38 protein-coding genes (2 of these 38 cut by a window edge) are annotated in these 57,671 nt (G+C 38.6%); 22 read left to right on the forward strand and 16 right to left on the reverse strand.

Features of this window, described 5'->3' with window-relative positions; all coding sequences use genetic code 11:
- Nucleotides 1–396, reverse strand: partial view of a HEAT repeat domain-containing protein gene (locus GSQ19_RS05370; protein WP_011316947.1) — the 5' end (the start) only. It extends 2,439 nt beyond the left edge of the window; only the first 396 of its 2,835 coding nucleotides appear in the window; it begins with the start codon at nt 394–396; the stop codon falls past the left edge of the window.
- Nucleotides 397–598: 202 nt separating this feature from the next.
- Between GSQ19_RS05370 and GSQ19_RS05375 the strand changes: the two genes are divergently transcribed.
- The 6 genes from GSQ19_RS05375 to GSQ19_RS05400 all read left to right on the forward strand — a co-directional run bounded on the left by GSQ19_RS05375 (nt 599) and on the right by GSQ19_RS05400 (nt 11,323).
- The gene (locus GSQ19_RS05375; RefSeq protein ID WP_011316948.1) at nt 599–970 is read left to right on the forward strand and encodes an alr0857 family protein; all 372 of its coding nucleotides are present in this window, start codon (nt 599–601) and stop codon (nt 968–970) included.
- A 410-nt stretch (nt 971–1,380) separates the two neighbouring features.
- Nucleotides 1,381–2,811: a hypothetical protein gene (locus GSQ19_RS05380; RefSeq protein ID WP_011316949.1), complete on the forward strand. Its 1,431-nt coding sequence runs from the start codon at nt 1,381–1,383 to the stop codon at nt 2,809–2,811.
- 128 nt (nt 2,812–2,939) lie between these two features.
- A complete protein-coding gene (locus GSQ19_RS05385) occupies nt 2,940–4,118 on the forward strand; it encodes an ARPP-2 domain-containing protein (protein WP_011316950.1) in 1,179 nt (392 codons plus the stop codon).
- Nucleotides 4,119–4,333: 215 nt separating this feature from the next.
- Complete coding sequence (locus GSQ19_RS05390; RefSeq protein ID WP_011316951.1) at nt 4,334–6,769, forward strand: two-partner secretion domain-containing protein; 2,436 nt, start codon at nt 4,334–4,336, stop codon at nt 6,767–6,769.
- Nucleotides 6,762–9,419 (forward strand): CHAT domain-containing protein, encoded by a 2,658-nt coding sequence (locus tag GSQ19_RS05395; protein WP_011316952.1) that lies wholly within the window; start codon nt 6,762–6,764, stop codon nt 9,417–9,419. The genes GSQ19_RS05390 and GSQ19_RS05395 overlap by 8 nt, the downstream gene beginning before the upstream one ends.
- 128 nt (nt 9,420–9,547) lie before the next feature.
- Nucleotides 9,548–11,323: a PAS domain-containing sensor histidine kinase gene (locus GSQ19_RS05400; protein WP_011316953.1), complete on the forward strand. Its 1,776-nt coding sequence runs from the start codon at nt 9,548–9,550 to the stop codon at nt 11,321–11,323.
- A 36-nt stretch (nt 11,324–11,359) separates the two neighbouring features.
- Here the strand turns inward: GSQ19_RS05400 and GSQ19_RS05405 are convergent, their stop codons facing one another.
- The gene (locus GSQ19_RS05405; RefSeq protein WP_011316954.1) at nt 11,360–11,842 is read right to left on the reverse strand and encodes a peptidoglycan-binding domain-containing protein; all 483 of its coding nucleotides are present in this window, start codon (nt 11,840–11,842) and stop codon (nt 11,360–11,362) included.
- 777 nt (nt 11,843–12,619) lie between these two features.
- Between GSQ19_RS05405 and GSQ19_RS05410 the strand changes: the two genes are divergently transcribed.
- The 6 genes from GSQ19_RS05410 to GSQ19_RS05435 all read left to right on the forward strand — a co-directional run bounded on the left by GSQ19_RS05410 (nt 12,620) and on the right by GSQ19_RS05435 (nt 21,831).
- The gene (locus GSQ19_RS05410; RefSeq protein ID WP_041456549.1) at nt 12,620–13,924 is read left to right on the forward strand and encodes a glutamate-5-semialdehyde dehydrogenase; all 1,305 of its coding nucleotides are present in this window, start codon (nt 12,620–12,622) and stop codon (nt 13,922–13,924) included.
- 624 nt (nt 13,925–14,548) lie between these two features.
- Nucleotides 14,549–15,592: a response regulator gene (locus GSQ19_RS05415; protein WP_011316956.1), complete on the forward strand. Its 1,044-nt coding sequence runs from the start codon at nt 14,549–14,551 to the stop codon at nt 15,590–15,592.
- Nucleotides 15,593–15,608: 16 nt separating this feature from the next.
- On the forward strand, nt 15,609–15,986 hold the full coding sequence (locus GSQ19_RS05420; RefSeq protein WP_011316957.1) for a response regulator: 378 nt from the start codon (nt 15,609–15,611) through the stop codon (nt 15,984–15,986).
- Between the two features lie 4 nt (nt 15,987–15,990).
- A complete protein-coding gene (locus GSQ19_RS05425; RefSeq protein ID WP_011316958.1) occupies nt 15,991–16,500 on the forward strand; it encodes a chemotaxis protein CheW in 510 nt (169 codons plus the stop codon).
- 42 nt (nt 16,501–16,542) lie between these two features.
- On the forward strand, nt 16,543–18,801 hold the full coding sequence (locus tag GSQ19_RS05430) for a methyl-accepting chemotaxis protein (RefSeq protein ID WP_011316959.1): 2,259 nt from the start codon (nt 16,543–16,545) through the stop codon (nt 18,799–18,801).
- 105 nt (nt 18,802–18,906) lie between these two features.
- Nucleotides 18,907–21,831 (forward strand): hybrid sensor histidine kinase/response regulator, encoded by a 2,925-nt coding sequence (locus tag GSQ19_RS05435; RefSeq protein ID WP_011316960.1) that lies wholly within the window; start codon nt 18,907–18,909, stop codon nt 21,829–21,831.
- A 182-nt stretch (nt 21,832–22,013) separates the two neighbouring features.
- Here GSQ19_RS05435 and GSQ19_RS05440 read toward each other — a convergent pair whose 3' ends face one another.
- Nucleotides 22,014–22,718: a serine/threonine-protein kinase gene (locus GSQ19_RS05440; RefSeq protein ID WP_011316961.1), complete on the reverse strand. Its 705-nt coding sequence runs from the start codon at nt 22,716–22,718 to the stop codon at nt 22,014–22,016.
- Between the two features lie 292 nt (nt 22,719–23,010).
- Nucleotides 23,011–28,155, reverse strand: a complete 5,145-nt coding sequence (locus GSQ19_RS05445; protein ID WP_011316962.1) for a PAS domain S-box protein — start codon at nt 28,153–28,155, stop codon at nt 23,011–23,013.
- A gap of 708 nt (nt 28,156–28,863) precedes the next feature.
- On the opposite strand from GSQ19_RS05445, the gene GSQ19_RS05450 reads away from it, so the two are divergent.
- From GSQ19_RS05450 to GSQ19_RS05460, 3 genes are all read left to right on the forward strand, one after another.
- Nucleotides 28,864–29,454 carry a response regulator gene (locus tag GSQ19_RS05450; protein ID WP_011316963.1) on the forward strand — a complete coding sequence of 197 codons (591 nt, stop codon included), beginning with the start codon at nt 28,864–28,866 and terminating at the stop codon, nt 29,452–29,454.
- A gap of 25 nt (nt 29,455–29,479) precedes the next feature.
- Complete coding sequence (locus GSQ19_RS05455; RefSeq protein WP_011316964.1) at nt 29,480–30,613, forward strand: hybrid sensor histidine kinase/response regulator; 1,134 nt, start codon at nt 29,480–29,482, stop codon at nt 30,611–30,613.
- A gap of 471 nt (nt 30,614–31,084) precedes the next feature.
- On the forward strand, nt 31,085–33,406 hold the full coding sequence (locus GSQ19_RS05460; RefSeq protein ID WP_011316965.1) for an NACHT domain-containing protein: 2,322 nt from the start codon (nt 31,085–31,087) through the stop codon (nt 33,404–33,406).
- A 198-nt stretch (nt 33,407–33,604) separates the two neighbouring features.
- Here the strand turns inward: GSQ19_RS05460 and GSQ19_RS05465 are convergent, their stop codons facing one another.
- Genes GSQ19_RS05465 through GSQ19_RS05475 form a run of 3 tightly spaced genes read right to left on the reverse strand, consistent with a single transcriptional unit; the run spans nt 33,605 to nt 38,117 of the window.
- Nucleotides 33,605–35,446, reverse strand: a complete 1,842-nt coding sequence (locus GSQ19_RS05465) for an AAA family ATPase (RefSeq protein ID WP_011316966.1) — start codon at nt 35,444–35,446, stop codon at nt 33,605–33,607.
- A 42-nt stretch (nt 35,447–35,488) separates the two neighbouring features.
- Nucleotides 35,489–37,396: an ArsA family ATPase gene (locus tag GSQ19_RS05470; protein ID WP_011316967.1), complete on the reverse strand. Its 1,908-nt coding sequence runs from the start codon at nt 37,394–37,396 to the stop codon at nt 35,489–35,491.
- Between the two features lie 37 nt (nt 37,397–37,433).
- Nucleotides 37,434–38,117 carry a GvpL/GvpF family gas vesicle protein gene (locus GSQ19_RS05475; protein WP_011316968.1) on the reverse strand — a complete coding sequence of 228 codons (684 nt, stop codon included), beginning with the start codon at nt 38,115–38,117 and terminating at the stop codon, nt 37,434–37,436.
- Nucleotides 38,118–38,269: 152 nt separating this feature from the next.
- On the opposite strand from GSQ19_RS05475, the gene GSQ19_RS05480 reads away from it, so the two are divergent.
- On the forward strand, nt 38,270–38,584 hold the full coding sequence (locus tag GSQ19_RS05480) for a hypothetical protein (protein ID WP_011316969.1): 315 nt from the start codon (nt 38,270–38,272) through the stop codon (nt 38,582–38,584).
- A gap of 124 nt (nt 38,585–38,708) precedes the next feature.
- Here the strand turns inward: GSQ19_RS05480 and GSQ19_RS05485 are convergent, their stop codons facing one another.
- The 8 genes from GSQ19_RS05485 to gvpA (GSQ19_RS05520) form a co-directional block, all read right to left on the reverse strand.
- Complete coding sequence (locus GSQ19_RS05485; protein WP_011316970.1) at nt 38,709–39,086, reverse strand: gas vesicle protein GvpG; 378 nt, start codon at nt 39,084–39,086, stop codon at nt 38,709–38,711.
- Nucleotides 39,087–39,099: 13 nt separating this feature from the next.
- Nucleotides 39,100–39,834, reverse strand: coding sequence for a gas vesicle protein GvpF (gvpF, locus tag GSQ19_RS05490; protein WP_011316971.1), 735 nt, complete (start codon nt 39,832–39,834; stop codon nt 39,100–39,102).
- A gap of 105 nt (nt 39,835–39,939) precedes the next feature.
- Nucleotides 39,940–40,407: a gas vesicle protein K gene (locus GSQ19_RS05495; RefSeq protein ID WP_185478793.1), complete on the reverse strand. Its 468-nt coding sequence runs from the start codon at nt 40,405–40,407 to the stop codon at nt 39,940–39,942.
- A gap of 149 nt (nt 40,408–40,556) precedes the next feature.
- Nucleotides 40,557–41,003 carry a gas vesicle protein gene (locus GSQ19_RS05500; protein ID WP_011316973.1) on the reverse strand — a complete coding sequence of 149 codons (447 nt, stop codon included), beginning with the start codon at nt 41,001–41,003 and terminating at the stop codon, nt 40,557–40,559.
- Nucleotides 41,000–42,256, reverse strand: a complete 1,257-nt coding sequence (gene gvpN / locus GSQ19_RS05505; protein WP_011316974.1) for a gas vesicle protein GvpN — start codon at nt 42,254–42,256, stop codon at nt 41,000–41,002. Before gvpN ends, GSQ19_RS05500 begins: the two co-directional genes overlap by 4 nt.
- A 426-nt stretch (nt 42,257–42,682) precedes the next feature.
- Nucleotides 42,683–43,072 carry a gas vesicle protein GvpC gene (gvpC, locus tag GSQ19_RS05510; protein ID WP_011316975.1) on the reverse strand — a complete coding sequence of 130 codons (390 nt, stop codon included), beginning with the start codon at nt 43,070–43,072 and terminating at the stop codon, nt 42,683–42,685.
- Between the two features lie 207 nt (nt 43,073–43,279).
- Nucleotides 43,280–43,495: a gas vesicle structural protein GvpA gene (gvpA, locus tag GSQ19_RS05515; protein WP_010996411.1), complete on the reverse strand. Its 216-nt coding sequence runs from the start codon at nt 43,493–43,495 to the stop codon at nt 43,280–43,282.
- A gap of 104 nt (nt 43,496–43,599) precedes the next feature.
- Nucleotides 43,600–43,815 carry a gas vesicle structural protein GvpA gene (gene gvpA / locus GSQ19_RS05520; protein WP_011316976.1) on the reverse strand — a complete coding sequence of 72 codons (216 nt, stop codon included), beginning with the start codon at nt 43,813–43,815 and terminating at the stop codon, nt 43,600–43,602.
- A 451-nt stretch (nt 43,816–44,266) separates the two neighbouring features.
- On the opposite strand from gvpA (GSQ19_RS05520), the gene GSQ19_RS05525 reads away from it, so the two are divergent.
- The 5 genes from GSQ19_RS05525 to GSQ19_RS05545 all read left to right on the forward strand — a co-directional run bounded on the left by GSQ19_RS05525 (nt 44,267) and on the right by GSQ19_RS05545 (nt 56,407).
- Nucleotides 44,267–44,545, forward strand: a complete 279-nt coding sequence (locus tag GSQ19_RS05525; protein ID WP_224311614.1) for a hypothetical protein — start codon at nt 44,267–44,269, stop codon at nt 44,543–44,545.
- A gap of 756 nt (nt 44,546–45,301) precedes the next feature.
- Nucleotides 45,302–46,549, forward strand: coding sequence for a hypothetical protein (locus GSQ19_RS05530; protein ID WP_011316978.1), 1,248 nt, complete (start codon nt 45,302–45,304; stop codon nt 46,547–46,549).
- Nucleotides 46,550–46,692: 143 nt separating this feature from the next.
- Nucleotides 46,693–49,002, forward strand: a complete 2,310-nt coding sequence (locus GSQ19_RS05535; protein WP_011316979.1) for an NAD(P)-binding protein — start codon at nt 46,693–46,695, stop codon at nt 49,000–49,002.
- Between the two features lie 208 nt (nt 49,003–49,210).
- On the forward strand, nt 49,211–54,553 hold the full coding sequence (locus tag GSQ19_RS05540) for an ATP-binding sensor histidine kinase (protein ID WP_011316980.1): 5,343 nt from the start codon (nt 49,211–49,213) through the stop codon (nt 54,551–54,553).
- A 468-nt stretch (nt 54,554–55,021) separates the two neighbouring features.
- Complete coding sequence (locus GSQ19_RS05545) at nt 55,022–56,407, forward strand: serine/threonine-protein kinase (protein WP_011316981.1); 1,386 nt, start codon at nt 55,022–55,024, stop codon at nt 56,405–56,407.
- 37 nt (nt 56,408–56,444) lie between these two features.
- Here the strand turns inward: GSQ19_RS05545 and GSQ19_RS05550 are convergent, their stop codons facing one another.
- A complete protein-coding gene (locus GSQ19_RS05550) occupies nt 56,445–57,347 on the reverse strand; it encodes a c-type heme family protein (RefSeq protein ID WP_011316982.1) in 903 nt (300 codons plus the stop codon).
- Nucleotides 57,348–57,582: 235 nt separating this feature from the next.
- On the opposite strand from GSQ19_RS05550, the gene GSQ19_RS05555 reads away from it, so the two are divergent.
- Nucleotides 57,583–57,671: the start of a phosphate/phosphite/phosphonate ABC transporter substrate-binding protein gene (locus tag GSQ19_RS05555; RefSeq protein ID WP_308800720.1), read on the forward strand. 643 nt of this gene lie beyond the right edge of the window; only the first 89 of its 732 coding nucleotides appear in the window; its start codon is at nt 57,583–57,585; its stop codon lies beyond the right edge, outside the window.

The raw sequence follows: 57,671 nt of genomic DNA on the forward strand, positions 1-57,671 counted from the left end.
GCGACTTTCCCAGTGGGAATCAAATTTTTGTAAGTTGGCTGCTGTATCTTGGCGTTTGTACCAAAGATTGAGGGTAAAGTGCCAAGTTTCGGAACCACTGCGAGATGGGCGATTGTCTTCTAATATTTCTAAGAAATCTGCAAACCGTTTTAAAGCTTCTTTGATTTGTTCAGATGTTAACTCATCTGATGTTAACCCCGTTAAAGCCTGCAAAAATCTGACTTTAGTTCTGACAACTAGGCGTGTTTCACTTTGCCAGCGAGTTTGTATTTGGGGACGCAGGGCATCTAAAGCCGCTTCATCGCAGCCTAGCTCATCATTAGCATAAGCTAATAGTACCTGTAATAAATGCCGCGATCGCCTTTTCGCCTCTGGGCCATAACTCGCTCTTGCCATTATCGTAGCTGCATACTCAACAAAGTTCGGGGATTCCCCCAAGTTTAGCAACTTCCCCTAACCATCTAAACTTGATTTCACAAGCATTTCGAGTGACACGTTCACAGTTAGCTTCAGGGAAGTTCCCCAGAATATTCTGATTTTATCCGAAGCACACAACCAAACACTTGAATATATATCCATGTAGATATTATTAATTCATATGTTAAAACTCACTTATACCGAAAATAGCGTTAGTTTAGATTATCTCGACATACCTTTAGAAAATTGGGTAAATCAAAGAGTAAATTTAGCTCTCAGCACTGGCACAAATATCTACACGGAACCAAGCACGGCGGCTTTTCTATTACCTATCGAATCATCCCCCCTAGCTGTTTTAGAAAAGTTAGCCCAAGCCAACTTGATAGATTTCTATCCTTGTGATCCCTCATACTTTGAAGTTACTCTCCAAGGTATATACATAACATCAACTGAAAACAGTGAAACAGGGGTTTTCGTTACAGATTTGATTTCATCTGTAGAATTATTACTCCAACAATTATCTCAAAGGCAGCAACTCTGCCACGCTCAGTAATTCAGTTTTGCTGTTCGCGGGACTCTGGTATGACTTCCGAACCCAGTCTGTGAAACTGTCCTAGCTAGTTGTGCCGCCTTTCCCCGAACAGCACCCATAACAATTCAAAATACCCTACGGGAAGCGCAAACGCTACAAAATTCAAAATTTTTAGCTTAAGTCTTAATGTTCGCGGGACTTTGGTATGACTTCCGTTCCAACCTTTTAAGTTGTCTAACCTAGTCGTACCGTTCTTTCCCCGAACTTGATATAAAGGACTTCCAGATAAAAAAATATCCAAATTTTAGGGTGCGTCAGTATAAATAATTTCTTGGTACAGCTAGGTTTTCTCACACTGACGCACCCTACTAACTACTACAAGCTTCCACTAATTTTCTTTAATTTTTAATTTTTAATTGGAGCGAAGCGACGTGACTAACTTCAATACCAACCGCGTCGAACAGGTAGCGCGAGAAGACTTAGTAATGTTTATTAATGCTTGTCTTGCCTGCACGGGACAAAAAGAATTTTATGATGATGCTTATGGTCAACGAGTATCAATTGACTTTCTCCATGATTATATTCTGGGCAATTACCGCTTACTTTATGCCCGGACTTTAGCCGCAGGTATCAATCATTTTAACCAAGCCCAAATCATCTTAAAATTACTGGCGACAGGAAAAGACACAATCCCCGAACATCGCCAAGAAGAAGGCGCACTGATTGCCCATGCACTCAACGCCTTACCTCCACAACGAGCTTGGGGCGTTTTACAACAGTTACGACAACGTAAAATTAATAATAGACGAAGTAGAGCGATCGCCCGCGATTATTTAAGTATGCGGCGTGATATGAGTTTTGATGCTGTTAAGTATCGCGCAAAAGTGAGAGCGATCGCTACCCACGCCCACCTGAAACTACAAAGTGAATTGGGTAATTTCCTTTTCCACAACTGGAAGCAAAAGTCTTATTCCACCCAGTTATTTGAACAGTTTCGCCAAGCACATTACAGCGCCGAAGCCATTTACAATTTGCCTTTCACCATCGCTGAAGGATTTGCAGTTAAACACAAAGTCCCCCGTGATGTTTTCTTATCTCGGATTCAACAGCAAATGACTTTAGGAGAAAAGCTGCGTTTGCAAGGTGTGGCGGAACGTAACGAAACTGATATCAATGTAGATTTTGGTCGTCTTCCCTTAACCAAGTTGGCGTTATATATTTTGTCCTTACCTTGGCAGACACGACAACAACAAAGAGATATTCTACATCAAGCCTTAGAGCGATCGGCACGTTTAGCGTTAAAAAAAGCACCCCTCAAACTAGGAAAAGTTGCAGCCGTCTTGGATTGCAGTTATTCCAGTTCCGGCTCTAGTGAAAAGCGCCGCCGTCCCTTGGGTATAGCTATGGCTGCACACTACCTATTACAAGTTGCCGCGCAAGAATATCAAGCTTTTTGGACAGTACCCGTAGAAGATTCATTACAAGTAAACGCCCGTGGACAAACTGACTTAGCTACACCACTGTTAGCAGCTTTGGCAACAGGAGCCGAGTTAATCATTATTATTTCCGATGGTTGCGAAAATGATCCACCCAATGGAGCAGCCGAAGTTTTACGCGTCTACCGGAATAAATTAGACCCCATGCGGCGAACTTCTATCATCCATTGCAACCCTGTCTTTAACTCCGACGATTTTTCCCTACGCACCCTCAGTCCACCCGTCCCTACTGTAGGGCTAAGAGACGCAGAAGATTTACCCACTATGCTCAATTTTGCTCGTTTTGCTGAAGGTTCTGCACCGTTGTCAGAACTAGAAACATATCTAGCAGAACGAGTAGAGCAATTAATTAGGGGTAATGGGTAATTGGTGATGAATTTTTTACTCAATAGTAGGGTGGGCATTGCCCACCAAAAGCAAGCTACGTTTATTTTGAATTTTGTTGGCGGAAGCCTTCTCTACGAGTGTCGCAGGCTATTACGAATTAACTTATTATGTCAAAAACTAAAAGTTTATTAACAGATATATCCCTCAAAGGATTGGAAATTGCCCCTTCCCAAATACGTGGTGCAGTGCGTATTGTGCCATTACTGCGGCGAGAAGTGCGGGGTGATTTGCGTTTGCTGCGTCGTTCTTACGATGAAGATATGGCGGTGGTTTCCCTGGAAGGTCAAATAACCGAACCGGGTATGAAATACTTCTCCTATGTCCCTCATGGCTTAGTCATGTCTTGGAGTGATGACGGTAGTCCTGTAGCTAGCTTTGGCGGACAGATGCTCAAGCCTGATGGTAAAAGTTTTAATTCCTGTTGTGCAAGTGTGCGGTTAATGCACCGCATGGCGAAGCGAGAATCAAGGAATCAATTGAGATTTTTACCTTTGCACTTAGCAATGGAAGGTTTTTTATCGCTGTTTTTCTCAGGGCCAGATATTGCTTGGAGTGAGTATTCTCAATATGCTTTGTCTCACGGACTGGGTTCACGCTACGAATCATCTTTTAGCGGACGTTACATTGCTGGGTTAGAAGATGCTTTGCGGGTATTTGAGATTCATGAAAGACAAGTGGGTGTATTGGTATTTGTCGCTGAAGCTTTAGCCTCTGCTTTTGTCGTTCCCACACCTGAAGACTACCGCGCTTTGCATACCAGTCTTTTAGAGGATTTTTATGGTGAACTAATTTACGAATACAGCTTAATGTACGATGTAACTTTTCTAATGGCTACATCTGTAGATGATGCCCAGATTAATAGTTTGACAGATTTAAGTGGAGCGATCGCCCAAATGCGATCAGATTGGGCTGCATTCCAAGGATTTATGGCGGAAGGATTGCTACAGCGCCAACTCCAATCCCAGAGAGTGTACACGGCTGGCCCATTCCAACTGCAACGGTTCATCACTAACCTGCAACCCAAAGAAGAAAACCATATCGGTGAGGCGATTATTCGAGATAACGGAGAGTTAGAATATCTCAAAACTTACCGTCTATCAGCCGCCCAAACTCGTCGAGTGTACTTACTCAGCCAACTAGCTGAATATAACTGGAATATCGATGCTACAGCCAAAGCCTTGGGACACACCCGCGATGAACTAGTTTCTCGCCTTGAAGCTTCAGGTTTTGGTTATCTACTCAATCAACAAGTACGTGACGCAGCACGGAAAAAAGCGAAAAGGTGAAGGTGGGGAGGAATAGGAATTCAAAATTCAAAATACCCTACGGGAAGTAGTAGGGTGGGCATTGCCCACCTTATCAAGGTTTTGGTGGGCATTGCCCTACAGATACTTATAGAAAATTGATTTAAAAAATATAAATAACCCTAAAATAAAGTCCGTTTTTTTTCACATAAATCAGATATTAGTTGTAATTATTCTGATTTGATTTGGTGAAAAATATGGTCAAATCTAAGTTTTTAATCTGGAATATCAGTATTTTATTGTGTTTATTAAATTTCACCGCCGCAAAAGCAGAAATCATTCCCGATACTACACTTCCTAATAACTCTACTGTTAGACCAGTGAGGAATATCCGAGTAATTGAGGGAGGTACTCAAAGAGGAGAAAATTTATTTCATAGCTTTAGGGAATTTTCTTTTTCTGCCTTAACTACTAATGTTACAGGAAATGTTGCTATTTTTAATCACAATTTGGCAGTACGAAATATTATTACTAGAATTACAGGTGGCTCACCTAGTTATATTGATGGTTTGATTACAGCTACCTCAGGTAGTAGAGCTAATTTGTTTTTGATTAATCCTCAGGGCATAATTTTTGGGGCAAATGCTAGTTTAAATATTGGCGGTTCTTTTGTGGCGACTACTGCAAATAGTATCAAGTTTGCTGATGGGATAGAATTTAACGCAACTACTAATAATAATACCTCTTTATTAACAGTAAATGTTCCTGTAGGGTTGCAATTTGGTGATAATCCGGGAAATATTGAACAGCCAATGGTTGCTAATTTACCTTTGGAATTGCAAGTAAGAGATGGCAGAACTTTAGGATTAATCGGTGGGAATTTATTATTAGAAAGTAGTCTTTTGGAAGCGCCAGGGGGCAGGGTTGAGCTAGGTAGTGTTAGTAGAAATGGCTTTGTCAGCCTCAGCCAAATTGATGATGCTTACGTTGCTGGATATTCAGGTGTACAAGATTTTGGAGATATCAATCTTGCGGCTGGAACTTTAGTTAATAGTGGTAGTGTACCCATGCAAGATAGTGGTGGTGCAATTCAAATTCAAGGAAGAAATGTCACTATTGATGATTCACTAGTTTTTACGGTTAACTCTGGTTCGCAAACAGGAAATAACCTCGTTGTTAATGCTTCTGAATCTTTAAAAGTAGGTGGCACTTCTAATATCTTGACTATTGCTCAGGCTGAAGGTAAGGCGGGAGATATTTGGATTACAGCTAAAGATTCAGTAGAATTAAGGGAAGAATCCTTCATTGGTTCACAAGTCTGTTCTTTAGGTGGAAATTGTGCCAATGTGACAGGTAATGGTGGCAATTTGACCATTGAAACCGGGCGACTTTTGCTAACAGATGGTGCGGGAATAGAAGCTTCTACGTTTGGTGCAGGAAACACGGGAAATATTTTAGTTAGAGCTACAGATTCTATAGATTTAAGGGGAGAAAGTCCCGATGGTGATATTCCCAGTGGAATTTTCGCGCAAGTTTCCCCCGATGCTCCCGGAAATGCCGGTAATACTGGCACAATTACCCTACAAACTAGACGGTTGAATATTCAAGGTGGCGCACAAATATCTAATGTTTCTAGGTATGGAAGTCAGGGGGGTGATGTCTTGATTAATGCCTCAGCAGGTATTCAAGTGAGTGGTGCTTCCCAATTTACTACAGCCTCATCTTTAGATATTTTTCGTAGTGGGATTTTTGCTGCAACTCAAGCAGGAACTACCACCAATGACAGCACATTAAATATCAATACTGGATTACTGACTGTAGAAAACGGAGCCAGGCTAACAGCAAATAACTTAAATATTGTAGGCGATCGCCTAATTGTCCAAAATGGGGCAGAAGTTACCGTGGCTGGAGAGTCGGGGAATTTATCTATCAAGGCGCGATCGCTTAAACTAGATAACCAAAGTCAATTAATTGCTCAAACTACCTCCGGTAATGGTGGCAATATCACTCTCAATCTCAGCGCTATATTGCGACTACGCCTGAATAGTCAAATTTCTACATTTGCTGATGGTAATGGTGGCAACATCGAAATTAATAGTCCTTTCATTGTGGCAACTCCCAATGAAAATAACGACATCGTTGCCAATGTGTTTGGGGGTGCAGGGGGTCGGGTGACAATCAGTACTCAGAAATTTCTTGGTTTAGTTGTGCGTAATCGAGGCGAACTTGAGCAAATTTTAGGGACTACTGACCCAAATCAGCTTGACTCAGGATTTCTACTAACCAATGACATTGTTACTTTCTCACAGACCAGCCCATCTTTAATAAGTACGGCCACAATTAACAGGCCGGATGTAGACTCGCGTCAGAGATTTGCTGCGTTCCCCACAAATCCCATCAATACATCCAGGCTAACCCAGGTTTGTAGTTCAGATAGTAGGAAAAAACCACGACTGAAAGACAGTTTTCAAGGAGAACGGGAAACCAAAAATTCCCCCAGTCCTCACCATTTGTTAACAATCAGTAATTTTACCCCCATTGATGTTGTGGATAACCCTGATTCCCCTAAAATTGTGGAAGCACAGGGATGGGTGATCGATACTGATGGCAATATTACCTTAGTTGCTCCAGTTCCTACTGTTAATCATCACTATCCCTGGTTTTCGTCCACCATCTGCCATATTCATGAATAAAACTACTAGGGTCTACTATCCTGATTTTGTTACAGGTAGAATACGGAAGATAAAAGGTAAGCTGTTCAAGTTCTTACGTTTGGCTTTGTGTTTTCTGTTGGCGTTGATCTGCACGGTGAATTCGCCAGTGCTGGCAAGAGTAGTCACCTCAACTGATACCGCACAAGTCACTTCTACCATCTCCCTAGTAGAACAGGGTAAAGCCCTATACGATACAGGCAGGTTTGCCGAAGCAGCGCAAATATTACAGCAGGTGGCGCAGGAATATCAGCAAAAGGGTGAAAATCTCAAATTAGCAGCGACTCTCAGTAACTTATCTTTAGCCTATCAGCAAATAGGTGAGTGGCAACAAGCACAGCAGGCGATTACAGACAGCTTAAATTTACTTGAGGGAAAAGAGCAGAACCCCCAAGTATTAGCCCAATCATTAGATATTCAAGGCCGTCTGCAACTGGCGATGGGTAAACCAGAGGCAGCTTTAAGCACTTGGCAGCGCACAGCCAAGATATATCAACAAACTAAAAATTTTCATGGCGAAGTGCGATCGCAAATCAATCAAGCCCAGGCATGGCGGACACAAGGCTTTTATCGTCGGGCGGTGAAAGTTTTACTAGAAGTTAGGCAAAAATTACAATCACAGCCAGACTCCCTAGAAAAAGCAGTGGGATTGCGATCGCTTGGTGATGCTCTGATGGTAGCAGGGAATTTAATGGACTCCCGCACTACCTTAGAACAGAGTCTAGAAGTTGCCAAGCGCTTGGCAATACCTGGGGAAATTGCAGCTAGTTACTTTAGTTTAGGAAACAATACCCGCGCTAAACTGCAAATATCAGAAGCGATCAACTACTATCAACAAACAGTAGCCACATCCCCCTCACCTTTAACGAAAATTCAAGCCCAAATCAACCACCTCAGCTTGCTGCTGGAGAACGAAAAATTTACGGAAGTTGCCACTCTGATTCCAGCAATACAAGCCCAAATCAACCAATTACCCCCTAGTCATGCGGCTATCTACGCCGAGATTAACTTTGCTCAAAGTCTCATGAAACTGACGAGTTCCGACAACCAAGGGCGGAATAAAAATGTTCCATCAGCACCAAGCACTCAGGATGTAGCCAAATTATTAGCAACCACTATCCAACAAGCCCGCAGTTTGGATGATAAACGGGCAGAAGCCTATGCAATGTTGAGTTTGGGGAATTTGTATGAACAAAACCAGCAATTGCCAGAAGCCAAAAGTCTGACCCAACAAGCCTTAATCTTAGCCCAGGCTAGTAACGCGTCAGACATTATCTATCGCTTGCAGTGGCAGTTGGGGCGGTTGCTATGGGCGCAAAAAGATATGTCTGGTGCGATCGCCGCTTATGATACAGCAGTAGAAAGCCTAAAATCCCTACGCAGTGACTTAGTAGCTGTCAATCAAGATGTGCAGTTTAACTTCCGTGACAGTGTAGAACCCATCTATCGGCAATCGGTGGAGTTATTGTTGTCATCCCAGCCAGAAAAAGTTAATGACAAAATTCTCGATAAAGCCCGTCAACGGATTGAAGCATTGCAATTGGCAGAATTAGATAACTTCTTTCGGGAAGCTTGCTTGCAAGGCGAAACAGTGTTACTCGATCAAGTGGTAGACCAAGATAACCCCACAGCGGCGATTCTCTACCCGATTATTTTGCCAAAACAGATTCAGGTAATCGTTAAGATTCCCCACAAACCTTTGCAACTTTACAGCACTAATGTTGAACAAAGAGAAGTTGACGAAGTTCTGAGCGAACTACGCAAAAACCTTGTTCGTCCCACAGCTAACAAAAACGTCAAAACTCAGTCGCAACAGGTTTATAACTGGCTCATCAAACCTATTGAATCAGAATTAGCAGCTAGTGGGGTAAAAACTCTCGTGTTTGTTCCCGATGGTTTATTACGCAATTTACCACTAGGCGCACTTTATGATGGACAGCAATACTTAATAGAAAAATATGCGATCGCCTTGAGTGTAGGTTTGCAACTCCTCGACCCCAAACCCCTACAACGAGGAGACCTGAGAGCATTAACGGCTGGACTCACTCAACCCCCACCAAACTACCCCAACTTTGCCCCATTACCTGCAATCAAGTCGGAAGTAGACTTAATTGCTAGCGCAGGAGTTTCCATTACGAGTTTATTCGACCAGCAATTTACCCGCGAAGCACTAGAAAAAGAAGTCAACACAGAACCATTTAACGTAGTTCATTTAGCCACACATGGCCAATTTAGTTCCCGTGCTGAAAACACCTTTATTTTGGCAGCAGATGGGCCAATTAACGTTACCCAGTTCGATACCTTGCTTCGCAGTCGAGAACAAATTCGTCCGAGTGCAGTAGAACTATTAGTTTTAAGCGCTTGTCAAACCGCAGCCGGAGATAGTCGCGCTGCTCTTGGTTTAGCAGGAGCCGCAGTCCGCGCCGGCGCACGCAGCACGGTAGCATCTCTGTGGCAAATTGATGATGAATCAACAGCTTTATTGGTTGGTGAATTCTATCGAGAACTCAAAAACAACAACATCACTAAAGCCGAAGCCCTCCGCCGCGCCCAACTAAAATTATTACAACATCCCAACTACAGCGCCCCAAGTTACTGGTCTGCCTACGTGTTAATTGGTAATTGGTTGTAATATTTAGCAAATAGAGATCAGGTTAACTATCAGGGCTGATTTAGGGAACATTAATACTAATAACATCAGAAGTTCTTGTGGTAGCAGAAAAGCTTCTGATGATTTAATTTGCTCGGAGATTAATCACTATGTTTCCTGAATTTCAGCATCAAGAATTGCAGTCTTGTTGCCAGCAGGGCGATCGCCTAATGGTAGATTTACAAAAGACACAACAGGAACTTAAAGAAACCCAGGGTAAATTATCGCTAAAAAAATCTCTCAAAGAAATAGCAGATATCAAATTTGCCTTAGACCAATCGTCTATTGTTGCTGTAACAAATCATCAAGGAATTATTGAATATGTAAATGATAAGTTTTGTCAAATATCTCAATATCAGCCAGAAGAGTTAATTGGCAAAACTCATAGAATTATCAATTCTGGGTATCACTCCCCAGAATTTTTCCAACAAATGTGGTTAACTATCAGCCAAGGAAGAGTTTGGAAAGGCGAAGTTAAAAACTTGGCGAAAGATGGCACATATTATTGGGTAGATACAACTATTGTCCCCTTGTTAGATGAGCAGGGCAAACCTCAGCAATATGTGGCTATTCGCAATGATATTACTGCTCGCAAACAAGCAGAAATAACTTTAAAACAATCCCTTAAAGAAATAGCAGATATCAAATTTGCCCTAGACCAGTCGTCTATTGTTGCTGTAACAAATCATCAAGGAATTATTGAATATGTAAATGATAAGTTTTGCCAAATATCTCAATATCAGCCAGAAGAACTAATTGGGAAAACTCATAGAATCATCAATTCTGGATATCACTCCCCAGAATTTTTCCAACAAATGTGGTTAACTATCAGCCAAGGAAGAGTGTGGAAAGGTGAAGTTAAAAATCTGGCGAAAGATGGCACACATTATTGGGTAGATACAACTATTGTCCCCTTGTTAGATGAGCAAGGCAAACCTCAACAATATGTGGCTATTCGCAATGATATTACTGCTCGCAAACAAGCAGAAGCCGAACTCAGCAAGCAAGCGAAGGAACTTGAACAAGCGTTAAAACAACTACAACTTACCCAACTGCAACTTATTCAAAGTGAAAAAATGTCTTCTCTAGGTCAATTAGTAGCAGGTGTGGCTCACGAAATAAATAATCCAGTGAACTTTATTTCCGCTAATCTCAAACACGCTTGCCAATATACTCAAAACCTATTGAAAATGATTCATCTTTATCAAAATTACTACCCAGAACCAGCCTTAGAGATTGCAGAAGAAGCTGAACATCTCGACCTAGAATTTTTACTCGCAGACTTGCCAAAACTTTACTCTTCGATGACACTGGGAGCAGCCCGCATCAGCAAGATTGTTACTTCTCTACGTACATTTTCGCGTCTTGATGAATCTGATTTAAAAGCTGGTGATATACATGAAGGTATTGATAGTACATTAATGATTTTAGAACACCGTCTGAAATCCCAGCAAAATCGACCTGATATTTTAGTTATAAGAGAATATGGTAATTTGCCTTTAGTTGAATGCTATGCTGCCCAACTCAACCAAGCATTAATGAATATTTTAATCAATGCTATTGATGCTTTAGAAGAAAAATATGAACAAGAAAACTATCAGCAGGTGACACCTACTATCCATATCTGTACAGAGATATCAAGTTATAAACAAATAACTATCCGCATAAAAGATAATGGTGTAGGTATGTCAGATGAAGTAAGACAAAAAATATTTGACCCTTTCTATACGAGTAAACCTGTAGGTAAAGGAACTGGTATGGGTTTGTCTATCAGTTACCAAATTATTACTAATAGACATGGTGGGTCTTTAGAATGTATTTCTTCTCTGGGAAAAGGCGCAGAATTTATAATTGCAATTCCCATTCACCTGATGAAAAATACATAGAAGTGTCATCTTCAGAGATAATTGGTATTACATTATTTAACTCTCAAAAATCGGTGTGTTGCTGAGAACAGTCCAAGTGCGATCGCCTACAATACCATCAACTTTTAAGTTATTTCGTAGTTGAAAAGATTTAATACCTGCTTCTGTAACGAAGCTAAAATCTCCGTCAATCAATCCTGTATAGTATCCAGCATTCTGGAGTCTTTGTTGCAAGGCTTTAACCAGTTCACCTTGACTACCATATTTCAAAATAGGTAAATCAATTGCTCGTCCTTCATATAAAGCTTGCCAAGTTTTATAGCCAACAATTCCATCTTCTGGGATAAAAACCCGATGCTGAAATAAAATTATGCCCCCAACTGTTTCTGAATCTAAAACCCCATCAATAGGCCCAGAATAACAATAATAATTCCTTAACAGCCTTTGTAATTCTTTGACTACCTCTCCTGTATCACCTTGTTTGAGTGTTGGTTGATTCTCAGGCGCTTTACTGTTAGTTATATCAGTCATAGTTGTCATGCTTAGTACTCCATATTGAGCGATTTGTATACTAAAAAGTTAAATTTATAAGCTCAATTAAAAGTTCACTCAATCTGAGTGATTTTTAACTACCCCAGTAGTTAACCCAGTAGTAGGATGGCAAAATATAGTAATCCGTTCTGGTTTCTGAATTGACCCACTTGGGATAAGAATAGAGCAAAATGATTTTTGATGGGTAAGGAGCTTATTTAAAAATCAAACATTAGTCCTACATTTGACCAGGAGAATCATAATTTAGCTGTAATTGTTTTAACAGGTAAAGGCTACAAAGAAAAGATGATAAATGAAAAAATTTTGCGTATAATTCGATGCAAGTATTGATCTGGCAGAGAATATGGATATGTAGAGTAGTAACGCAAATAATTACATAAAAGCTGATTAAGATGAACCTGCAATTTATCATTGCTGGATGATGCGGTTCTAGAAGCGATACCCCGCAAGATTTTTAGGCATTCTAGAAGTGTGACCCTCAGTAAATTTAACTCAACATACTTCACTACAAGGCTTACTAGTACAAGTCACTTACCGGGTCGTTAGAATGTCAATAAGAATGAAAACTTGATACAGTCGGCATTAAAGAAATTGAAATTAATTTGCAGTTTGCATGGTTATTAAATAATTGAGCCGATATCTTATCAGATTGTTGCCAATAAATAATTGGGGAAATTGGCTGAACCAAGGCAACAGTAGTTGACTGTTGACTATGGACTAATGACTATGGACTAATAACTAATAACTAATAATATGACTAATAATATGACTACTCTCCAAGTTGCTTCTTCCCTGAATGACATCGCTCAACAAACTCGCCAAGCCGCAAGTTTACTGGCGATGCTGTCTACCGAGGCAAAAAATCAAGCGATCGCTGCTGTCGCGCAAGCTTTAGAATCTGCAAAGGAGGAAATCTTACAGGCAAATATTGCGGATTGTGAAGCGGCTACGGCTGAAGGTATAGCCAAACCACTATACAAGCGGTTGCAGTTGGATGAACATAAATTAAGAGATGCGATCGCTGGGGTGCGAGATGTTGGTAAACTAGCAGATCCTATCGGACAAGTACAAATTCAGCGTGAACTGGATACCGGTTTAGTTCTCAAGCGCATAACTTGTCCATTGGGAGTGTTGGGGATTATTTTTGAAGCCCGTCCAGAAGCAGCCATTCAAATTATCTCCTTAGCTATCAAGTCGGGTAATGGCGTAATTCTCAAATGTGGGAAGGAAGCTGTACGTTCTTGCGAAGCCATAGTCAAAGCTGTGAAACAAGGGTTATCAACAACAGATGTCAATCCTGATGTAGTACAGTTACTCACCACTAGAGAAGAAACCTTAGAACTTTTACGCCTAGATAAATATGTAGATTTAATTATTCCCAGAGGTTCTAACTCTTTTGTGCGGTTTGTTCAAGAAAATACTCGCATTCCCGTACTTGGTCACGCCGATGGCATTTGCCATGTATATATAGATAAGTCCGCAGATATAGAGAAAGCAATTGCTGTGAGCGTCGATGCAAAGGTGCAGTATCCGGCTGCTTGTAACGCCATTGAAACCTTACTCGTCCACCACTCAATTGCGGCGGAATTTTTACCAAAAGTAGCCCAAGCCTTAGCTGAACGTCAGGTGGAATTGAAAGGAGATGAACGGACTTTGCAGATATTACCTGAGATTGCGGCGGCCACAGCCATAGATTGGGAAACAGAATACAGCGATTTTATCTTGTCCATTAAGATTGTAGACTCATTAACAGAGGCGATCGCTCATATCAATCAATACGGTTCTCGTCATACTGATGCCATTATTACCGAAGATGTGGCAGCCGTTGAAACCTTCTTTGGCTTAGTCAATTCAGCCGGAGTTTTTCACAACTGTTCTACTCGCTTCGCTGACGGTTTCCGCTACGGCTTTGGTGCGGAAGTAGGTATTAGTACTCAACAAATGCCCCCCCGTGGCCCTGTGGGTTTAGAAGGACTGGTGACATATAAATATCAAATGACAGGTACAGGACATATTGTCGCCACTTACACAGGGGAAAATGCCAAACCTTTTACTCACCAAGATTTTTAGACACAATTATCTGTAGGATAGGTGGCGATAGCGCCACCCATCATCTTGTAAATCTGGGGTTCCGTTTTTATTACCTATTTCTCGGCTACTGTAGAGTTTTCGCTAACTTCATAAATATTCTGTCAAAAGTTGGGAACTATATAGACAATTACACTAGTAGCAGTTGAGGTAATTGTCATGGCTGAATTGTTGAAAGGTTGCGTAGCCATACTGAATCAAGCGGCAAAATGAGACTAGATTCGGTTAACATATTTTTTTTAAGTGAAAATACTGATAAGACTTTAGTTAAATTCTGTTAAATTAACAGTGCTAATTTAGCTTTTATGAATTAAAAGTTACTCAGAGGAATATCACTTTTTTGGTATTTAACTTCTGTTGATGAAACCTTCCACAAGCCGTATTTCTCTCTGTAACAGAGTTAATAAATTTACTAAATTTTACACCTAATTGGGGATTAAATTATCGTAAAACATATACTGTACGAGTAGTTTATGACAAATACTTTTCAATAAAGCTTGTATTTTATATCACCTATTTAGTTAACCAATTCATGATAGGACTTTTGGCGAAGCTTCCGCATCAACTAAGTTGACACCTATGGAATTTATCTAAAGTAAAAGCAAAATGAGTACAACTCCTATAAATAACTACAGGTTAAATCATAAACTACATCCCCTATCTCTCTTAGCTCAACTCACCAGTCGTCACGCTACAGGATGCTTACGTGTATTTACAGACACTACATCTTGGACAATTAATTTAGAAGCGGGTAAACTTACTTACGCTTCCTACTCAGATAAATTATTTGAGCGTCTTGATAATCAACTGCGGCGCTTAAGCCAAAAAATACCTACCCTGAACAGCGCTACCCGTGTACAAATGCGGTTGATGTTTGAACCCAAGAGTGAAGGTCAATCCATCTTATATGTAGATTATCAGGCGATTTGTTGGCTGGTAGATCAGAACCATATTAACCCCAAACAAGCCGCCATTTTGATAGAAGAACTAGCAAAGGAAGTAATAGAGACATTTTTAGTCATTAAAGAAGGAAGTTATGAATTTTTCCCTGATATTACTTGGGAAGAAATGCCAAAATTTTGTTATTTAGATTTGCGTGTATTAGTTGAATATTGCCAAAAACAATTGCGACAACGCCAACCTAAACCACCATCTGTAAATACGGGTGGTGGTTCACAAGTTTTGCCATCAACCAGACCCGCCTCATCTCCATCATCACCACAAAATCATCCTGAAAATAGCGAAAACTCCCAGCCAATTAATCCTCCATCTCTAGTTAGAAAAACTTTATATACCATCGCTTGTATCGATGATAGTCAGACAGTCTTAAATTCCATCAGAAGTTTTCTCGATGAGAATGTCTTTACAGTGGTGACTATTAATGACCCTGTGAAAGCTTTAATGCAAGTTCTGCGGAGTAAACCAGACTTAATTTTACTCGATGTGACAATGCCCAATTTAGACGGATATGAATTATGTTCCCTATTACGGAGACATTCAGCTTTTAAAAATACGCCTATTATTATGGTGACTGGTAGAACAGGATTTGTTGATAGAGCTAAAGCAAAAATGGTCAGATCCTCCGGCTATTTAACTAAGCCTTTTGACCAGTCAGAATTATTAAAAATGGTGTTTAAACATATTACTTAAATTGGGAGATTGAAGAGTGAGTATTACCTTAGTTGGCAAAATTTTGATTGTTGAAGACTCACCCAGTGAATTAGAACTGATGAGTCGTTATTTACAAGAGAGTGGTTATGACGTAATTAAAGCTGCTGGTGCAAAGGAAGCTATAGAGAAAGCTTTATTAGAAAAGCCTGATGTCATTGTCACTGATGTTGTCATGCCTGGAATGAGTGGATTTGAGTTATGTCGTTCCTTAAAAAAACATCCACTTACAGAAAAACTCCCAATAGTAATTTGCAGCTCTAAGAATCAAGAGATAGACCGTTTGTGGGCAATGAAACAAGGTGCAGATGCCTATATTACAAAACCGTATACCCGTGAAAATCTGCTACGTACTATTAAATCTGTAGTGCTTTAAATCAATGGATAACTCTCAAATTTTAATGGCTACTCTGTTACCTCAAAATAAATCAGGAGATGGTTATCTAAAATTTTACCTAAATCAGCAAAGTGCTGCTATTTTAGCGATGAACCATACCCAAGAAGCAGTTCTTATTTCTGCTGAATCTATTACGCCTATGCCAAATATGCCACATTGTGTCTTAGGTTTAATGAATTGGCGTAGTCGGATAATTTGGGTAATTGATTTACCAAAAATGCTCAATTTAGAATCATTAGAAAACCGGGTACATCAATATAGTGTCATTGTGATTAAAGTAGAATCAACAATATTGGGTTTAGTAGTACAAGAGATTAAAGGCATAACTAAATTTATGTCTGATGAAATTCGTTCACCTATTGGACAGGTAGCATCTAGTTTGGTTCCTTATTTACGTGGTTGTGTGACACAACAGGAAGAAAACTTTCTCGTGTTAGATGCTCAAGCAATTGTCAATTCTTCTGTACTTATTGGTAATCAAAATTATCAATAAAATATTTTCTGTTCTGATTAATTATTTCCCCTAACTGCAATTATGATTAATAAAACCGACATGGCTAAGAGTGATGATGCTCAAAATCAATCATCATTGATTTCTCCTACACAAGCTGGTAATGGTATCGGACGAATCTCCAATAAGCTGAGTCATCTTGTTAATCAGCAGAATTTAGGAGTTTATTACCAACGCTTAAGCTTAAAAACCAAAGCCGTAGTTTTAGCAATCGCACTCGGTACACTCCCCATCTTAACCGTTGGGGCGATCGCCTATAACTTACTCAATAAATCAATTATCCAACAAACGTCTCAAGCTCAACAAACAGCCGCCACTAAATTAACCGACACAGTTAACCGCTTCATGTTGGGACGTTATGCAGATATTCAATTTATTTCCCGTCTACCATTTTTAGCCAATCCCCAAGTTAGTAGTAAGACAAGCAAGGAGGAAAAACAACTAGTATTAGATAGCATTATCGAAATTTATCAAAATTACGAAAGTATAGCTGTATTTGATATTCAAGGAGACGTAATCGCCCAGTCTACGGGAGAAATTTTATATAACCAAAAAGGTCAAAGTTATTTTCAAGAAACACTCCGCAAAGAAGCACCCCTCATTCAACAATCAGAACCATCAAGTATTGATATAACCGCACCAATCAAAGATATTACCACAGATCAAATTATCGCTGTGGTCAGAGCGAAGATGCCCATCAAATCCCTAGAAGCGGTCATCAAAGACTATGCAGTTAATGGCAATACATATAATTTACTTGATACTTCAGGGATAATCTTCCTCAGCCCAGAAAAAGAACTATTAGGTAAAGAAGCCAAAGCCAATTATCCTGATTTAGCCGCACGTCTAGATGGTAAAAAAGTTGCTAGTTTCCTCACCACTCCCAAAGTTAATAAAAAACCCGTATTACTTAGTTACGTACCACCGCAAAACTTAGCAGGACTACCAGACCTGAACTGGCAAGTTCTTTTGACCACTGATGCAGATGCTTTATTACTACCACAACGACAACTATTGTGGACAATTCTTTTGGGTACAGCATTTGCAGCTTGTGCAGTAGGAGCGATCGCAGCTTGGTTAGCTAACCGTACCATACAACCCCTATCCCAGGCGACCACCACCTTAGCAAAACTCGGTCAAGGTGAGTTCCCCAGCCGTATAGAAGTAGATAGGGAAGACGAGTTAGGCGTATTGGCTACCAATATTAACCAAGTCGCCGAACATCTGCAAATTGCGGTCAAACAAAAAGGATTTGTCGTGACCAACCCTGACCAGGAATGGCAACCACAAGATGTTTTACAATTACAACTCTTGGAACTACTCAGCAATGTGGAAGGTGTCGCCAAAGGTGACTTAACAGTCCGTGCAGACGTGACGGCTGGCGAAATCGGTACAGTGGCGGACTTTTTCAACTCCATCGTCGAAAACCTCCGGGATATCGTCACCCAAGTTAAACAAGCAGCTGGTCAATTAAACACAGCTATTGGTTCCAACGAAGGCGCAATTCGTCAACTAGCAGAAGAAGCCCTCACCCAAGCCACCGAAATCAACCGCACCTTAGACGCAGTTGATAAAATGACCCATTCCATGCAGGCCGTAGCCGACAGCGCCCAACAAGCCGCAACCGTGGCTAATCATGCAGCCTTTACCGCCGCCAAGAGTGGACAAGCAATGGACTTGACCGTACAAAACATCTTGTCCTTACGCACCACTGTTGGCGAAACGGCCAAAAAAGTCAAACGTCTGGGAGAATCTTCACAACAAATTTCCCGCGTCGTCTCCATCATTAACCAAATCGCCACCCAAACCAACCTCCTCGCCATCAACGCAGGTATCGAAGCCGCCCGTGCTGGAGAAGAAGGCGAAGGTTTTGGAGTCGTCGCCGAAGAAATTGGCGAACTAGCTGCGAGAAGTGCAATTGCTACCCAAGAAATTGAGCAAATTGTCGAGAACATTCAACGGGAAACCAGCGAAGTTGTCAAGGCGATGGAAGTAGGAACTACCCAAGTGGTAGAAGGGACAAGAATTGTGGAAGAAGCCAAACAAAGCCTTGGTCAAATATTAGATGTATCCCGGCAAATCGATTCTTTAATACAATCAATTTCTACTGCTACAGTATCGCAAGTAGAAACATCACAAACTGTTAACAGACTTATGCAGGATATCGCCTCTGTCTCACAACGCAGCAGCGATTCCTCCCGCCTCGTAGCCCAATCCCTCAAACAAACTGTAGAAATTTCTCACCAGTTACAAAAAACTGTGGGTACTTTTAAAGTGAGTTAATTCATAGTCCAAAGTCCATAGTTCAAAGTCCATAGTAAAAACAAAGGTTGTTGACCATTGACTATCGACAACTGACCACTGACAACTGACAACTGACTAAAAACCATGTCAAAAGATAAAGAATTAGAAATCCAGATGCAGTTTCTGGAAGAAGCTACAGATTACATTAATACTCTAGAAGGGGTATTACTAGAAATCGACACAAGTCACCGCATTGACTTAGAAAAAATTAACGGCGCATTACGCGCTGCTCACTCAATTAAGGGCGGGGCAGCGATGATGGGATTTCGCGCTTTAAGTGATTTATCCCATCGCTTGGAAGATGCTTTCAAGGTTTTAAAAACCCGCAAAAATTCCCTAGAAATTGATACCAAATTACAAAGTTTATTACTTTCTGCTGTTGATTGGTTACGGCAAATTGTCCAGTTATTAGGAGAAGGAAATGCCGTAGAAGAAGATTGGTTAGCGACATTTTGTCACCCAGTCTTTGATGAATTGCGCGATCGCCTCGGTGACCCTACTCCAGAAGATGCTGCAACCATGCTATCACCAGAAGAGGGGCAAGATATCATTCCTCTATTATTTGAATCAGAAATCGAAGGATGTCTCCAGCGTCTAGAGTCGGTATTGGCAGATCAAAACCAACCTTGTTTACAAGAAGAAGTCGCCATCATGGCGGCGGAATTGGGCGGTTTGGGGGAAATGTTGCAGTTACCAGCTTTTACCCAATTATGTGAATCTATTAAATATCATATAGAAAATGCTAACGGTAATGTCTCAGAAATTGCCCAATTAGCTTTACAAACATGGCGGCGATCGCAAGCTTTAGTTTTAACAAATCAACGTGATAAATTACCAACAGAACTTCAGTTTGGTGAATTAGTTCACATTCCAGTATACACTCCATCTCTACCACAATTTCAGGCAGATAAATTATCGGAAACACCTATAGAATCTAATTTTATTCCTGAAGATTTGACAGTATCAAAAAATAATAATCATCATCCCCTCAATATTATTGATTTCCCCGAAATACTGACAGAATTTGCCAAAGAAAATATCACAACAGATTATACATTAATTGCCAACAAAGACCGTGAACATCAAGAAAATACAGTCCGAGTTCCTAGTAAACAATTAGAAGAAATAAATGATTTATTTGGTGAATTAATTATCCAACGTAATGGGCTGAACTCCCAAATTGAAAGATTACGCAAACTTGTACGCAACTTAAACCAGCGTGTCCATACCCTAGAACGAGAAAATCAAGAATTGCGGACAATTCACGAGCGAAAAACCACCAAAGACTTGGTAAATGCTCATCATGGGGCAGAATATCCCCAGACCCAAGACCCAGAGAGCGAATTTGATGCCCTAGAGATGGATCGCTATAATGAGTTAAACTTGCGATCGCAAACAGTAGTGGAAACTATTGTCCAAGTCCAAGAAGTCACCACAGATATTCAACTCAGCGTTGACGACACAGACCACGTCGCCCGTAAACTCAATAAAACATCAAAACAATTACAAACCAAGCTCAACCATATCCGAATGCGCCCCATGTCGGACTTAGTTGAGCGTTTCCCCAGAGCCATCCGCGATTTAAACGTAGAATATGGTAAAAATGTTCAATTGAAAATTACAGGTGGTAACACCTTAATTGAACGCAGCATTTTAGAAGCCTTAAATGAGCCGTTAATGCACTTATTAAGGAATGCCTTTGATCATGGTATCGAAGAATCTGCCACCCGTCAGGCATTAGGCAAACCAGAACAAGGCTTAATTGAAATTACAGCCACACACCGCAGTAATCGTACTATCATCACCATGCGCGATGATGGCCGGGGCATTTCTTTAGATAAAATTCGCACCCGCGCCCAAGGAATGGGGATAGATGCAGCTTTACTAGCCAACGCCACCGATGAAGAACTCCTATCACTAATTTTTGAACCAGGGTTTACCACCTCCGAACAAGTCACCGCCTTATCTGGTCGTGGTGTGGGGATGGATGTAGTGCGTAATAACCTCAAACTAGTACGGGGCGATATTACAGTTGATACAGAATTAGGCGTTGGTACAACCTTTACCTTATCAGTACCATTTACCCTTTCCATCGCCAGAGTTTTGCTCATAGAAACCAACAAAATGCTGTTAGCATTTCCTACCGATGTGGTTTCGGAAATCTTCTTATTGCAAAACGAGCAAGTATTCCCAATGGCAGGAAATGAAGTCCTTAATTGGCAAGGGACGATGCTCCCCCTAATTCGCCTCGGTCGCCACCTAGAATTTAACTGTCCCCGCTACGATAGCCCAGAACTAGAAACACCCCCAGCAATTAACGCCCATAGCGTCTTAATAGTTAAAGGCAATAATCAACCAGTTGCTATATTGGTAGACCGTTGCTGGGGTGAACAGGAAGTTGCTATCCGCCAAGTCGAGGGCAATATACCCTTACCCCAAGGCTTTAGTAATTGCACCATTTTAGGTGATGGTCGAGTTGTGGCATTAGTTAATACCAACGAACTCCTGTATAAAATTGCCACCAATCAACACCCCACCAAAAATCTTCAATCATCATCAGCTACACTAAAAACGCCCTTCCTCTTCTTTGATAGTGCCAAACTACCAGCACCCCCCACTCAAAACAAAGGCACAATTTTAATCATTGATGACTCCATTAATGTGCGTCGCTTCCTAGCATTAACTTTAGAAAAAGGAGGATATCAAGTAGAACAAGCAAAAGATGGTGAAGATGCTTGGGAAAAATTGGAGAGTGGCTTAAAAGTGAAAGCTGTAATTTGTGATATTGAAATGCCACGCCTTGATGGCTACGGCTTTTTAGACCGGATTAACTCCAACGTGGACACAAAAAATATCCCAGTAGCCATGCTCACCTCTCGTAGTAGCAATAAACATCGGCAACTAGCCATGCAGCTAGGCGCTAGAGCTTATTTTTCTAAACCTTACAATGAGCAAGAATTACTCGGTACCCTAGAAGAACTAATCTTTAATGTAGCGGTAAGTAGTTAGGGCGTTTTTGCATCAGGGGATGAAATTTGATGTGCTGAAATCAACAAGCCCACACTAATTGTCTTTAATTTTTCATTGAAGCGTAAAGCCTGCGGCATAGTTTCTCTTAACGGGTAGCGTCTCGTAGAGAAGCGACTTGACTGACGTACTCAGGTTGTCTGTTGAGACTAAGTATAAGAGGGTCAATAACGTCTTAAATACTGGAAACAGTTTAATTTTGGGGCTAGTTGCCTACATAACTGTTTGCATAAAGTTCCTAAACGGTAACATTTGCGAATCCAATCTAAAGCAGAGTATGGCACAGGCAGTCGCAGTGGGCGTAATACGGGCAGGTATAACCAGTAATAAGCCTTTTTGAGATTATGCCATTTTGAACAAGGTTCTTGATGCAGAAAATCAGAAATGTCTACGACTAATCCTCTACCTTCGTGCATTATGACATTACGACCGTGGACATCGTGAGGGTAAAGTCCACGACTTTGAGCATATTCAAGAGCTTCATCAATATCCCTGATCACCTGTTTGGGAATCGGTAAACCCAAGTGCATACAATCGTAGAGTGTTGTGCCGTAAAGACGTTTCAAGACTAAAAAGCCATCTTGGGCATACAAACACTCAGAAAATGCCGGATGAGAACCTAAACGATGATAAACTTCTACTTCCTCTTCATAGCCCGGCCGTCTTGGAGCATAAATTTTGACCACAAACTCAGGGTAATCAGGGTGATAAACTACGGCTGCGTAATTTCCTTTGCCTAGCAGTAGCCAAGGTTGTGGAACATAAGTGACCTGAATTAAGTTACGCGGATTGACACTTTCAATTTGTAAACTAGGTAGTAGTTCTTGATAAATGCTTTCTTGAAAATGCGTTGGCAGTGATTTGTTCATGTCGGCAGTACATAGCACCAAACAATAAGATACACTACCTGATTAATATGGACTATTACGGCAACATTACAGGCTTATTTTGATATTTCTCATTGTTTGTTGATTGGAGAATTTCTTTTACCGCTACCCTATTTTGAGGAGCAGATTTGCAAAAGTAAATTAATTTGGTGTTCGACACCAGATCCAACGCCACTTAACCATCTTTTGAGGCGATCGCTCTACTACTTAAAGAAATGCTGTACGAAAAATCACGACTCATTTTGGCTTGATCCGGTCTTTGGTGCTGTGGTAATTATTGGGGGAAGCGAATGGAGAAAGCAGTACCGCGATCGCACTCTAAAAGAATCTTGCCTTTGAGTTGTCTGACTAGGTTTTTGACAATTCTTAAGCCTAAAGAGTTGGCATTTTCCCAATCTAATGTTTCGGGAATGCCAATACCGTTATCTTTAACTAAGAGAGTTAATTGATTTCCTGGGACTGCTTCCAGGGAAATAGTAATATTATTGTCTTCGTTTTGTTCTGGAAATGCGTACTTCAGACAATTAGAAACTAACTCATTAATGATTAATCCGCAGGGAATAGCATTATCTAGATCCAATTTAATGCTATTTGTTTCTATATTGATCCTTATATTCTTTTGACTGACCCCGTAGCAACGAAATAAGCTATCTGTCAGATTTTTGATGTAGTCGCTAAAGTTGATTTGATTAATGTCTGCCGACTGATAAAGTTGCTCGTGAATCAAAGCCATCGACTGTACACGATTTTGAGATTCTGTAAATAGCAACAAAGTTGTTTCATCAAAGGAACGTCTAGATTGCATCCTGAGCAAACTAGAGATTATTTGCAGGTTGTTTTTTACCCGATGATGAATTTCTTTGAGTAAGGTTTCTTTTTCATCTAGCGATCGCTGTATTTGTTCTACCGCTTGTTTGCGTTCACGATGTGCGGCTTGCTGTTCGCTAATATCAGACAATCGTACTAAATTAATACCCTTACCAGCTACAGTAATTTGTTTAGCAGCTAAATTTCCCCAGAAGAAATTACCTTTGCGGGTGGCATATTCAATTTCTCGACTCCACCAAGATTTTTGATTCAGTTCCTGTGTAATTTCATCCAATTGTTCGGGAGTAAATTGGTAACGTTGTAGTGTATTACCTTGAATATTGAGTAATTCTTCTTTATTGGCAACTTCAAACAAATCAACCGCACGATCATTACAATCAAAAATCAATTGCGTATCTCTATCTACTAAAAAAAGAGCATCGGCTGATTCATTAAAAATCGCTTCTCGCAAATCACGATGGTGAATAACTTCTGACTCAATTGTTTTGCGGGTAGTGATATCTGTCAAGCTACCTATATAACCCAAGATTGTACCATTTAGGTCGGTTTCGGGTACTATCTGGATGTAGAACCAAGTGATGCTACCATCTGGACGTACATATCTGACTTCCCGCCGACAAGTTTCCGATAAACCACATTGTTTTCCGCAGAGGCCAGCACAATCTACCACCAGGTGATAGCGATCTTCTTCATGGATATTTTCTAACCATCCCTTCTTCAATGCTGCTTGTGTTGGTCTACCTGTCATTAAACTCCAACGTTCGTTGACGTAAATACAATTACTAGCAGTATCAAGCCGAAAAATAGCAACGGGAGCCGCTTCTGTCAAGGTAGCATAGCGCTTTTCACTTTCCCGTAAGGCAGCTTCTACTTGTTTGCGCTCAGTAATATCATAGTTAATCCCGACCATGCGTAGTGGTTCGCCCCACTCATTGCGTTGAACTAAAGCGGAGGCTTTGATAAAGCGGATATTGCCATTTTCAAGAACAATCCGAAATTCTGTATCAAATTCTCTGACTCCCTTTATGGCATCTTCAAAGGCCATCATTGCTTCATCTCGATCATCTGGATGGAGCCTATCTATCCAATCTTGGTACTTTGCCTTATTCTCAGACTGTTGTAAATTATATAGTTCATACATTCGGTCATCCCATTCCGCTTCCTGTATCATATCCCAGTCCCAAATACCAAGATTGGCTGAACTGACTGCCAAGGTCAATCGGTCTGAAAGGTTACGTAGTCGTTCTTCTGTTTGTTTACGCTCGGTAATGTCTAGGATAGTGCTGATTAACTGGTATGGTTGCCCATGAGTGTCTAATATGACTTCGCCTCGTGATAGTAAATAACCCAAACTGCCATCAGCACGATAAAAACGATACTCTAGTTCATAAGCTTGTCTTTGTGTAATAGCTTGATGTAAGACAACATCGCGGTAGTTGCGATCATCCGGATGAATACAATCAAGCATTTCGTCGTAACTTGGTGTCCCGGATTCAGGATGGCGGCCAAATATGCGAAAAACCTCTTGTGACCAGATTAAGTTGTGCGTTGACAAATCCAGTTCCCAACTACCCAGATGAGCAATCCGTTGTGCCGCAGCAAGAGTAGAGGTATTTTTGCGAAGTTGAGCTTCTATCTGTTTTTGTTGAGTAATATTTTTGGCAATTCCCACACCACCAATAGGCTTTCCTTCTTGATTAAACATGGGTTTAACCGAGAGAGCCACAGGGAAACGCGAACCATCTTTACGAATAAAAGTCCATTCTAATTCATCACTATCTTGCTGGGTTTTGACCATGAAATCTTGAGGGGTAATTTCTCTACCCATCTCTTGTTTCAGTTCATTCATCCGTTGTCTGAGTTCCTCTGGCTCATGAAAGCTGTTTGGTGTTAACTTACCAATCACCTCATCGGCTGTGTAACCCAACATCCTTTGAGCAGCAAGGTTAAAAGTTTGAATTATGCCGTCGGAATCGGTAGAAATGACTGCATAATCGATGCTAGAAAGAATTGCGTGTTGCAATCTGGAAATGTTTAATAACTGATTTTCTGTCTCCTTGCGTTTAGTAATATCTGTTGCCGAGCCGCTCATGCGAATGGCATTGCCTGATTCATCCCATAAAGCCTGACCTCGATCTAATATCCATATATAGGAGCCATCTTTGCGCTGTATCCGATATTCTTCTTGGAAAAAGGGTGTTTTGTGAGCTAAATGGTCGGCGATCGCCCTCATAATGCGATCATGATCATCAGGATGAATCCGGCTTAACCATGATTCTCGATTTCGGCTCAGTTCCTGACTGCTACAGCCCAACATTTCTTCCCAACGAATCGAGAAGAAAACTTCATTAGTTGTGATGTTTCTGTCCCAAATCCCATCATTGCTGCCTCTTAGCGCTAAATGCCAGCGTTCTTCGCTTTCCCTTAAAGCGGCAGTACGTTCTGCCACTCTCGCTTCAAGTTCTTGATTAAGCTTTTGTAATGCCTGTTCTGCCCGAATTTTATCGCTAATATCAACTGCTACACCACCAATCAATAATTCCCCCGTAGTCCCAGGTAAGGGGAATTTATAGACTAAAAAATCCCCCAATGTACCGTCCAATCTGGGAGCCTTCTCAATGGTTTCGAGGATTTGTTGCGTCTGTGCCACCTGGTGAATGTTATCCAAAAACTGCTGGGCTATTTCTGGGGCATAAAGCTCAAAAACTGTTTTGCCCATGACATTCTCTACTTTGTCAAATGGCAATTGAAAGGTACGGACATAGGTCTGGCTCAGATAAAGTATTCGACCGTGGTCATCGGTAATCCAGGAAGCTGAGGGGCTGTTATTCATAAACGCCTGAAACCGCCCTTCACTCTCTTGGAGCTTTGATTCCGCCTGTTTACGTTCTGTGATATCAAAATCTATACCACTCATTCGCAGAGGGTTACCGTTTCGGTCGTAGAACACTTTACCTCTACTGAGCGCCCAACGTGGCGTACCATCAAGTTTAATAAACCGAAATTCGATGTTGAAATCTTCTCTGTTATAGACAGCACAATTAATGGATTGTAAAACCCTCTGCCGATCATCTGGGTGTATCAGCGACACAACCGTTTCAAAATGACCATTGAAGCTCCCTGGAACCATACCAAATAGTTTTTCCAAATTCTCCGACCAGTGAATTCCACCTGTTTGAATATTCCATTCCCAGTTACCCATACACGCAGCGTCTAGAGCCATAGTTAATCGCTCTTCATTCTGCTGTAAGGCTGCTTCTACTTGCTTTCGTTCGCTAATATCTACACAGGAACCGATATAACCCAGAAACTCTCCTTCAGTGGTGAACCGAGGAGTGCCTGTATCCAAAATCCAACAATATTCGCCGTCAAAGCGTTTGAGCCGATATTCCATTTGAAAATTTTGGCGGGTATCAAAGGCATTGACATAAATGTCTAAGCAATCTTTTAAGTCATCGGGATGTACTCCTTTCGCCCAACCATCACCGACTTCTTGTTCTAAGGTTTTGCCAGTAAAATCTAACCAAGTTTTATTGAAGTAGTAGCAAAGTTTATCAAGTCCCGACATCCAAATCAGTACGGGAGCAGTATCAGCCATCTGGCGAAAACGTTGTTCGCTCTCGCGCAGAGTTGCTTCCACTCGTTTTCGTTCTTGTAGTTCTGTCTGTATTTGCGCATAGGCACTTGCTTGCTGAATAGCGATCGCTATCTGCACCGCCAACTGCTCCAATAAGTCCAGTTCAAATGACTGCCATTGATGGGGTGCAGCACATTGGTGAGCAATTAATAATCCCCATGATTGATTTGTCACCATAATGGGTACTATCAAAGTGGCTTTAACTTGAAACTGCTCTAGTAGTTCTAAATAACAGTTCGTTAAGCCTGCCTGATAAACATCATTGATCGCTCGTTTTTTTACTTGATGGTTATGTCCTGCACTATCTTGAAAGCACCTATCTTCAATTTGCGCTCCTTTCGTGGCTATCCAACCGGGAAGTATAGACTCTGCAACCACAATTCCACTCATATCGGGTTGAAATTGATAGATTAGTACCCGGTCTGCTTGTAAAAACTGGCGCACTTCCGCGACTGTGACACTCAAAATATCTTCTAGCTTCAGGGATTGCCTAATTCTTAAAGCGATCGCCACCATTAGTTGTTGCTGTTGCCGACTTTGTTCTAACTGTCTTGTCAGCAGCATCCGTTCTACAGCATAATGAATTGCACTTTGTAAGGTTTCCGGGGTAAGAGAATTTTTCACCAAATAATCTTGAGCGCCATTTTTCATCGCACAGACGGCGATACTTTCGTCCCCTTGTCCTGTGAGCATGATCACAGCAGATTGGCTATTATTTAGGTGTTCCCTAAGTTGTTGTAAAAACTCTAATCCATCGTAGTCGGGCAGTAAATAATCCAGCAAAATTACATCTGGTGTCTGTTGCTCACACCATGTCATTGCCTCTTGTGCTGTCTCCAATTGAAAAATCTCATAGGTATGTAATCTATCCTGCTGCAAAAAAAAACGATATATCTCCCTATCTTCGGCGCAATCATCAATCAGTAAAATGGTTAGAGGGAAACGTTGATTCATAAGCTATATACAAAAAGGCGATCGTCTTTCGTTAAAAAATTGAAATTCTCTATTTGCTGAATAAAAAGTTCTTCTTAAATCGAGCTATATCTAAAATAGATTAGTAAAAACAGAGCTAGTGAAATCCCTAGCAATATTAATAGTTACAAAAGTCTTTCTCCAGTTGTAAACTAATTCTTCAATTCTGGGTCAAAATGTAAATATTATCAACAAAACTTTAACATACATTGAAAAATCAACTAGAATCTGATGCAGTAAGCCATCACGCTTTTAAATTACATAGTCACTTGTATGTTTTGTTGACTGGTGACAGTCAATTGTCAAGCATTAGCAGTCTACAGCTAGCACGAAAAAATATGCAAATGAAAGCAAGGGCAGCTTATCTGACTTTTTGCTTCAAGAAATAAGCACCAATCAACCAGGTTTTTTCTTGATTCCTAACTACACCAGTTAATTTCCTACATCCAAGCAGATGATTATAGGTAAAGTCAGGCGCAAAAATTCTTTAAAAATGCTTCTCATTTGAAGTTTTTAGTTTAAATATTTTTGTATATTGTTTTATGGACATAGGAGATAATTCACCTAAAATATAATCATCTTTTCCTGAATTAAAACGAATTGGATTTTTTTAAAAACCATATTTTTCAAATAAATAATTAAATCCGACATATTATTTAACATAATAGAATACTAAAGATATCTCCAGTAATGACAAAAATTTTAGTAATTGAAGACCAAGAAGAAATTCGTAGCATTATTGTAGAAATGCTAACTGCGGAAAATTTCTATGTTATGGACGCAGAAAACGGACAAGTCGGGATTACATTGCTACAGACAGAAATTCCCGATTTGATTATCTGTGATATTGCTATGCCAAAAATAGATGGATACGAAGTTGTTACTTGGTCACGGGAAAATCCAGAGACTGAAGCCATTCCTTTTATATTTCTTACAGCTAAAGCTTCTCAAAATGATATTCGTCAAGGTATAGAATTAGGTGCAGATGATTATCTGGTAAAGCCATTTACAAGAGCCGAATTACTGGGAGCAATAACAGCTAGATTAGAGAAACAAGAAATAATTAATAGACAAACACAACAAAGACTCCATAAATCTTATATTTATCTGACATCGACAATTAGAAATGAGGTAAATAATCCTCTTAATTACATTACATCGATATCAGAGAAGCTCATCAATGACTATGAATTTATGAATCGGGAGGAAATCTTAAAAAAGATCAAAGAAATTTATAATTTAAGCAAAAATTTTCAGGATGGAAACCTGAACAAGCTATAAATCTAATCAACGTAGAAAATTAAATATGAATCCTATCCAAATTTTGATAGTTGAAGATGAGCAATTAGTGGCTGATGACTTGAGAGAAACTTTAGAACATTTGGGGTATGGTGTACCTGCCTTAGTAGCATCGGGAGAAGAAGCTATTTTCATGGCAGGAAATTTGCGACCTGACTTAGTGCTGATGGACATCAGACTAGAGGGTAAAATTGATGGTATAGAAGCCTCTTTTGCCATCCAGTCTCGCTTCGATTTACCAGTAGTTTACCTAACTGCTAATGCCGATCGCGCAACACTAGAGCGAGCTAAGGCTTCCCATCCTTTTGGGTATATTTTAAAACCCTTCGATGAAAGAATATTAGCTACCACAATAGAGATTGCTATTTCCCGGCACCAAACAGAAGTTGAAGTAAAAAAAGCACTAATTGCTGCTAAAAATAGTCAGCAAATCGCTGAATCCAAAAACCAGATGAAATCACAACACCTCTACATGGCAGCACATGAGTTTCGTAATCCTTTAACGACAATTAAGCTCAGTGCCGAAATGTTGAATACCTATGGCAAACAGATGTCAGAGGAAAAAAAACAAAAACATATCGATCGCATTGAATCTGCCACGGATAGCTTGACGAATCTGCTAGAAAATATACTCACACTTGGTAGAGCCGAAGCTGACAATTTTGTATTGAACCCCACTTTGATCGAGGTAGTAAGTTTCTGTGAAGAAATAGTCGAGTCTTTACGATTGACATTGAAAGAACATTATGAAATTAGTTTTGTCACAAATACTCAAAGCTTTATTGCCTGCTTAGATGAACAGCTACTATGGCATTTACTCAATAACTTACTTTCTAACGCAGTCAAATACTCCCCTAGAGGTAGTACTATTTTGCTGGGGCTGACTTGTGACGAAAGTAGTGTGTATTTTCAAATTAAAGATCAAGGCGTAGGTATTCCCCTAGAATTTCAAGCTAAACTATTTGAACCTTTTCAACGTGCTGCCAATGTTGCCACAATTCCCGGCACCGGACTAGGGCTAGCAATTGTTAAGCAATGTGTTGATTTGCATCAGGGTAAAATATCTATTGATAGTACCTTAGGTCAAGGAACAAGTTTCTTAGTTAGACTACCATTGAAGGTAAATTCAATATCAGCTTAATTTTGCTAAAAATAGCACTTTTCTATGTGATGAAGTATATCGGCAAATTTGCCATCATTTATCCACAGCAATCTAATTCTAGCCCTGCAATTACTAAAGTAAACAGGTAATAGCAAGAATAAATAAAGCTATCTTCAGGGTACTAAGCATTGTACAAAAATTAAATTAGATTTCTAATCTTAATAAAAATTAACTAAAATCCGACTTCTGTTGAAATAATTAATATTACCGGAATTTATAAAAAAGTTAATTATATATTTTATTTAGAGATTTTCCTTCCCTAGCTAAGTTAGGATATTCTCTTTTAGAGGTATAGCTTATATTTAAATAATAATTCCGGCTAATTACTGACTAAGAGCTTTTATTTTTGACAAAGATTGATATTATAAAGGGTTAACTTGCCGCTAATTTAAAAACTAAATATAATTGATAGTAATTCATGATGTAATTGAATTAATTTCTGATATAAGCATGGCTAAACGATCGCTCCAAGCCTCGGATGAAGGTATTAGGAAGGCCAAAAAAGCTTTTAATCATAAAGGTTGGACACAAGAATATCTGGCCAGTCAAGTTGGACTAGATAGTCGCCAACCAATTTGGAAGTTTTTTTCTGGCAAACCTGTTGCCAGACATATATTCCATGAAATTTGCTTTAGCCTAGCCCTAAATCCAGAAGAGATTGTTCAAACACTAGAATTTGAACCAGATGAACACTTAGAAACCCAGCAGATACTAGAAGGTCAAGACTCTACTGTCATTGAATCTTTAGTGAATAAAATACGTGCTGCCCACTCAGAGAAAATTCAAAATCAATGTGGTACTATCCGGTTGTTAGATGTTGCACGTACAGTAGAATTAGATGAATTATTTATTGAGGTCAATGTATTAGAAGAAATTACTAGTCAAAGATGGCTAGATATTGCAGAGTTACAAAAGTCCGATGATAAAGCTTTAAACGAATTTTTATTAGAGGAAGTTACTACTAGAAAAATCACAGGATTACTAGCAATTGAGAAATTTTCTAAGCTTTTTGTCTTTGGCAATCCAGGAGCAGGAAAAACTACGTTTCTACAATCAATCGCTACACTTTGTAATCAAGGTAAATTTCAGCCTCAACGTGTTCCTATTTTTATTAGCCTGAAAGATTTTGCCGAAAATATCAACTATGATGAGAAAAACCCTTTGTTAAGCTATTTAATTGAAGAATTAAGTATTTGCAAAATCGCTCAACAGGAAGTAGAAGAGTTACTTCATGAAGGTAAAGGTTTAATTTTACTAGATGGATTGGATGAAGTTGCAGATAAACATACGGAAAAAATCAATAAAACAATTAGTATTTTTTTAGAGATTTTTTATAAAAATTCAGTAATTATCAGTTGTCGAATTGCATTCAGGCATCAAAAGTTTAAAGGGTTTGCTGAAGTACAGATTTCTAAATTTACAAAATCACAAATATCAGATTTTGCTAATAAATGGTTTACAGCTTTTGCTAAAACTAATACCCGATTCAGGAAAACATTAGCATCTAAATTTATTGATAAAATAACACTTCCCGAAAATCGATTAATCCAAAATCTAGCATACACACCTATTTTATTAAATCTCACCTGTTTAGTATTCCAATATCTAGGCGATTTTCCTACTAAGCGTTCTGAAATTTATCGGCAAGGATTAGAGCTATTACTAGTACGTTGGGATGAAGCCAAAGGAATAAAAAGAGATGAAGTTTACGCTAATTTAACCTTATCTCAGAAAATTAAGTTACTTAGTTATATCGCCGTCACTTTTTTTGAGAAGGGAGATTACTTTTTTGAAGAAAATATCATTTGTCAATTAATAGCTGACTTTTTATATCTGTTACCAAATGCACCAACTGATTTAGAGGATTTACGAGTAGATAGTAAAGCTGTGCTTAAAGCAATAGAGTTACAGCATGGATTATTAGTTGAACAAGCAAGAGGAATTTATTCCTTCTCTCATTTAACATTTCATGAATATTTTACTGCCAGATTTATTGCTAACAGCGACAATAAAAAATTAGAACAAGTTGCTGATTATTTAGTTGACAATCGATGGCGTGAAGTTATCTTACTCACAGCAGAAATTATCAAATCATTTGAGGATTTATTCCAGTTAATCAAGGAACAAATTGATAAGTTAGCAGTTGCAGATGAAACAGTAAAACTTTTTCTCACTTGGGTCATGGACAAGTCCTCAATAGTTATTTCCAATTATCATTCATCTGCTGTACGTGCTTTTTACTTTACCCTCGTCTTACCTCCCGATTATGCTTTATCACGTAACCAAACTCTAGCTACAGCTTTAGATAGTCATCTAACAGGAAAACTAGCTGATGATTTAGCTTTGGATTTAGCTTTAAGTTATATTTTTGCAGTTAGCATTTCTTTGACTCCAGAGCTTTTCTGTAAGCGTATATCTGCTCTCAAATTAGCTCTTGATATTGATTATTTATTACAGTCATATTCATCTTTAGATGAATCTCTGCAAAACCTCAAACAAGAATTACCTAGTTCACAACAAGATAAAGAGATATTAAAAGCATGGTGGCAATCTAATGGGCAATCTTGGACGACACAGTTAAAGGAATTGATCAAAATACATCGCCAAATGGATTGCGCTTGGCAATTTAGTGAGAAACAATTACATTTAATTCAAAAATACTGGGAGGCAAACAACTTATTAGTATATTGTTTTAACACCGCTAGCAATGTTACTCCCAATTTGAAGGAAGTTATTAAAGAAGCTTTGATTCTGCCTCCAGCGCAAAAATGAATCAATTCAAGATTTAACAAAATATAGAAGTTGAAGTCCCCGGCTTCTATCAAACCGCCAGTGTTGTGGCTCTTTCTGTCTTACAAAGTTCAGAGCGCCTGCTTCCGGCGCTCTGAACTTGGGGCTAAATCGTCGTTACAACACGGAAAAAGCGAATTGCCTTAGGGTTAGCCTTGCCATAGGCTATTGCGAATTGGTTTAATCTGGACGCTGTTCTGTGAGAACTTTATAAGCATAGTTGAAATCATCAGTAGTAATCTTGATTTCAGAAGGGTCTGTCAATCCTTGGGAGCGAAAACGACGAATTGCTTCTACCGCCGCTTGATTGCACAGTAAAGTTAAATCTGCACCATTCCAATTTTTAGTCATCTCTGCCCAATAGTTGAAATCCACACCTTCCAAGGGTCGTCCTTGACTATGGACTTGGAGAATCGCCAGACGACTAGCTAAATCTGGTAAATCTACCTTCATTTGTAAATCTAAGCGTCCAGCCCGTAACAAAGCCGGGTCAAGGGCATCGGGTCGATTTGTTGCCCCAATTACTAAAATAGTACTCCCTACTTCTATGCCATCCAACTCTGTGAGCAATTGTCCAACTACGCGATCGCTCACTCCCGAATCACCACTGAAACTACCCCGCGCTGGAGCTAAGGTATCAATTTCATCAATAAATACGACACAAGGCTCTGCTTGACGCGCTTTGGCAAATAACTCCCGTACTGCTTGTTCACTTGCACCCACCCAACGGCTGAGTAATTCTGGGCCATTGACACCAATAAAATTAGCTCTGGCTTGGGAAGCAACAGCTTTAGCTAATAAAGTTTTTCCTGTCCCTGGTGGCCCCCATAATAAGATGCCTTTTGGTGCTAGTGCTTTGGTTTGCAGATACAGTTCTGGATATAACAGCGCTCCTTCTACTGATTCCCGTAGGGTTTGCTTAATCGTATCCAAACCACCAATATCGTCCCAGGCGATATGGGGAACTTCGACTTCCACACTCCGCAGTACAGCTGGTTTGATTTCTTTGAGGGCTTGCAAAAAGTCAACTTGGCTAACCGTCATATTCTCTGGAACTGCACTTTCAACCGAAGGCATTTGACGGCGCAGAGCAGTATACGCCGCCTTTTGGCACAGGGCTTTTAAGTCAGATCCCACAAACCCCACCGAGCGTTCGGCGATCGCATCCAGGTCAACCGTGTCTTCCAAAGGCATGGCACGGGTGAGAATTTGCAGAATATCTCTGCGTCCTTTCACATCTGGGACACGAAACTGGACTTCCCGATCAAATCGCCCCGGACGGCGCAAAGCTGGGTCAAGATGGTCAGGACGGTTAGTGGCAGCCAGTACAATCACACCTTGACTGTGGGAAAAACCATCCATCAGGCTTAAAAGTTGGGCTACAAGACGTTTTTCTACTTCCCCTTCTACTGCACTCCGGTCTGGAGCTAGACTATCGATTTCATCAATGAAAATAATACAAGGAGCATTCTTAGCAGCCTTCTCAAAAATACCCCGCAGTCTTTGCTCGGCTTCACCATAATATTTACTGATAACTTCCGGCCCCACCAGCGCAATATAGTTAACACCAAGTTCCTCAGCTAAACCACGAGCAGTCAGAGTTTTACCAGTACCAGGAGGCCCAACTAAAAGTACACCCCGCGTAGGTTCCAATCCTAACTTTGCCAGTAAATCAGGGCGTTTTAAGGGAATAGCGATTAATTCTTTAAGTTCTTTAACAACCTCACCCAGTCCGCCAACATCTTTCAAGGAATTACCGGAAGGCGCATCTGGTGGAACAACAACATCAGAAGTGTCTCCATTCCCTGAATCAGAATTAGGAGAGGGTTGGGTGCGAATACGGCTTGTACCAATATCATTAGCCATATTATTAGGACGCGGGATATTGCCAGTCCGAGGAATACTACTCATAGAACGAGAGTTAATCTGGAAATCGGTTTTAATTTCTCCTTTCTCGGCTTTTTCCTCTAAAGTTTTGACTAATTCAATTAACTGTTCAAATCCCTTGAATAAATCACTCATAACATCACTCCAAAAATCTCAAAAATCTTACTTTTTTTATGTTTATCTTTTATTAGCAGTTAATTCTTCGACTTCAAATAAAAGACTAGCAGCACCTTTAACTCGGTCTATAGCCTCCACCGAACGGGGTAATCCAGGTAGGCGAATCATAGTTTGTTCTGGAAATAAACTATGATCAATTTCCACTTCTGGACTATAGCGATTCTGAACTATATAACGCTGATTAACCCCCATATTTTTTAAAGACTCTGTTAAGCGTATATGTTCAGATACGATAGCTACTTCTGACTGAATTACACCAATAAATTGAGTATGTTGAGAATTCTTTAACTTCTTTTGTGCTTGTACAACTTGTTGACGTAAATTTCGTAACCGTCCCATGAAGTCCACTCTACCCAAAACATCTTGATACTTCAGCCACAGTTTAAATATCCAAGATAACCAATCACCTAAAGCCGATGGCATTTCTAAAAATCTCAGAAGATGACCTGTTGGCGCAGTATCTAAAATGATTAAATCTTGCTGGTTACTATCTAACAAATCCATCACAGTAATTAGAGATAGCATCTCATCAATACCCGGTAAAGCTTGAGACATAATCTGTCGCCACGCCTCAGGCACATAAGCAACATTCACGGTTGTATCTGCTTGTGAACCTTCGCCACTAATCATATCTGCTAATTCCCAAAGATAATCTCTACGGAATTGTTCTAAAACTCTGTTAGCATCAATTTCTTGCCCACACAAATTTGAGCTTAAAGATATAGGTTCATGGCCTAAATCCTTCCCAAAAGCATCTCCTAAAGAATGTGCTGGGTCTATAGAAATTACCTGAATCTTTTTATCTGGATGTTGTTGAGCAGAAGCCCAAGCTATGGCGGCGGCTACCGTTGTTTTCCCTACACCTCCTTTACCACCGATAATAATTAGTTTGCATTCTTCGTTGATAAAATCATGAAAGCCAGGTAAAACTTGAGCAGGCCATTGAATAAGTGGTGGTGGAACAAGTTCAACACTAGCAATTTTTTGAATCTGAGATGCCAGAGAATCTAATGCCACCCCACCTAAAGGTTCTACTCTTTGTTGTGGTACGATAAAAACAGGCTGATTAGTATGAAGATTTAAGTACTTATTCAGTAAATTTTGTTGTTCAGCGTAACGGTCTAGTTCTAACTCCGAATTTAGTAAAATGTGATTAATAAATAATCCAGCGTAGGGAACATCTAAAGTTTCTAGGCTATTTAAAAATCGCTCAGTTTCATAAAAACACATGGGTTCAGAAATACCTACCACCAAACAACCAGTAAATTTTTCATCTTGCAGTAAGCGTCTACCTTCTGCTAGTTGATGTTTCATTTCTACTAAAAAGCTATCGACTTCATCAGCCGTATAACTACCTTTAAAACTTTGAGTAATTACCCGATGTTTTTCCTGAAATAGTTCTAAGGAATTTAAAATAACATCTAAAAAATCTTTGAGGCGTAATAAATTTAAGGTATGACCAGAAGGAGCCATGTCTATAATTACACGATCCGCCTCATTTTCAGCTAGTAGACGCTGAATTTCTAGCAAACCCATTAATTCATTCAAGCCGGGCCAGTTTAAATCCCAGACTGGTGCTAAATCACCTCCATCAGCTAAACTGCCTCTCTCCACGAGTATTTCTAAAAAGTAACTATATTTTGCTTTAAATTCCAACAACAGTTTTTGAGCATCCAACGCCTGAACACTCAAGTTAGGTAAGTCTGTCACTGCTAATGCAATATCTTTAACTTCCGATTGCAATACATCACCTAAAGAATGTGCAGGATCTGTAGAAATTAACAGAATTTTTTCTTGAGGAAACTTTCTGGCCCAATAACGTGCAAAGCTGCAAGAGATGGTAGTTTTACCAACCCCACCTTTGCCACTAAACATAACTAGATGCAATGAATCATAGTAGTCCATCATGAAATTAAAAATTCCTTGATAAATTTATTAGTAGAAATTAAACAAAATGATAGGGTGGTAGTGGTTCTCCCAAGATTAAATTCCAATGAGGACATTTCTCTTGTAGCGTTAACACTTGTTTGAAGAGTAAAGCTTTATCATGGCGATCAACTAAAAGATGAAGACGTACTTCTTCTACATAATCTTGAATAATTGCAGATGAGCGATAAATATCCATCATTAAATTGATCAGATGATGTTTCTCCCTATTTTGATCACCAATAAAGCTTTTTTGATGCTCATAATGCAATTTTTTCGCCAAAAAATAATCTCTTCCATGTCCCCCTGATATCTTGGCAAGTTCTTCAAATTTACGAGGAATGAGCTTTAAAGTATATTCTGTTTTCCCTTGAATATTATCGAGTTTCTTTTGATATTCTTGAGCATGAGACTCTATATGATTTAGCAATGTCTCTTCGGAATTGAAATAAGTGCCAAAACGCAAAGGTAAAACTGTTGTCTGCTGAGATAGCTCACAAATGACGCGATCGTGAGCTAAAACCATTTTAATAACTTCTTCATCATTATTTTGACTAGATTCTAAGGATATTCCAGGTTCTACGACGGCTGAGATATTATTGCCATTAATCAGGAGTAATTGACCTAGATTGCCAGATGGTAGACGTAAAGGAACATCAGGAGTATTTAAAAAAGCATAAGTGTAAAAATTTGGCGATCGCATTATTCCACCCAGGTAAAAAACTTAAGTATTCTATTTTATTGCTATCAGAACAAATATCTTGTCATATAAATAGAAAAAATGCTGAATTTGATTAAATCATTTACATCCTTAAAATCTTAGTTATAATGCTATCAATTATTCAGGTATTTCCTATGACAAAAGTACGTAATCGGGGCATAATCAGACCTAAAATCACCACAATGCCTAGAACTAAATCTGAGGCTTCCAGCCAATTAGAACTTTACAAGTTAGTAACAGAACAGCAGAGAATCAAACAAGAGTTGGCTTTCATCGAACAAAGGACAGTACTACTTAAGCAACGATTATCTACGCTTAAAACTCAGATAGAAGGGACAGAAAGAAGTATTAATAATTTACGTCATCCTGAAGCAAAACCTTCTCGGATAGCACTCCCAAAAATATTCCGTGAAACCAATAATTACCAAGCTTTTGATATCGAATATTAAACTATTAACCCGCGAAAGCGGGTTTTTAATAGTTCAATTAAACTGATTAATAGCTAAGCGCACATAGACAAAGTTTGTAGTAAAAACTTGTCCCTAAGGGCTGCAAATCTCAACTAACACCTAATCAAGGTGATAAAACTAGATCCTCATTATCTTCGTATTCTTCGCTAAATCTAGATTGCTCTTGATAAACTTGATTTTCTTCAGATGCTAATATAAAAAGAGGTTTTACCTCTAAATCATCATCTTCCTCAGACTCTGCATTAAGGCGCTCTTCTTCTGCTAAAGCTTGAATTTTTAAGAGAATCTCTTCTTCTTGAATATCAAATTCTTCTTCAGAAATTTCGCCCATATCAAATTTTAATTGCAGACTTAACAATTGTTTATGTAGATTTTCTTGAGCATCAAATTCAGTATTGGTACGTTCTTGAATTTGTTCTCCAATCCACATAAGTCCATTAATTGGCCCCATAACAGGCAATAACAAGATTTTACCTAGCATTCTATGACTCCTATCAAGAAATTTGAGCAAATGTATAAGGTGCTGTAAAGTTGTTGTAGCGAATGCGTAAACGTTCACCGAATTTATGATCAATAGCTTCGACTTGTTGGCTAAATATAGATTCGTTTTCCCAAGGAATTAAAAATGCCGCATTATAAATCATGTCTTCTGTCATTGGGTCACTTTCAATAACCTCATCTGCTAAGGGTTTTAGCTCATCAAAAAAGGCTTGAATTATAGATTCCTTGCGACTGAGTAAATTACTTTCAATTAATTGTCCAATTTGTATTACCTCCTCCATACTTAATGCCTTTCCTTCCATTTGGTCTCGCTTCTGTTTTAAGTCTTGATGAGAATCCATCATGGCTTGTAATTCAGCTTTGCTATCCCAAAAAATCTTCACACTAACCTCCCGTCGCCCAGCTAGTTTTTGGAATAGCTCTCGTAATTGTGCTTTATATGGTTGAAGTAGTTGTGTAACCACAGTTTCCCAATTTTTTACAACTAGTCCAAAACGCAAGGGTAGCAAAGTTCTAAATCCAGCGTGCATCGCTTGTTCTAATACCTTTTCATGGCTGATTAAATTTCGCCGAGATGCTAGATATTTTTCTTGTTGTGCTTCTGAATATAAAAACGTAAATCCATCAATAACTTGACTATAGACAAGTTGAGAATCCAATCCTTGAAGAGCAACTGTTTCTGGGATTGGATCGGGAAAAATGCCGTATAGATAAAGACCAGAACTCATAAAATTTAAAATTCAATTAGGGTGACATTTGCCGATGATGCGTAGATTTAGGTGGGCATTACCCCTCTGACTTATTGACTTTCCTCTCTTGTCTTTCACTTATAATTACAACGGTCTTGAGGTTAAAACTAAGCGCAATTTAGCATGAATGAGATTGAGTTGAGCTATACCTAAATCTACTTCACCATCTACAACAATTCCTGTGTTTAATAGACGATCTAGCAGTTCCAGCACAGAAGGTTTATTTCCTATTTCACCCGGATAATAAGATCCTGGGGAAGGTAAAAGAGTACCGACATCACCTAAATTTATATTTAAGTCTGCGGGTTCAATCTCAAAAATATGGCACAGATTTAGAACTTGTTCTTCTAGTTTTTGCAAACTTTCACTTGCTTGTTCTAACTCAGATTCACTAAGACATTCCTGTTCCATGCGCCGAATTACTTGTGCCTCCATCAGCTGGCGTATTAGTTCCACTACGGTCAAAAGTAAAGGAGCTAAACCTGCTTTGCTGTTAGCTTTAGAAGTGGTAGGTAGCAAATTAGGAGACTTTTCAACTGGAGTAAAAACCATTGTCATAATGCTATCTACCTTTTCTAAATTTCTTTAATTCGATTCAATCCAGGCTAATACCAATTTAAAATTAAGAAAGTGAGTATCACTTGATGTTAAAAAATTGTTATAAATTTAGCCTGGGTTGCTTTGGGATTTCCAGAATCTGACTAAGCCTCAAGTTGGGAGTCATCTCCCTCTTGACTATTTACTTCATACATTGGTTGCACATTTTCTGGATAGTTAACTGTTAATCTATTCTCTTCTTTCACGGCAGATGTGAGTAAACGTAGTTGTGTTTCTAGACTTTCTAGCCGTTGTTGTAGTTGTTGATTTTCTTCAACTAAACGTTGCGATTTGCTACTAAGATAGGGGTCATTTTCCCACCAATTGATACCCATTTCACGGGCTTTATCAACTGAAGAAATTAACAGACGAATCCTAATATGTATGAGTTCAGTTGAGGCGATAGATACGGAAATATCACCAGCAATCACAATGCCTTTATCCAAAACTCTTTCGAGAATATCTGCTAAGGTGGAACCTTGTGTAGAAGTGGGAATTACTCGATTTGAGTTAGTCGGAGGACGTGTTGGGTGTATTGGGGTAGTAGTCACGGTTGATTCGGCTCTTCAATGGTATATACATGATTGTTCTTGCTGACTAAGCCTTTCTGCTCTAAAGAGTTGAGAGCGTTGGTAGCTACAGTCCGACTGAGTTCAAATTCTTGTTGAAGTAGAGCTAAAGCTGCACTCTTGTACTGTTGTAAGTAGAGATAAATTTCCCGCTCAAATGGAATAGAATCTTCCACACCTGGTTGTTCGAGAACTTCAGAATCAAGAGTACCAAACTGAGAATCGATGATGGTAGGAAACCCGCTTTCGTTGATCGCATTGTGATCTTCGTCTGCGATCGCATCCGTATCCTCTGATGTAATACTATTCTTGAATTCCTCTATTTCCTCTAAGTTCAGATGATTCAGTAATTCAAGGAAAATCGTTGTAGCTTCGCTAGCAGACCAATTCGTGCGGTTGAACAGCACATCTGCACAGATTTCTCGAAAATCAGAGCTTTCTGGTGCAACTAAAATATTGTGTTCGGCACATACCTTAGCAATCATCAAACAAGACCGCAAGCCAGAAGTCTTTTCCCCACCTGTACGTGAGCGAAATGCTTTCACCAATTGCACGACTAACAGCGCATCTGCTCTATTGAGTGCGGTTTTCTGAGCTAATATCTCAGTTTGAGTTAGCTCATCCGGCTCTGGCATATTAATAGTTACCAACCGATCCATTAAAGCATCCTGCGTCGAGTGGACTCCGCAGTACTCTTCTGGATTAGAGGTAAAAATAGCCCGAAATTGGGGATTAACGTGCAAGTATTCTGGCTGATTACTACTAGGAGGAAGAGTCAGAATTTTTTCTTCCAAAGCTGATAGTAAGACGTTATTCACTTCCGGTCTAGAACGGTTAAATTCGTCGTAGACCAAGGTGAAGCCTTCTCTACAAGCTAGAGTTAGTCTAGAATCGACCCAATTTTGTTTAAATTCGTCTTCGACTTTGAGAACACTGTGAATGTAATTGTCCAGTAACTTTTTATGGGTATAACCGGATTCACTACCAATCAAATCAGAACTTTTAAATTCATCATCTCCGAAAATCAACATGATTGGTCTATCCAAACAGTTAGCCAAGTGCATGGCTAAAGTTGTTTTTCCTGTACCGGCTGGACCCCGTAAGTGAATAGCAAATCCTGATGTCAGATAACGTAACGCCCGAATTGCTACCTGCTCAATGGCAGGTGTAACAACAAATTGACCGGGACGGACGCGGAGAACAGCTCTTTTCTTATTATTTGCAGTCAGAGTCATAGATTAGGATGATGAATAATTACTTTGCCAGACAAAAAAATTAGATCCTCAATATTGCAATTCGTAGCTTTCATATGCTACGATTTAGCATATGCAGCTATCAATAACAAAAGTTAATTCTATTAATTCCTAAAAGTAAACTGAAGAAACGACCTCAGGTCTCGATCACTTCCTTGCAATAAATTAATAGATAGCATAGGATATCTAAAGTTTTATACTAAAACTCATTGTTGAATCTGCCCCCTTGTCTGACCAGTTGTCTAACTGTAAGATTAGGGGGTTTTACTATTTAGTCTAGTTCGCCAACAGATTACCAATTCTCAAACATATATCTACAAATAGGCAGCACGGAGCAGGAGAAACTGAACTGTAGACTTAATTTAGAGAAAGGGTATTAACTCCTTTAGTAAGAGTTTTGACTGATGACTAAAATGTGCCAAAAATACTAGCAAACAAATCCTTACGAAATTCTTGCAGATATTGACTTTGTGCCTTGGCTTGCTCAGTTCTGTTTTTTGCTGTTTCTGCTAGAAACTCCTGGGTGGTCTGCTCTAGATTTTGGCGAAACTTATGCAAAAACTTTGCCTGTGCTTCTGCTTGAGCAACCCTTTGTTTTGTAGTTTCTGTTAAAAACTCGTGGGTTGTCTGCTCCAGGTTGTGGTGGAACTGATGTAGCTCTTGCGCTTGCTTTTTGGCTTGCTCTTGTCTTTGTGCCGTTGTAGCGGACAAGAATTCATGAGTCTCTCTAAATAGTTGAGTTACTTCCTCAGCTATTGACCGATGCTCTTGCCGGATTTTTACCATTAAAGCCATCATGAGGTTCTCCGCAATATTATGACAATCGTCAATTAACTACATTTACTGGATAATGGCTATCCAATAAATGTAGCTAAAACAATACTTATACTTACGCTTTGTTCCTTGATAAATCTGATTGAAAAGTATCCAAATACTTGACAAAAACAGATTACAAATCAGAATTATTTAAGCAATAATCCTGATTTTATTACACCTACTTAATAATTAAGCAGGCATAGCGGCGGATTGTGTTAGACCTACAGCTTCTGCATATTTCAGGTAGGTTTCCACGGAAGCAATTACGATACGAGCTTCGATTGCAAGTAGTTCAATACCAACTAGAGAAACACGTACCCAAGCATCTACAACGATACCTTTATCTAAGATACGGTCAATAACTTCTGCCAAGCTTGAAGAAGAATTAGTTTTTTCGACTGCCATGATTTTGTACCTTAAGCTATTGTTGTGTTTACATTTATCTGGTCGGGAGTAGAATATCTTAATTTACTATTAGGAATTAAGATATTCTAGAATCTACTTAATAATTAAGCAGGCATAGCGGCGGATTGTGTTAGACCTACAGCTTCTGCATATTTCAGGTAGGTTTCAACGGAAGCAACCACGATACGAGCTTCGATTGCAAGTAGTTCAATACCAACTAGAGAAACACGTACCCAAGCATCTACAACGATACCTTTATCTAAGATACGGTCAATAACTTCTGCCAAACTTGAAGAAGAATTAGTTTTTTCGACTGCCATGATTTTATACCTTAACTCATTGTTGATTCTTTAGTATTAAGCTCGGCGTTCGCTTTACTTGCTACTGAATTAATATTAGACACACGTTTTTCGGATGTAAATACTTTGCAAGTATAAAAAACTTTAAAAAATGTAAAGGCGAAAATATTTTAATAATAAATGCGAGCGTTTAGGTTGATTATATGTTTGTTTTGCCTGGCTTTTTATGGGAATGTAAGTTTTAAATTGCAACATTGTTGATTTTGTATACTTTAACGTAAATTTTAAAAATCATTCAGGATTTAAAATAATTTTCCTGGAAGACAGAAATTTGTGGTGTCATCTTCCTTTAACAATTAATTTAACCGGTAAATACACGGTCATTTTTTATAAATCTGTTTTTTAAATTAGGTAATATTGCTATTACTTAATTCTTGAAGAAATAACATAGGATATCTTCAAGAATTATTTTGTGACAAAAACAATGTCTATAGAAGCTACTTCTGATCCAGTACGCCAAGAAGCCTTCGCAGGCTTAATCGCTCATTTTGTCAATCAAGGTCATCCAGTCCAATATGCTCAATCAATGGCAACTTCCGTTATTTTTCAAACAGACCTAGATTTAAGAAATGCCCAACTGTCCCGTCTTTTAAACTGGTTGAAACAAGAACACCAAGAGATATATGCTTCTTCTCTGGTTATAGTTGAAAAAACCCGTGAGGAATTTGAACACCGAGTTCAAGAAGGTTAGTTCCAATAGTACGTGTCAGCTTAGATTCACAGACTAAGTTTTACTTAGTCTGCTATATCAATCTCAGGGCATATCCTACGGCTATGGGTTTGTAACATGATCTTAAGAACCAGAGGAATCAAATTCTTGTGGCGATTATTTTCTATATGTAAATTGCTCTGGGCGATCGCCTAAGTTTGGATACATATAAATATATATAAATATAAATATCTTAATGAATGGTTAACACCATTTACGGCATTTATGATCTGGCAGCAATAGATAACAATGATCTAAGGCTACAGCAGGACTGAATTTATTATTTATGAAAGAGGCGGGAAACTCCATCCCCTCGTGGGAGGAGAGGGATAGCCGCCCCGCCGTTTTGGTAATAGCTAATAGTCCAATTACCTATTACCCATTACCAAATTCTTCATCCCCTTGTGGGTAAGAAATTTTAAATTTCTATACCAATCAACTACGGTATTCTCTGGCTTGACTCTCTGAGCCTCTAGTTATAGTTGATACAAAATTTAAGTGCTATCATGGTGCCAAATTTATGGACAACATCATGATGAATAACGGTCTAACTTTCCTAGCTCTAAGCTTGGAATAGCTTTATTTACTAAAAATTTCTCTATTTTACACAGGACAAAATAAAACTCCTTTGACACAATAGTACAGAAAACATGAAGTATCTAATGTTTTCGTATTTCTGCGTATATTCTGTTTAATTGCACTGTCACATAAGTAACCAAATCAAGTACACACAACTCTATGAACCTGAATAATCCTTTGGAGATGATGCAAACAAGTTTCCATACAGCTTTAGGCGCTGTTAGTGAATTGACATCTCTCCTGCAAGAACCCCAAAAACTGCCAAATTACTTTACTCAAATCCAACAAAAACCAGAGCAATTATTTCAAGATTTAGCGGTAAAAGGCAAAAATATAGAACAAGATGCAGCGAGTTTTTTCCAAAATTACTTTTGTGGCAAGGGAAACAAATCACCATACCCCAAATATATAGAACGAGCGGATGGACAGGCATTTAATCAACCCTACGAAATCAAGGGAACAAAAATGTATGCCTTTGTCGTTGAAGGCTCGATGGCAAAGTTGCAAGAGGTGTGTGATAAATATCTCAATGATCCCAATAATGGAGAGATTGAATATCGCCCAGCGATGAACTATCTCATCCTGACATTCAACAAGATAGATTCTTTAAGTTCCATCAATCCACCAGACTATGATAAAGGAACCGTATTTGAAGAAGAAGCCATTTTCTGGATGTTAACGGTGGTGGGTAAAAGAGTCGGCCCTTTATTTATAGCCGAACGCCTGGCTTGGTTTATGCCTTACCTATATGTGAATAATTCTCCTATCCTGGTTTCTGGTAGGGAAGTCTACGGCTTCTTTAAACAACTTGGTACATTTCAGATTCCCGACTTAAATCAAGAACCAGATTTATTGACCGTAGACACCTTAGTATTTAAAGACTTTTCACCTACAAGCAAATCTATAGATGCTCGCCTGTTGGAAGTTAAACGCGTTAGTACAGGAGAGAAACATGAAGCTATCAAAACATGGGACACCTTTGAAGAAGCAGTGAGGGCGATCGCTAGTTTACTATTTGACAATGACGAAATTATCTTTCCTGGCTTACAGTTACCCTTCAATCTCCTCGAATATCTCCTCGCAAAAATCGTCCCCCTTGTCACTCTCAAACAAATCCGCGACGTAGAAAATAGTAAAAAAGCCTGCTATCAAGCACTCATCGAATCGCCAATGCAACTCCAAACTTTCCATGGCGGAAAACTCTTTGGCTTCAATAATTTTGGCGACCAGTTTCAATTAAAAATCAATAATTTCGCTAGCCAACCAATTGTCCAGGATTTGGGGCTATACAAAGGTTATTCTCCAGGTAGTGAATCCATAAATATTCCCGTCAAGCTTGGTTTTGTCCTGAATTTCGACTTCACCCTCAAAGATGGTAAAACCGTTTGGCAAGCACCACAGCAATAGTTATAAGTGCTGTTAGTTGGCGGTAGCGGAACATTCAGCCTGTTATGAGGAAGAAATCATTACTTCTTCTGCTACCTTCCTACGTCTATACCTGTCGGCTATCTCCCTCTCCCTTCACACTTAGCAAAGAAGGAAAAACAACCATGTCTAAAACTTTTCAACCCAAAAAAATCGCTATCTTAGGCGGTGGAATGGCATCTCTAACCACCGCCTACGAATTAACCAGTCAACCAGGCTGGGAAAGTCTTTACGATATTACTATTTATCAAACCGGGTGGCGTTTGGGCGGTAAATGTGCAACTGGACGCAATATCAAACCCCATACAGCTGATTGTGAACCAGACTACCGGATCGAAGAACACGGACTACACATTTTTTTTGGATTCTATGAAAATGCCTTTCGTCTATTAAAGCAATGTTACGACGAACTTGGTGGTAACGGGCCTTTTCACACCATAAAAGATGCCTTCAAACCCCACAGTCTAATTGTTTTAGAAGAGTACATTAATCAAAAATGGGTAAGCATACCTTTTGATTTTCCGACTAACTGTCTCGTTCCTTGGGAAGGTGACGGTATTTCCTCTCTCTGGGAACATATCTGCACCACTATCAAATTCATCATTCAGACTTATGCAGAAATTGATAATTACAACCAGTCTGATTCATCTCCAAGTTCCTCAGCATCTCTTGCTAAACAAATAGCATTGGGCAAGGAGGTCATAGAATTTTTAACAGATAGTAGTCTTTTGCAGTTCCCTAGCCAATTGATTCCGTTATTTCTCCAAGCACCCAGCTTTTGGGGAGGGTGGCTGAAAAATATTAACCAATATATTATCGATATCCTTCAAGGCCTAGATTTAACTTCCGAAACAGTTTTTTTAAACCTCGTCGATAATCTAGTGCAATCACTGCCTAAAAATACCAAAACTCACAGACGCGAACATCATACGTTAATTCTCCGGTTAGTAGAACGCTTTCAAAAACACTTGAGCCGTCAGATAGAATCTAAAATTAGTCAAAATCCTGACATATTCTGGCGGTTAACACTCATCGACTTAGCATTAGCCAACATCCGAGGCTTATTTGTAGATGAGGTCATAAATTTCCGCTCTCTAGAAAGTCTAGATGAGTATAACTACAGAGATTGGCTACAAAAAAACGGAGCGAGGAAATCCAGTGTTAAATCAGCATTTATTCGCGTCCTATACGATTTAGTCTATGGCTTTCCCGAAGGCAACACTAATAAACCACAACTAGCAGCAGGAACAGCAATCCGTATCCTCACCACTATCTTGTTCAAATATAATGGTGCAATCATGTGGAAGATGCAATCAGGAATGGCAGATGTAGTCATCACACCACTATATGAGCTACTAAAGCGTCGCGGCGTAAAATTCCAGTTCTTCCATATTGTCAAACAGTTGCATCTAGATGAAAATCAGCAATCGATTGCTAGCATTACTTTAGCTCGTCAAGTTAATTTAAAAAAACCAGAGCAAGAATATCAACCACTTATCACAGTTAAAGATATTCGTTGCTGGCCTAGCGAACCTCTTTATGATCAAATTGTCGATGAAGAAGCACAAAAACTCCAACAACAAAAAATTAACCTTGAATCACATTGGACACCTTGGCAAAATGTGGACAAAATTACTCTTACCAAAGGTGATGATTTCGATATTGTGTTGCTAGGAATTTCTATAGCCGCCTTACCTTTTATTTGTGGTGAATTGCTCCAAGCTGAAAAAAATCCAGTTCATCAAAAATGGCTCAATATGCTCAGTAACGTGAAGACAGTCACCACTCAAGGTGGACAAATATGGCTCAAGCCTACCTTGTCCCAATTGGGATGGCAAAAACCTAGTCCGGTGTTAGGAGCTTATGTTGAACCGCTTGATGTCTATGCAGATATGAGCGAGGTATTACCAAGAGAAAATTGGCCTTCTGACCATTACCCTTATAATGTAGCTTATTTTACAGGAGTAATCGCAGATCCTGGGATTCCTCCCCAGACAGAATATGATTTTCCAGCTAAAGCCCAGAAAACAGTAGAGCAACAAGCAATTAACTTTCTTAACAATCACATCGGACACCTTTGGCCTAATGCTACTCACCCCAAAAATCCCCAAGGTTTGAATTGGGATTTACTAGTAGATTTTCAAAACCGTCAGGGCGCAGAACGTTTTCAAGCTCAATACTGGCGGATTAACATTGACCCGTCAGAACGCTATGTATTATCTGTACCTGGAAGTACTAAGTATCGACTCAAAACCGATGAGTCTGGTTTTGATAACCTCTACCTCACTGGTGACTGGATTAACAACGGTTACAATTCCGGTTGTGTAGAAGCAACAGTCATGTCTGCAATGCAAGCTACGCGTGCTATTTTACAACAATGCTTCCACATAAATTACACCAAAAAAATTATTGGTGAATGGGATTCTTGGCTCTAAGAGTGTGTGTAATTTAAATTAATAAGATATATTGTGACAAACTTGATGAAATTTAGCATTATTGAGCTTGTCAGAATCTATGCCCTGTAAGATGAACACACATTTTTCAGGTCAGTTAATTAACTGACCTGAAAAATGTATTTATTATTTCGTAAATAAATAATCGTCTCAATACTATACTCACTGATTTTCATTATTGAAATAACCAATGATTACATTGCCTAATTACAAAATTCTAGAATTAATTGACGAAGGAGTGAAAACTAATGTTTATCATGCTATCAGTATTCCAGATGGTAAACTAGTAGTTATTAAAATTTTGAAAAAAGAATACCCTGAATTAAAAGATATAGCAGCATTAAAACATGAATATGAGCTAATCAAGAATTTAGATATCCCAGGAGTAGTGAAAGCTCATAGTTTTGAAAAATACAACAATTATTTTGCCATAGTTTTAGAAGATTTCGATGGTACTTGCCTTTACAAAGTTATTCAAGAGAAGAAAATTGGGTTACTCGATTTCTGTAAAATAGGTATTCAAATTACCCAAGCACTAGGGGAATTACACCAAAACTATATTATTCATAAAGATATTAAACCACAAAATATTATTGTTAATTTGGAAACCAATCAAGTTAAAATAATCGATTTTTCTATTTCATCATTGTTATTTCAGGAAAAAGCTAAACTCAATAATCCTGATTTGCTAGAAGGAACTATAGCCTATATCTCTCCAGAGCAAACAGGTCGAATGAACAGGTCAATTGACTATCGTACAGACTTTTATTCATTAGGTGTAACTTTTTATGAAATGCTCACAGGTCAGTTACCATTTGTCGTGACTGACCCAATGGAGTTAGTTCATTGTCATATTGCCAGACAACCTACAAAAATAAACGAATTAATTCCAGAAATACCTGAAGTAGTTTCTGACATAATCATGAAATTACTTAGCAAAACTGCTGAGGAAAGATATCAAAGTGCTTTTGGAATTAAAGCTGATTTAGAAAAATGTCTTAATCAGTTAATCGAAAGTAATTCTATCACCACGTTTATTATTGGTCAGCATGATTATTCTAGTCAATTACAAATTCCTGAGAAATTATATGGACGAAAAACGGAAATAGATATTTTGATGACTGCTTTTGAAAATGTCAATCAAGGTAATAAAGAATTAATATTAGTTGCCGGTTACTCAGGTATTGGTAAATCAGCCTTAGTGAATGAAATTCATAAACCCGTTATCAAAAGTAGAGGCTATTTTATTGCAGGTAAATTTGAGCAATTTCAGCGTAATATTCCTTATGCTTCAGTGATTCAAGCCTTTCAAGAGTTAATACAGCAATTGCTAACAGAAAGTGAACAACAATTAGCTAATTGGCGAGAAAAAATTTTAGAGGCTTTAATTCCTAATGCTCAAATTATTATTGATGTTATTCCTGAACTAGAACTGATTATTGGTAAACAACCAGAAGTACCACAACTAGGATCAGCCGAAGCACAGAACCGCTTTAACTTGGTTATGCAAAAATTCATTAATGTTTTTGCACAAAAAGAGCATCCATTAGTTGTATTTTTAGATGATTTACAGTGGGCAGATTTAGCCTCATTAAAATTAATTCAATTATTAGCTATAAATAGTGATATTCAATACTTATTTCTCATAGGAGCTTATCGAGATAACGAAGTTGATGACAGTCATCATTTAATGCTGGTTTTACAGGAAATTGAACAAAAATGTATTCCCATCAATATTATTTACTGCCAAAACCTTAAAATAACTGATGTTTGTCAATTAGTTAGTGACACTCTAAAATCTGGTTTAGAAGAGTCCAAAGAATTGGCTAAATTGATTTTCCATAAAACTGCTGGCAATCCATTTTTTGTCAACCAATTGCTCAAGTTTATTCATCAAGAAAATTTACTTGTATTTAATTTTATTACTGGTCAATGGCAATGGTATATTCAGTATATTCAGATGCTTGACATTACTGATAACGTTGTCGATCTGATGATAGGTAAAATTCAAAAACTCAAAGATAATACACAAAATATTATAAAAATAGCCGCTTGTATAGGCAATCGATTTAATTTAAATACTCTATCTTGTATTAACGAAAAATCACATAATGCTACAGCATTAGATATTTGGGAAGCCCTACAAGCTGGTTTAATTATCCCTTTGAGTGATAATTATAAACTGCCACAACTGTTAGATGATGTTGACGTTTTTGTCATTGATTATAAGTTTCTTCATGATCGTGTACAACAAGCAGCCTATGCGTTAATTCCCGATGAGCATAAAAAGGGAATTCACCTAAATATTGGCAGGCTGCTATTAAAAAATATAAATAAAAGTTTACTAGAAGAAAAAATCTTTGATATTGCTAACCAGTTAAATATGGGTGCTGAACTCATTACTGTTCCAGAAGAAAGGTATAAGTTAGCTTCCTTAAATCTGATGGCTGGACGTAAAGCGAAGGATTCCAATGCTTATGAATCTGCTGTAAGCTTCCTTAAGCAAGGTTTAACTCTACTTGATATTGACTGTTGGCAGAACTATTATGAATTAACTCTTGATCTTCACGTAGAAACTGTAGAATCTGAGTATTTGAATACAAATTTTGAGGAAGCAGAACCATTACTTGCGACTGTTATCGCTAACAGTAAAAATATTCTTGATACTGTTAAGGTCTATGAGAAGAAAATTCAATTCTACGTTGGTCAAAATCGAATGCGAGAAGCATTAGATTTAGATTTACAGGTATTAGAAATGCTAGGAGTTTCTCTGTCCCAAACTCCACCAACAGAGTTAAAAATTGAAGAATTAATCAATCTGCCGGAAATGATTGACCCTAGTAAGCTGGCTGCAATGAGGATACTAATGACAGCTATGCCTCCTGCTTATTTAGCAGATCCTGCACTTTTACCATTGATTGCTTTTACAATGATTGAGCTATGCTTGCAGTATGGCAATTCATCTTTTGCAGCTTACGCCTATGGTTTTTATGGCCTGATTTTGTGTGGGCCTCTTAAGAATATCGAATCAGGTTATAGATTTGGTAAATTATCCTTACAAATTTTAAATCAATTCAATGCCAAGGAAATAAAGTCTAAAGTTTATGCCTTGTTTAATATTTTTGTGAGACATTGGAAAGAGCATATTCAAACAACTATAGAACCTTTACAAGAGGGTGTTAAAAGTGGTTTAGATACAGGAGATATTGAATATGTAGGATACAATGGTCTACTAGTTTGTTGGCATCCTTTCTGGAGCGGAGAAAATCTAGAAACTGTTGAACAAAGATTAGATAAATATATTAATTTAGCACAAAAGATACAGCAAGAACACTTTACCTTTTGTTTGCTGATCTTGAAACAGCTAATAACTGAACTTAAACAAGGTCTAAAAAATGAAGTTTACTTAGACGGTGATGACTTCAATGATTCAATAATGCAGAGAATGGCAGGTAACATTACAGCTATATTTTATGCTTATCTTGCCAAAAGTATGTTGAGTTATTTTTTTAAAGATTATAGTCAGGCTGTAAAAAATGCTGAATTAGCACAGCAGTATGAAGTTGCTGTTGGTGGCACCTTTTATTTAATTGAATATAAGTTTTATTACTCTCTGGGACTGCTAGCTCTTTGTTTAAATACAACCTCTGATGCAGATATAAAATCTGCCTTAGAAAAAGTATCAGAAAATCAGCAGCAATTAAAAGAATGGGCAGATCATGCACCTGCAAATAATCAGCATAAATATGAACTAGTAGAGGCAGAAAAAGCACGAGTATTAGGACAAGTATTAATAGCGATGGAGTATTATGAGTGTGCCATTCAAGGCGCGCATAAGTTTGGATATATTCATGAAGAAGCACTAGCTTATGAATGTGCGGCAGAATTTTACTTTAGTTTGAAGAGAAATGAATTTGCTTGCCTCTACATAACAAAGGCACACTATGGTTATCGTCATTGGGGAGCAATTGCTAAAGCTAGAAATTTGGAATCCAAATATCCAGAATTAACTGCTAAGATATCTAATCAATATCCGGCAGGTTTTATAAATACTAATATTACTACTTCTACTGCTAGTGAGAAATCAGGTGGATTAGATTTAATTACGGTTATTAAAGCCTCACAGACCCTGTCAGAAGTTATTTTACTAGATAATTTACTAGAAAAGTTAATGACAATTTTGATTGAGAATGCTGGCGCTCAAACTGGTATTCTGCTGTTGGAAAAAGCCGGGAATTTATTGATTGAAGCTAAGGCAAGTGTAGATAAAGATGATATAACTGTTGGTCAATCAATACCATTTGAAGATAGTCAACAATTACCAATATCTGTGATTAATTTTGTTAGAAGAACAAGGAAAGATGTAGTTCTATCTGATGCCAGTAATGAAGGAAGCTTTACCCTAGATCCCTACATTGTTAAGCATAATATTAAGTCTATTATCTGTACTTCTATTTTGAATCAAGGTAAATTAATCGGTATACTTTATTTAGAAAACAACTTAATAGTAGGAGCATTTACCGCAGACAGAATACAGATATTAAAATTACTATCTTCACAAGCAGCTATTTCCCTTGAAAATGCTCAACTTTACGCTAATTTAGAAGAAAAGATAGAAGAAAGGACTAGGGAATTAAATGAAAACAACTTGCGCTTAAGGCAAACATTACACGAATTGAAATTGACACAAACTCAGCTTATTCAGACAGAAAAAATGTCTAGTTTGGGGCAAATGGTTGCTGGCATCGCTCACGAAATTAATAACCCTGTAAGTTTTATTCATGGTAACTTAAGTCACATTGATAATTATGCAAATGATTTACTTACTTTAATTGACATTTATCAAACTATTTATCCTGAAGCAACCCCAGAAATTGAAGAGTTTTTAGAAAATATTGACGTTGATTTTATTAAAGAAGATATGCCGAAAACTTTATCTTCTATGAAAATTGGTACACAGCGTATTCGGGAAATTGTGCTGACACTGCGTAATTTCTCCCGGTTAGATGAGGCTGAGATGAAGGCTGTGAACATTCATGAGGGGATTGAAAGTACTTTACTGATTTTACAAAGTCGTCTCCAAGCCAAACCAGGTAAGCCTGCAATAGAGATTATTAAGAATTATGCTGAATTACCAAAAGTTGAGTGTTATACTGGTCAATTAAATCAGGTATTCATGAATATCCTCAATAATGCCATTGATTCTTTAGAAAAGTTAAATCAGGAACATAATTTAGAGGAGATAAAGACTGATCCTAGTGCGATCGCTATTCGTACCGAAGTAGTCAATCCTGATTTAGTCGCTATTTCCATTAAGGATAATGGATTGGGGATGAGTGATAGCGTTAGAAAAAGAATATTTGACCCTTTCTTCACGACTAAACCTATAGGACAAGGTACTGGTTTAGGATTATCAATCAGTTATCAAATTGTAGTAGATAAACACCGGGGTACCATAGAGTGCATTTCTACACCTGGGCAAGGTGCAGAATTTATCATTCAAATTCCCTGTCGGCAAAAGCAGGTAATATAGTTTAATTGTGTTTTGTTAGTTTATTAGGTTACCTCAAATTTTCCTTCGCATTCCTTAGTGGGCAAAGATTTCCCCTATGAATATGGTATCTCAGGTGTTAGCATTAACGTAGCTGGAATCGGGAATGTAGAGAAGACAGCACAGCATCTCATGTCAAAGACGCTACGCTAATACCTATGCAGTAGTTCCTCTAGATGTCATCCAAAAGTTCAAGAGTAGCCTCATCCCAAAATTCTCCCTCCTCATTAGTAGAAGTAAAAGAGTGGACACTTAGTTTACAGTTTGACTAACATTGATTTAGTAATCCTTAGATAGTAAGTGAAGTAAAAACTTATCCATTCCTTTTTACTAGCTCTTACGTAACAAATATTTATGAGTTAAAATAGTTACATAATTTCTTCATTGGATTTTATTCGCTAATATTAATGATTATGTCAAGATGAATGTAAGACTTAAAAAAGTCATGCAATGTTAGGCACTTTACTAGTCGGTCGTTATCAAATCCGCCAAATGTTAGGCGGAGGTGGATTTGGTAAAACTTATATCGCACTTGACACTCAACGCCCTGGTCAACCTAAATGTGTCGTCAAGCACTTTCAACCTGTAACCCATAACCCAGAGTTTATGGAAACGGCCAGACGGCTGTTCACTAGCGAAGCAGAAACACTAGAAAGACTGGGGTATCATGATCAAATTCCTCGTCTTTTAGCATACTTTGAAGAGCATCAAGAATTTTTTTTGGTACAAGAATTTATTGACGGGCATTCACTAAAAGCAGAAATGCCACCTAATCAACCTTGGACGGAAAAAAAAGTCATAGCACTTCTACAGCAGGCCCTAGATATCTTGCAATTCATTCATCTTCATAAAGTAATTCATCGAGATATCAAGCCGGAAAATATGCTCAGAAGGCTACATGATGGTAAGTTAGTGCTGATAGATTTTGGAGCAGTTAAAGAAGTCCAAACACAGATCAGCGCAATTAGTGGGCAAACCGAAATGACTGTTGCTATAGGTACACCAGGATATATGTCTTTAGAACAGTTCCGAGGTAAACCCCGTCTCAACAGTGATATTTATTCTCTAGGTATAGTTTGTATTCAGGCATTAACAGGAGTACATCCCAGAGAACTAGCAGAAGATCCCGTATCAGGAGAAATTCTCTGGCAAAATAGTGCAGAAGTTAGTCCTATGTTAGCTTCTGTGTTATCTAAAATGGTACTAAATAACTTTAAACTCCGCTACCAATCGGCTACAGAAGTTTTAGAGGCGCTACAACAGAATTTTCATCTTCAAGCAGAAACTCAAATAACTGTTGCACCATCAACATTGACACAACAGCCTCAGCTTAGTCTATCCCAACAGCAAAGATTAGGGTTACATAGCAGCAATAGTTCTATTCTTTCCGTAGAACAGTATAACTATCTAGAAAATGTACTCACAACTTTCGTTGGTCCCATAGCAGCAACGTTATTACGAAGAACAGCATCAGCTTCTAGTTATCAAGAATTGATTGATAGTTTGGCTTTACATTTAACAGCCAATCAACAAACTGAGTTTAAGAAGAAAGTAGAACCGCTCCTTGAGCAACCGACCATTAAGTACGAAAATACCTCTAAGAGTGTACCAGAAAAAACCCAACCAACTACAAACTCTGGTATTAATGATACTTTGATCCGTGAGTGTGAACGGGAGTTACTAGACTTAATTGGCCCAATTGCTGTTTTCCTCATTCAAAAAGCAAAAAAATCTACCAGTGCAACAACCTCCCGTGCCGAATTTATTAAAATTATATCGGATGAAATTCCTGATGCTCAAAAAGCTTGGCAATTCCAGCAGCGATTACTTCCTTAAAAGTTGATATAAATGCTGCATTTCTTGTTAAGATTGTTCATTCATTTTGTTTGTTTAGCATATCCATAGCTATTGTTAAGCTATATTTCATGCGATTAAAAGCTGCTGCTAAACCGCCAATTTCATCATTAGTTTTATCTTCAAATTCTGCACTCATGTCTCCAGTACTGACTCTTTGCGCGATGTTTTCAATTTTTCTAATACGCTGAATTACGGTTTTCTTAATGAGGAAGTTAATTATAATCACAACTATGGCAAAGATAACAACCAAAAATGCCATAATTCCTAACCAAGTACTTTGGGCATTATTAAAGACTTCCTCCGAAGGAACAGAGATAATCTGAGCTGCGACAATCTCATTTAGTTGCCACCCGAAACCATTTTCTGAACCATAAGTTACCAATTGGCTCTTGGGTGCTTTTTCTGGTGTGGAATGGCATTGTAAACAGCTTTGTTCTTTAATAGCCAATGGCCTGGCAATATAAAATACTGTGCCTTCAGGCAAAGTACGAAAGCTAGCAATTTCTGGTAATGAAGGATTCTTGCGAAAGCGTTCCACGATCGCCGCTTCATAGGTATCGGCTTTGTCTCGTAAATTAGTTGGATTCAGTGTAGCTTCTTTATAAAAGAAATTTTGATACTGTTCATTTTTACGTAAATTTTCAAATACTTCTGTCGCGGAGAAAGCGGGAACTGTTTCTGGAATAAAGGCTGCTTCAGTCTCTAGTTGAGGCAACAGCAAATTTCTGACTCTATCTTGTGTATATTGTCTTACGGAAGTCATTGTGTTCAAAAGAACCAAAGCTTTAGAAATTACTTCTGTTTGCGCCCGATTCTGGAGTATGCTGGATAAAGCAGCCCCACTTACTACAATGCTAATGATAAAAACGATAGTTAATAGTAAGTTGAATTTTGTACCGATCTTTATTTTTTTTAACATTAGTGTAATTTTTTTAGATAAAGCTTTATCAAGGATTGTAGTAAAATACTTTAGCGAAGATAGCTTATAAAAGCAAGATAGTTTATTAATTATAATTAGTGATGTCTAGGAAGTTTTCACGGCGTTTTTTTTTGGACAATCAATTTTCTTAATAGTTAATGCCTGTACGTCTCAACAGCAATCTAATGGTTTATTAACTATTGGTGTAATTAACTATGATGGTGGAGCAAAAATAATCAATCAGTATGCTGGCTTTAAGCGTTATTTAGGAGAAAGAACAAAAGCTAAGATTACTTTAGAACCTACTTTTAATGAAAATAAGGC

Origin of the sequence: Trichormus variabilis 0441, from assembly GCF_009856605.1 — a bacterium.
GTDB lineage: Bacteria > Cyanobacteriota > Cyanobacteriia > Cyanobacteriales > Nostocaceae > Trichormus > Trichormus variabilis.

Coding starts and splice junctions, on each gene's coding strand:
- GSQ19_RS05375 (WP_011316948.1), top strand. CDS start 599: ATGTTAAAACTCACTTATACCGAAAATAGCGTTAGTTTAGATTATCTC.
- GSQ19_RS05385 (WP_011316950.1), top strand. CDS start 2,940: ATGTCAAAAACTAAAAGTTTATTAACAGATATATCCCTCAAAGGATTG.
- GSQ19_RS05390 (WP_011316951.1), top strand. CDS start 4,334: ATGGTCAAATCTAAGTTTTTAATCTGGAATATCAGTATTTTATTGTGT.
- GSQ19_RS05395 (WP_011316952.1), top strand. CDS start 6,762: ATGAATAAAACTACTAGGGTCTACTATCCTGATTTTGTTACAGGTAGA.
- GSQ19_RS05400 (WP_011316953.1), top strand. CDS start 9,548: ATGTTTCCTGAATTTCAGCATCAAGAATTGCAGTCTTGTTGCCAGCAG.
- GSQ19_RS05405 (WP_011316954.1), bottom strand. CDS start 11,842: ATGACAACTATGACTGATATAACTAACAGTAAAGCGCCTGAGAATCAA.
- GSQ19_RS05410 (WP_041456549.1), top strand. CDS start 12,620: ATGACTACTCTCCAAGTTGCTTCTTCCCTGAATGACATCGCTCAACAA.
- GSQ19_RS05415 (WP_011316956.1), top strand. CDS start 14,549: ATGAGTACAACTCCTATAAATAACTACAGGTTAAATCATAAACTACAT.
- GSQ19_RS05425 (WP_011316958.1), top strand. CDS start 15,991: ATGGATAACTCTCAAATTTTAATGGCTACTCTGTTACCTCAAAATAAA.
- GSQ19_RS05430 (WP_011316959.1), top strand. CDS start 16,543: ATGATTAATAAAACCGACATGGCTAAGAGTGATGATGCTCAAAATCAA.
- GSQ19_RS05435 (WP_011316960.1), top strand. CDS start 18,907: ATGTCAAAAGATAAAGAATTAGAAATCCAGATGCAGTTTCTGGAAGAA.
- GSQ19_RS05440 (WP_011316961.1), bottom strand. CDS start 22,718: ATGAACAAATCACTGCCAACGCATTTTCAAGAAAGCATTTATCAAGAA.
- GSQ19_RS05445 (WP_011316962.1), bottom strand. CDS start 28,155: ATGAATCAACGTTTCCCTCTAACCATTTTACTGATTGATGATTGCGCC.
- GSQ19_RS05450 (WP_011316963.1), top strand. CDS start 28,864: ATGACAAAAATTTTAGTAATTGAAGACCAAGAAGAAATTCGTAGCATT.
- GSQ19_RS05455 (WP_011316964.1), top strand. CDS start 29,480: ATGAATCCTATCCAAATTTTGATAGTTGAAGATGAGCAATTAGTGGCT.
- GSQ19_RS05460 (WP_011316965.1), top strand. CDS start 31,085: ATGGCTAAACGATCGCTCCAAGCCTCGGATGAAGGTATTAGGAAGGCC.
- GSQ19_RS05465 (WP_011316966.1), bottom strand. CDS start 35,446: ATGAGTGATTTATTCAAGGGATTTGAACAGTTAATTGAATTAGTCAAA.
- GSQ19_RS05470 (WP_011316967.1), bottom strand. CDS start 37,396: ATGATGGACTACTATGATTCATTGCATCTAGTTATGTTTAGTGGCAAA.
- GSQ19_RS05475 (WP_011316968.1), bottom strand. CDS start 38,117: ATGCGATCGCCAAATTTTTACACTTATGCTTTTTTAAATACTCCTGAT.
- GSQ19_RS05480 (WP_011316969.1), top strand. CDS start 38,270: ATGACAAAAGTACGTAATCGGGGCATAATCAGACCTAAAATCACCACA.
- GSQ19_RS05485 (WP_011316970.1), bottom strand. CDS start 39,086: ATGCTAGGTAAAATCTTGTTATTGCCTGTTATGGGGCCAATTAATGGA.
- gvpF (WP_011316971.1), bottom strand. CDS start 39,834: ATGAGTTCTGGTCTTTATCTATACGGCATTTTTCCCGATCCAATCCCA.
- GSQ19_RS05495 (WP_185478793.1), bottom strand. CDS start 40,407: ATGGTTTTTACTCCAGTTGAAAAGTCTCCTAATTTGCTACCTACCACT.
- gvpN (WP_011316974.1), bottom strand. CDS start 42,256: ATGACTCTGACTGCAAATAATAAGAAAAGAGCTGTTCTCCGCGTCCGT.
- gvpC (WP_011316975.1), bottom strand. CDS start 43,072: ATGATGGCTTTAATGGTAAAAATCCGGCAAGAGCATCGGTCAATAGCT.
- gvpA (WP_010996411.1), bottom strand. CDS start 43,495: ATGGCAGTCGAAAAAACTAATTCTTCTTCAAGCTTGGCAGAAGTTATT.
- gvpA (WP_011316976.1), bottom strand. CDS start 43,815: ATGGCAGTCGAAAAAACTAATTCTTCTTCAAGTTTGGCAGAAGTTATT.
- GSQ19_RS05530 (WP_011316978.1), top strand. CDS start 45,302: ATGAACCTGAATAATCCTTTGGAGATGATGCAAACAAGTTTCCATACA.
- GSQ19_RS05535 (WP_011316979.1), top strand. CDS start 46,693: ATGTCTAAAACTTTTCAACCCAAAAAAATCGCTATCTTAGGCGGTGGA.
- GSQ19_RS05540 (WP_011316980.1), top strand. CDS start 49,211: ATGATTACATTGCCTAATTACAAAATTCTAGAATTAATTGACGAAGGA.
- GSQ19_RS05545 (WP_011316981.1), top strand. CDS start 55,022: ATGTTAGGCACTTTACTAGTCGGTCGTTATCAAATCCGCCAAATGTTA.
- GSQ19_RS05550 (WP_011316982.1), bottom strand. CDS start 57,347: ATGTTAAAAAAAATAAAGATCGGTACAAAATTCAACTTACTATTAACT.